Annotated in this window: 52 protein-coding genes and 1 pseudogene (1 of these 53 only partly in view); 31 read left to right on the forward strand and 22 right to left on the reverse strand. The window is 68.0% G+C overall.

Annotated elements, in window-relative coordinates; genetic code table 11:
• Positions 1-167: 167 nt before the first annotated feature.
• The 4 genes from ACK8CO_RS17495 to ACK8CO_RS17510 all read left to right on the forward strand — a co-directional run bounded on the left by ACK8CO_RS17495 (position 168) and on the right by ACK8CO_RS17510 (position 5,263).
• Positions 168-1,040, forward strand: a complete 873-nt coding sequence (locus ACK8CO_RS17495) for a MurR/RpiR family transcriptional regulator (RefSeq protein WP_080616672.1) — start codon at positions 168-170, stop codon at positions 1,038-1,040.
• A 76-nt stretch (positions 1,041-1,116) separates the two neighbouring features.
• Positions 1,117-2,088, forward strand: coding sequence for a TAXI family TRAP transporter solute-binding subunit (locus tag ACK8CO_RS17500; protein ID WP_080616671.1), 972 nt, complete (start codon positions 1,117-1,119; stop codon positions 2,086-2,088).
• Positions 2,089-2,216: 128 nt separating this feature from the next.
• Positions 2,217-4,826, forward strand: coding sequence for a TRAP transporter permease (locus ACK8CO_RS17505; protein WP_414897464.1), 2,610 nt, complete (start codon positions 2,217-2,219; stop codon positions 4,824-4,826).
• The gene (locus ACK8CO_RS17510; RefSeq protein WP_080616669.1) at positions 4,823-5,263 is read left to right on the forward strand and encodes a universal stress protein; all 441 of its coding nucleotides are present in this window, start codon (positions 4,823-4,825) and stop codon (positions 5,261-5,263) included. The genes ACK8CO_RS17505 and ACK8CO_RS17510 overlap by 4 nt, the downstream gene beginning before the upstream one ends.
• 120 nt (positions 5,264-5,383) lie before the next feature.
• Here ACK8CO_RS17510 and metG read toward each other — a convergent pair whose 3' ends face one another.
• Both metG and ACK8CO_RS17520 read right to left on the reverse strand, forming a co-directional pair.
• A complete protein-coding gene (gene metG, locus ACK8CO_RS17515; RefSeq protein ID WP_080616668.1) occupies positions 5,384-7,102 on the reverse strand; it encodes a methionine--tRNA ligase in 1,719 nt (572 codons plus the stop codon).
• A 96-nt stretch (positions 7,103-7,198) separates the two neighbouring features.
• Positions 7,199-7,954, reverse strand: coding sequence for an SDR family NAD(P)-dependent oxidoreductase (locus ACK8CO_RS17520; RefSeq protein ID WP_414897465.1), 756 nt, complete (start codon positions 7,952-7,954; stop codon positions 7,199-7,201).
• Between the two features lie 553 nt (positions 7,955-8,507).
• Between ACK8CO_RS17520 and ACK8CO_RS17525 the strand changes: the two genes are divergently transcribed.
• Both ACK8CO_RS17525 and ACK8CO_RS17530 read left to right on the forward strand, forming a co-directional pair.
• Positions 8,508-9,551, forward strand: a complete 1,044-nt coding sequence (locus tag ACK8CO_RS17525; RefSeq protein WP_080616666.1) for an aldo/keto reductase — start codon at positions 8,508-8,510, stop codon at positions 9,549-9,551.
• A gap of 206 nt (positions 9,552-9,757) precedes the next feature.
• Positions 9,758-11,209 carry a 3-hydroxyacyl-CoA dehydrogenase NAD-binding domain-containing protein gene (locus tag ACK8CO_RS17530; RefSeq protein WP_414897466.1) on the forward strand — a complete coding sequence of 484 codons (1,452 nt, stop codon included), beginning with the start codon at positions 9,758-9,760 and terminating at the stop codon, positions 11,207-11,209.
• A 78-nt stretch (positions 11,210-11,287) separates the two neighbouring features.
• Here the strand turns inward: ACK8CO_RS17530 and ACK8CO_RS17535 are convergent, their stop codons facing one another.
• The gene (locus tag ACK8CO_RS17535; RefSeq protein ID WP_414897467.1) at positions 11,288-11,998 is read right to left on the reverse strand and encodes an NUDIX hydrolase; all 711 of its coding nucleotides are present in this window, start codon (positions 11,996-11,998) and stop codon (positions 11,288-11,290) included.
• The gene (locus ACK8CO_RS17540; protein ID WP_080616663.1) at positions 11,956-12,336 is read right to left on the reverse strand and encodes a DUF983 domain-containing protein; all 381 of its coding nucleotides are present in this window, start codon (positions 12,334-12,336) and stop codon (positions 11,956-11,958) included. Before ACK8CO_RS17540 ends, ACK8CO_RS17535 begins: the two co-directional genes overlap by 43 nt.
• Positions 12,337-12,699: 363 nt before the next feature.
• On the opposite strand from ACK8CO_RS17540, the gene ACK8CO_RS17545 reads away from it, so the two are divergent.
• The 4 genes from ACK8CO_RS17545 to ACK8CO_RS17560 all read left to right on the forward strand — a co-directional run bounded on the left by ACK8CO_RS17545 (position 12,700) and on the right by ACK8CO_RS17560 (position 15,051).
• Positions 12,700-13,503, forward strand: a complete 804-nt coding sequence (locus tag ACK8CO_RS17545) for an EF-hand domain-containing protein (RefSeq protein WP_414897468.1) — start codon at positions 12,700-12,702, stop codon at positions 13,501-13,503.
• 81 nt (positions 13,504-13,584) lie between these two features.
• On the forward strand, positions 13,585-14,169 hold the full coding sequence (locus ACK8CO_RS17550; protein ID WP_080616661.1) for an RNA polymerase sigma factor: 585 nt from the start codon (positions 13,585-13,587) through the stop codon (positions 14,167-14,169).
• A 7-nt stretch (positions 14,170-14,176) separates the two neighbouring features.
• Entirely contained in the window at positions 14,177-14,527 is a 351-nt protein-coding gene (locus tag ACK8CO_RS17555; RefSeq protein WP_080616660.1) for a hypothetical protein, read from the forward strand.
• Positions 14,528-14,529: 2 nt separating this feature from the next.
• A complete protein-coding gene (locus ACK8CO_RS17560) occupies positions 14,530-15,051 on the forward strand; it encodes a periplasmic heavy metal sensor (RefSeq protein WP_414897469.1) in 522 nt (173 codons plus the stop codon).
• 118 nt (positions 15,052-15,169) lie between these two features.
• Here ACK8CO_RS17560 and ACK8CO_RS17565 read toward each other — a convergent pair whose 3' ends face one another.
• The gene (locus ACK8CO_RS17565) at positions 15,170-16,606 is read right to left on the reverse strand and encodes a diguanylate cyclase (protein WP_414897470.1); all 1,437 of its coding nucleotides are present in this window, start codon (positions 16,604-16,606) and stop codon (positions 15,170-15,172) included.
• 76 nt (positions 16,607-16,682) lie between these two features.
• On the opposite strand from ACK8CO_RS17565, the gene ACK8CO_RS17570 reads away from it, so the two are divergent.
• From ACK8CO_RS17570 to ACK8CO_RS17590, 5 genes are all read left to right on the forward strand, one after another.
• Positions 16,683-16,958: a DUF3572 domain-containing protein gene (locus tag ACK8CO_RS17570; RefSeq protein WP_080616657.1), complete on the forward strand. Its 276-nt coding sequence runs from the start codon at positions 16,683-16,685 to the stop codon at positions 16,956-16,958.
• A 91-nt stretch (positions 16,959-17,049) separates the two neighbouring features.
• A complete protein-coding gene (locus tag ACK8CO_RS17575) occupies positions 17,050-17,760 on the forward strand; it encodes an HAD family hydrolase (protein WP_080616656.1) in 711 nt (236 codons plus the stop codon).
• A gap of 80 nt (positions 17,761-17,840) precedes the next feature.
• Positions 17,841-19,610: a hypothetical protein gene (locus ACK8CO_RS17580; RefSeq protein ID WP_414897471.1), complete on the forward strand. Its 1,770-nt coding sequence runs from the start codon at positions 17,841-17,843 to the stop codon at positions 19,608-19,610.
• Between the two features lie 144 nt (positions 19,611-19,754).
• Entirely contained in the window at positions 19,755-20,342 is a 588-nt protein-coding gene (locus ACK8CO_RS17585; RefSeq protein ID WP_080616654.1) for a heme NO-binding domain-containing protein, read from the forward strand.
• Positions 20,339-21,394, forward strand: coding sequence for a GGDEF domain-containing protein (locus tag ACK8CO_RS17590; protein ID WP_414897472.1), 1,056 nt, complete (start codon positions 20,339-20,341; stop codon positions 21,392-21,394). Before ACK8CO_RS17585 ends, ACK8CO_RS17590 begins: the two co-directional genes overlap by 4 nt.
• 133 nt (positions 21,395-21,527) lie before the next feature.
• Here the strand turns inward: ACK8CO_RS17590 and ACK8CO_RS17595 are convergent, their stop codons facing one another.
• Positions 21,528-24,632, reverse strand: a complete 3,105-nt coding sequence (locus ACK8CO_RS17595; RefSeq protein ID WP_414897473.1) for an efflux RND transporter permease subunit — start codon at positions 24,630-24,632, stop codon at positions 21,528-21,530.
• A 20-nt stretch (positions 24,633-24,652) separates the two neighbouring features.
• Complete coding sequence (locus ACK8CO_RS17600) at positions 24,653-25,846, reverse strand: efflux RND transporter periplasmic adaptor subunit (RefSeq protein WP_080616651.1); 1,194 nt, start codon at positions 25,844-25,846, stop codon at positions 24,653-24,655.
• A gap of 184 nt (positions 25,847-26,030) precedes the next feature.
• On the opposite strand from ACK8CO_RS17600, the gene ACK8CO_RS17605 reads away from it, so the two are divergent.
• The 3 genes from ACK8CO_RS17605 (at position 26,031) to ACK8CO_RS17615 (ending at position 29,327) form a co-directional block, all read left to right on the forward strand.
• Positions 26,031-26,624 carry a TetR/AcrR family transcriptional regulator gene (locus ACK8CO_RS17605; protein WP_080616650.1) on the forward strand — a complete coding sequence of 198 codons (594 nt, stop codon included), beginning with the start codon at positions 26,031-26,033 and terminating at the stop codon, positions 26,622-26,624.
• A gap of 88 nt (positions 26,625-26,712) precedes the next feature.
• Positions 26,713-28,197, forward strand: a complete 1,485-nt coding sequence (gene glpK, locus ACK8CO_RS17610) for a glycerol kinase GlpK (protein WP_080616649.1) — start codon at positions 26,713-26,715, stop codon at positions 28,195-28,197.
• Positions 28,198-28,199: 2 nt separating this feature from the next.
• On the forward strand, positions 28,200-29,327 hold the full coding sequence (locus ACK8CO_RS17615; protein WP_414897474.1) for an iron-containing alcohol dehydrogenase: 1,128 nt from the start codon (positions 28,200-28,202) through the stop codon (positions 29,325-29,327).
• 479 nt (positions 29,328-29,806) lie between these two features.
• Here the strand turns inward: ACK8CO_RS17615 and cynS are convergent, their stop codons facing one another.
• Complete coding sequence (cynS, locus tag ACK8CO_RS17620; RefSeq protein ID WP_196774235.1) at positions 29,807-30,274, reverse strand: cyanase; 468 nt, start codon at positions 30,272-30,274, stop codon at positions 29,807-29,809.
• 871 nt (positions 30,275-31,145) lie between these two features.
• Here cynS and ACK8CO_RS17625 point away from each other — a divergent pair.
• From ACK8CO_RS17625 to ACK8CO_RS17635, 3 genes are all read left to right on the forward strand, one after another.
• Positions 31,146-32,744, forward strand: a complete 1,599-nt coding sequence (locus ACK8CO_RS17625; protein ID WP_414897475.1) for a tyrosinase family protein — start codon at positions 31,146-31,148, stop codon at positions 32,742-32,744.
• Positions 32,745-32,779: 35 nt separating this feature from the next.
• The gene (locus ACK8CO_RS17630; RefSeq protein WP_414897476.1) at positions 32,780-33,142 is read left to right on the forward strand and encodes a hypothetical protein; all 363 of its coding nucleotides are present in this window, start codon (positions 32,780-32,782) and stop codon (positions 33,140-33,142) included.
• A gap of 144 nt (positions 33,143-33,286) precedes the next feature.
• Positions 33,287-34,440 (forward strand): IS3 family transposase gene (locus tag ACK8CO_RS17635; protein ID WP_414896501.1). Its coding sequence is split into 2 segments (ribosomal slippage): positions 33,287-33,539 and positions 33,539-34,440, totalling 1,155 coding nucleotides; the frame shifts between segments, so codons are not numbered across the junction.
• Between the two features lie 591 nt (positions 34,441-35,031).
• Here the strand turns inward: ACK8CO_RS17635 and ACK8CO_RS17640 are convergent.
• The 7 genes from ACK8CO_RS17640 to urtA form a co-directional block, all read right to left on the reverse strand.
• On the reverse strand, positions 35,032-35,214 hold the full coding sequence (locus ACK8CO_RS17640) for a hypothetical protein (RefSeq protein ID WP_414897477.1): 183 nt from the start codon (positions 35,212-35,214) through the stop codon (positions 35,032-35,034).
• 101 nt (positions 35,215-35,315) lie between these two features.
• Complete coding sequence (gene urtE, locus ACK8CO_RS17645; protein ID WP_414897478.1) at positions 35,316-36,011, reverse strand: urea ABC transporter ATP-binding subunit UrtE; 696 nt, start codon at positions 36,009-36,011, stop codon at positions 35,316-35,318.
• Between the two features lie 15 nt (positions 36,012-36,026).
• Complete coding sequence (urtD, locus tag ACK8CO_RS17650; RefSeq protein ID WP_414897479.1) at positions 36,027-36,767, reverse strand: urea ABC transporter ATP-binding protein UrtD; 741 nt, start codon at positions 36,765-36,767, stop codon at positions 36,027-36,029.
• Positions 36,764-37,996 carry an urea ABC transporter permease subunit UrtC gene (urtC, locus tag ACK8CO_RS17655; RefSeq protein WP_414897480.1) on the reverse strand — a complete coding sequence of 411 codons (1,233 nt, stop codon included), beginning with the start codon at positions 37,994-37,996 and terminating at the stop codon, positions 36,764-36,766. Before urtC ends, urtD begins: the two co-directional genes overlap by 4 nt.
• Positions 37,993-38,475, reverse strand: a complete 483-nt coding sequence (locus ACK8CO_RS17660) for a GNAT family N-acetyltransferase (RefSeq protein WP_414897481.1) — start codon at positions 38,473-38,475, stop codon at positions 37,993-37,995. Before ACK8CO_RS17660 ends, urtC begins: the two co-directional genes overlap by 4 nt.
• Positions 38,476-38,479: 4 nt before the next feature.
• Positions 38,480-40,489 (reverse strand): urea ABC transporter permease subunit UrtB, encoded by a 2,010-nt coding sequence (gene urtB / locus ACK8CO_RS17665; RefSeq protein ID WP_414897482.1) that lies wholly within the window; start codon positions 40,487-40,489, stop codon positions 38,480-38,482.
• Between the two features lie 54 nt (positions 40,490-40,543).
• Entirely contained in the window at positions 40,544-41,767 is a 1,224-nt protein-coding gene (urtA, locus tag ACK8CO_RS17670; protein ID WP_414899040.1) for an urea ABC transporter substrate-binding protein, read from the reverse strand.
• 470 nt (positions 41,768-42,237) lie between these two features.
• Between urtA and ACK8CO_RS17675 the strand changes: the two genes are divergently transcribed.
• The 10 genes and pseudogenes from ACK8CO_RS17675 to ureG all read left to right on the forward strand — a co-directional run bounded on the left by ACK8CO_RS17675 (position 42,238) and on the right by ureG (position 49,088).
• On the forward strand, positions 42,238-43,074 hold the full coding sequence (locus ACK8CO_RS17675; RefSeq protein ID WP_080616637.1) for an urease accessory protein UreD: 837 nt from the start codon (positions 42,238-42,240) through the stop codon (positions 43,072-43,074).
• 1 nt (position 43,075) lies between these two features.
• Positions 43,076-43,378, forward strand: coding sequence for an urease subunit gamma (locus tag ACK8CO_RS17680; RefSeq protein ID WP_080616636.1), 303 nt, complete (start codon positions 43,076-43,078; stop codon positions 43,376-43,378).
• 21 nt (positions 43,379-43,399) lie between these two features.
• Positions 43,400-43,705, forward strand: a complete 306-nt coding sequence (locus ACK8CO_RS17685) for an urease subunit beta (protein WP_080616635.1) — start codon at positions 43,400-43,402, stop codon at positions 43,703-43,705.
• A 40-nt stretch (positions 43,706-43,745) separates the two neighbouring features.
• A complete protein-coding gene (locus ACK8CO_RS17690) occupies positions 43,746-44,525 on the forward strand; it encodes a hypothetical protein (protein ID WP_414897483.1) in 780 nt (259 codons plus the stop codon).
• A complete protein-coding gene (locus ACK8CO_RS17695; RefSeq protein WP_414897484.1) occupies positions 44,522-44,881 on the forward strand; it encodes a lysozyme inhibitor LprI family protein in 360 nt (119 codons plus the stop codon). The genes ACK8CO_RS17690 and ACK8CO_RS17695 overlap by 4 nt, the downstream gene beginning before the upstream one ends.
• Before the next feature lie 130 nt (positions 44,882-45,011).
• On the forward strand, positions 45,012-46,754 hold the full coding sequence (gene ureC / locus ACK8CO_RS17700) for an urease subunit alpha (protein ID WP_414897485.1): 1,743 nt from the start codon (positions 45,012-45,014) through the stop codon (positions 46,752-46,754).
• Between the two features lie 149 nt (positions 46,755-46,903).
• Positions 46,904-47,128 (forward strand): DUF1127 domain-containing protein, encoded by a 225-nt coding sequence (locus ACK8CO_RS17705; protein WP_231119093.1) that lies wholly within the window; start codon positions 46,904-46,906, stop codon positions 47,126-47,128.
• A 25-nt stretch (positions 47,129-47,153) separates the two neighbouring features.
• Positions 47,154-47,657: pseudogene (gene ureE / locus ACK8CO_RS17710) on the forward strand (urease accessory protein UreE); the annotation flags it as partial.
• Positions 47,658-47,823: 166 nt separating this feature from the next.
• Positions 47,824-48,468, forward strand: a complete 645-nt coding sequence (locus ACK8CO_RS17715; protein WP_414897486.1) for an urease accessory protein UreF — start codon at positions 47,824-47,826, stop codon at positions 48,466-48,468.
• Positions 48,465-49,088: an urease accessory protein UreG gene (gene ureG, locus ACK8CO_RS17720; protein ID WP_414897487.1), complete on the forward strand. Its 624-nt coding sequence runs from the start codon at positions 48,465-48,467 to the stop codon at positions 49,086-49,088. Before ACK8CO_RS17715 ends, ureG begins: the two co-directional genes overlap by 4 nt.
• On the opposite strand, the gene ACK8CO_RS17725 is transcribed toward ureG, so the two are convergent.
• From ACK8CO_RS17725 to modB, 7 genes are all read right to left on the reverse strand, one after another.
• Positions 49,085-50,488: an NnrS family protein gene (locus ACK8CO_RS17725; RefSeq protein ID WP_414897488.1), complete on the reverse strand. Its 1,404-nt coding sequence runs from the start codon at positions 50,486-50,488 to the stop codon at positions 49,085-49,087. The two genes, ureG and ACK8CO_RS17725, sit on opposite strands and share 4 nt — an antisense overlap.
• Positions 50,489-50,570: 82 nt before the next feature.
• Positions 50,571-51,407, reverse strand: a complete 837-nt coding sequence (modD, locus tag ACK8CO_RS17730; protein WP_414897489.1) for a ModD protein — start codon at positions 51,405-51,407, stop codon at positions 50,571-50,573.
• Positions 51,368-52,045, reverse strand: coding sequence for an ABC transporter ATP-binding protein (locus tag ACK8CO_RS17735; protein WP_414897490.1), 678 nt, complete (start codon positions 52,043-52,045; stop codon positions 51,368-51,370). Before ACK8CO_RS17735 ends, modD begins: the two co-directional genes overlap by 40 nt.
• Entirely contained in the window at positions 52,026-52,844 is an 819-nt protein-coding gene (locus ACK8CO_RS17740) for an ABC transporter permease (protein WP_414897491.1), read from the reverse strand. The genes ACK8CO_RS17735 and ACK8CO_RS17740 overlap by 20 nt, the downstream gene beginning before the upstream one ends.
• A gap of 4 nt (positions 52,845-52,848) precedes the next feature.
• Positions 52,849-53,595 carry a molybdate ABC transporter substrate-binding protein gene (gene modA / locus ACK8CO_RS17745; RefSeq protein ID WP_414897492.1) on the reverse strand — a complete coding sequence of 249 codons (747 nt, stop codon included), beginning with the start codon at positions 53,593-53,595 and terminating at the stop codon, positions 52,849-52,851.
• Positions 53,596-53,608: 13 nt separating this feature from the next.
• A complete protein-coding gene (modC, locus tag ACK8CO_RS17750; RefSeq protein WP_414897493.1) occupies positions 53,609-54,730 on the reverse strand; it encodes a molybdenum ABC transporter ATP-binding protein in 1,122 nt (373 codons plus the stop codon).
• Positions 54,727-55,208 carry the 3' portion of a molybdate ABC transporter permease subunit gene (gene modB, locus ACK8CO_RS17755; RefSeq protein WP_414897494.1) on the reverse strand. It continues 202 nt past the right edge of the window, so 482 of the gene's 684 nt are visible here — the last part of the coding sequence; the start codon falls outside the window, past its right edge — the gene reads right to left on this strand; its stop codon occupies positions 54,727-54,729. The genes modC and modB overlap by 4 nt, the downstream gene beginning before the upstream one ends.

Here is a 55,208-nt window from a genome sequence, read left to right on the forward strand (position 1 = left end):
AAGCGGAACTGCAACAGACGTTTCAGGAATTGACAATCTGTAAAACGGCTGAGACCCTTATGTCTCATCGAATCCGGGAGGCGTCCGGTGCCGGGCCCGGATCAGGGTCTGATCAGGACCCGATCATGACCGGGGCAGGGGACGGGACGCCAGGATCAAGGGGGGCAATGTCGGACCAGCCATCGATCGAGGACAGGATCGCGTCGGGTTATGACGCGCTCAGCGCCAGGCTGCGCGATGCGGCCGACTATGTCGCGGCGCATCCGGTCGATGTGGCCAGCCGCTCGTTGCGCTCGGTCTCGGCCTCTTCGGGCCTCTCGCCCGCGACCTTCTCGCGGCTGGCCCGGGCGCTGGGATTTGCCAGTTACGAGGAGATGCGCGAGCTGTCGCGACGCGCGGTCGGCCAGCGCTATGTCAGCCTGTCGGAAAAGGTCCGCCGGTTGCAGGCAGAGGCCGGGCAGGGCGAACAACCGCCTTTCCTGCTGCGCCATTCCGGGGCCTGCATGGCCAATCTCGAGGCCGCGACCCGGCTGGTCGATCCGGACCGGCTGGAAGCGGCGGTCGAGCGGCTGCACCGGGCGCGGCATGTGACGCTGTTCGGGGCGCTGGGCTCGACCGGCATCGTCGAATACATGGCCTATCTCGGCAGTTACTTCGCCCCCAACTGGTCGATCGCGGCGGGGATGGGGACCTCGCTGGCCTCGTCGCTGGCCGATCTCGGCCCAAAGGATGCGCTGGTTGTCCTGACCAAGCCGCCGCATGCCCGCCGCGCCGTCCTTGCCGCCGAGATGGGGCAGGAGCGCGGCGCCTTCGTCATGGTGGTGACCGACACCCATGCCTGCCCGGCGCTGAAATCGGCCGATGCGGGCTTCATCCTACCCTCCGACAGTCCGCAATTCTTCTCGTCCTATGCCGCAAGCCTTGTCTTTCTGGAAACCGTCATCGGCATGCTCGCGGCGCGGGCAGGGCCTGCGGCCAAGGCCCGGATCGAGAAGATCGAAACCCGCAACCACCGGCTCGGGGAGTTCTGGGTCGGCTGAGCCCGGCCCCAGCCCGTGCCGACAATCATCGTGCCGGCAATCATAACAAGACCGAACAACAACCGAGGAGTGTTCAATGACCTTTCCATTCAAACCCCTAGCCGCCGCGGCGGTGCTGACGGCCATGGCCGCCCCTGCGGCCCATGCCGAGGACTTCATCACCATCGGCACCGGCGGCGTGACCGGCGTCTATTACCCGACCGGGGGCGCGATCTGCCGTCTGGTCAACAAGGGCCGGAAGGATCATGGCATCCGCTGCTCGGTCGAATCCACCGGCGGCTCGGTCTATAACCTCAAGACCATCCGCGCGGGCGAGCTGGAATTCGGCGTCGTCCAGTCGGACTTTCAGTATCACTCCTATCATGGCAGCTCGCCCAGCTTCGAGGGCGACGGCCCGTTCGAGGGGCTGCGCGCGGTCTTCTCGCTGCATCCCGAGCCCTTCACCGTCGTCGCCCGCGCCGATTCCGGCATCCGCGAGCTTGACGATCTCAAGGGCAAGCGGGTGAATATCGGCAATCCCGGTTCGGGCCAGCGCGGCAACATGGAAGTGGTGATGGCCGCCAAGGGCTGGACCATGGATGATTTCGCCCTCGCCTCCGAGCTCAAGCCCGCCGAGCAGTCGGCCGCGCTCTGCGACAACCAGATCGATGCGATGATCTATACCGTGGGCCATCCCTCGGGCGCGATCCAGGAGGCGACCACCGCCTGCGACTCGGTCCTCGTCAACATCCGGGGCCCCGAGATCGACAAGCTGGTCGAGGAAAACTCCTATTACCGCAAGGCGATCATTCCGGGCGGCATGTATCGCGGCAATGACGAGGATACCGAGACCTTCGGCGTCGGCGCCACGCTGGTCAGCTCTGACGCGGTCTCGGAAGAGGCGGTCTATCAGCTGGTGAAGGCGGTCTTCGACAATCTGGACGACTTCAAGGCGCTTCACCCGGCATTTGCCAATCTCAAGGCCGAAGAAATGATCAAGGACGGCCTGTCGGTGCCGCTGCATGACGGTGCGGCGCGCTATTATCGCGAAAAAGGCTGGATCGACTAAGCCCAGCGTACATTATGGCAAAAGAAGGACGGGCGCCGCTGTGGCGCCCGTCCGCTCCAGGGGCGCGGCGACAGCGTCCGGATAATGACGGCCGCGTCACGCGCGCGGTCCAGCCGGGAGACAGAGCGATGGCCGACAAGGCAGCCGGGGGGCGCGCCCTCAGCGAGGAAGAACTGCAGGATCTCGTGGCCGCCTCGGATGCGGGCGCGCGCAGCCCGGCGGGGGCGGTGGGGCTGTTCCTGGCCGGGGTCGCGCTGTTGTGGTCGGTGTTTCAGGTGGTGCTGGCCTCGCCGCTTTCCAATCTCATCCTGCCCGGCGACATCGTGAACAATTCGCGCCAGATCCATTTGGCCTTCGCGATCTTCCTGGCCTTCTGCGCCTATCCCGCCTTCCGCACGAGCCCGCGCCGCAAGGTCCCGTTGCAGGACTGGGCCTTCGCGGTGCTGGGCGCGCTGATCGCGCTTTACGGCTACATCGTCTATGACAAGATCGTGCAGTCGGGCGGGCTGGCCGACGATACCGACAAATGGGTGGCGCTGGTCGGGCTTCTGCTTCTGTTCGAGGCGGCGCGCCGGGCGCTGGGCCCGGCCATGGCGATCATCGCCTCTATCTTTCTGGTCTATGTCTTCTTCGGCGCGGCGCCCTGGGTGCCCGAGGTGATCCGCTGGAAGGGCGCGAGCCTGCAAAAGGCCATGAGCCATATGTGGACCACCTCCGAAGGCGTCTTCGGCATCGCGCTGGGCGTGTCGACCAAGTTCGTCTTCCTCTTCGTGCTGTTCGGCGCGCTGCTCGAGAAGGCGGGGGCAGGCAACTACTTCATCAAGATGGCCTTCGGCGCGCTTGGGCATCTTCGGGGCGGCCCGGCCAAGGCCGCGGTGGTGGGCTCGGCCGCGACCGGGCTGATCTCGGGCTCGTCGATCGCCAATGTGGTGACCACGGGCACCTTCACCATCCCGCTGATGAAACGGGTCGGCTTCACCTCGGAACAGGCGGGCTCGGTCGAGGTCGCAAGCTCGGTCAACGGCCAGATCATGCCGCCGGTGATGGGTGCCGCGGCCTTCCTGATGGTCGAATATGTGGGGATTTCCTATGTCGAGGTCATCACCCATGCCTTCCTGCCGGCGCTGATCTCCTACATCGCGCTGGTCTATATCGTCCATCTCGAGGCGGTGAAGCGCAACATGCCGACCCTCGGCCATGGCGTGACCTCGCTCGGGCGCACCGTCGGCGGCATGTTCGCCTTCTTCGCGGGCTTCGCGCTCCTGTGCTATGGCGTGCAATATCCGGTCGGCTGGATCGTCGCGGCCCTGCCCGAGGGCGCGGGCTGGGTGCTGGCGGTGCTGGTCTTCGCGGCCTATCTGGCGCTGCTGGCGCTGGCTGCGACCGTGCCCGATCTCGAACCCGACGATCCCAATGCTGCGCAGGTGAAACTGCCCGTCATTTCCGAGATCTACAAGTCGGGCCTCTACTTCCTGCTGCCCATCGTCGTGCTCGTCTATTTCCTGATGATCGAGCAGAAATCGCCGGGCCTCTCGGCCTTCTGGGCGACCGCGCTGCTGTTCGTCATCCTGATCACCCAGCGCCCGCTCAAGGCGCTGTTCCGGGGTGGCAGCGGGCTTCTGGCCTCGACCCGCGAGGGCGGGCTCGATCTCGTCTCGGGGCTGATCGCGGGCGCGCGCAACATGATCGGCATCGGGCTTGCCACCGCCACCGCAGGCGTCATCGTCGGCACCGTCACCCTGACCGGCATCGGGCAGGTGATGGCCGATCTCGTCGAATTCGTCTCGGGCGGCAACCTCGTCCTGATGCTGATCTTCGTCGGCCTCCTGTCGCTGATCCTGGGCATGGGCCTGCCCACCACCGCCAATTACATCGTCGTCAGCTCTCTGATGGCGGGGGTCGTGGTCCATCTCGGCGCCCAGTCGGGCCTGATCGTGCCGCTGATCGCGGTGCATCTCTTCGTCTTCTATTTCGGCATCATGGCCGATGTGACGCCCCCCGTGGGGCTGGCCTCCTTCGCGGCCGCCGCAGTGTCGGGAGGCGACGCGATCCGGACCGGCTTCATCGCCTTCTTCTATTCGCTGCGCACCGTGGCGCTGCCTTTCGTCTTCATCTTCAACACCGACCTGCTGCTGATCGACGTGACCTGGGCCCAGGGCATCCTCGTCTTCATCGTCTCGACCGTGGCGATCCTCGTCTTCACCGCGGGCACCATGGGCTGGTTCGTCACCCGCAGCCGGATCTATGAAAGCGTCGCGCTGATCGCGATCTCCTTCCTGCTGTTCCGGCCCGATTTCGTGATGGACCGGCTGCAGCCGCCCTTCGCCAATCTGCCGCCCGCCCGCTTCGAACAGGCACTCGCCGCGGCCGAGCCGGGCGATACGCTCCGGCTGCGGGTCGCGGGCCCCGACTTCGTCACGCTCGAGCCCAAGGAGACCACGCTCGTCGTCACCGTCGGCGACGAGCAGGGCGGCCCGGCCCGGATGGCCGCGACCGGGCTTCTGCCCGACGAGATCGACGGGCAGGTCGTGCTGGAGGAGCCGATGTTCGGCACCCCCTTCGCCGAGACATTGCAGGGCTTCGATTTCTACGGTGACATCCCGGTGACGCTGACCGCGCTGCGGGTGCCGCAGCATCAATGGCCGCAGGAGCTTGTCTTCCTGCCCGCGCTCGCGCTACTGGGCGGCGTGTTCTGGTTGCAACGGTCCCGCGCCCGACGGGAAGGAGTGCCCGCATGATCCGTGCCATTCTCTGCGCCATCGATGTCAGCCAGCCCGAACATGACCGCGAGGTCCTGACCGTCGCCGCCCGGCTGGCGGCGATGGATGGCGCCCGGCTCGACGTCATCACCGTGCTGCCCGATTTCGGCATGAGCGTCGTCGGACAGTTCTTCGACAGCAGCTACCATGACAAGGCGCTGTCCCGCGCCCGGCGCCTGCTGAACGATTTCGTCAGCGAGGTGATCGGGGCCGAGGCCAATGCCGCCGTCCGCCATATCGTCCTGACCGGCAAGGCCTATGAAGAGATCCTGCATGCCGCCCGCGAGGCGGGCAGCGATCTGATCGTGGTCGGCGCCCACAAGCCCGAGCTGAGCGACTATCTGCTCGGCCCCAACGCCGCTCGCGTGGTCCGCCATTCGGACTGCTCGGTCTACGTGGTCCGGCCCTCGTCCTGACACCTGCCCTCGTCCTGACTCCTTCCGGCGACCGGACATGAAAAGGGGCCCGCGCGGCCCCTTCTTCTTCTTGGCTCAAATACCCGTCTTGCGACGGCTGCCACAGGCGGCCGGCCGGGCTCAGCTCCGCTGGCCGGCAAAGCGCGCCTGCCAGTCCTCGCGCTCCTCGTCCAGGATCTTGCGAAACAGCATCTCGGGCGTGGTGAAGGCCTGGCCCGGCGCCAGCCGCTCCATCGCATGGGTCATCTGCGTGGGCCAGGTATCGTCCTCGGTGCCCATCGCCTCCATCATCGCCTTCGCGGCATCGGGAATGAAGGGCGCCGACAGCACCGCGTAAAGCCGGATCAGGTTCAGCGAGAAGCGGATGATCGCGGCGGCCTTGTCCGGGTCTTCCTTGTAGACCGACCAGGGCGCCGCCTCCTGCAGATATTCATTGCCCGCGACCCAGATCGCGCGCAGCTCGGCCGCGGCCTTGCGGATCTCCATCGCCTCCATATGCGCGTCATAGGCGCGGATGCGGATATAGAGATCGTCGTTCAGCTCCTGCTCGCGGTCGCCATAAGCGCCGCCCTCGGGCACCGCCTCGCCGAATTTCGAGCGGCAGAACTTGGTCACGCGGCTGACGAAATTGCCCAGCACATCGGCCAGGTCCTTGTTCACAGAGGCCTGGAAATTCTCCCAAGTGAACTCGCTGTCCGAATTCTCGGGGGCGTGCGACAAGAGCCACCAGCGCCAGTAATCGGCGGGAAGGATCGACAGCGCCTGATCCATGAACACGCCCCGGCCCTGGCTGGTCGAGAACTGGCCGCCATCGTAATTCAGGTAGTTGAAGGATTTGATGTAATCCACCAGCTTCCAGGGATCGCCCGAGCCCATGATCGTCGCCGGGAAGCTCAGCGTATGGAAGGGCACGTTGTCCTTGCCCATGAACTGGACATAGCGCACGTCTTCCGCGCCCTCGTCGAGCCGCCACCAGCGCCGCCAGTCGGCCTCGGGGCGGCCGTTCTTCTCGGCCCATTCGGCCGAGGCCGCGATATATTCGATCGGCGCGTCGAACCAGACATAGAAGACCTTGCCCTCCATGCCGGGCCAGTCCGCCTCGCCCTTCTTCACCGGAATGCCCCAGTTCAGATCGCGGGTGATGCCCCGGTCCTGCAGCCCGTCGCCATCGTTCAGCCATTTCTTGGCGATCGAGGTGGTCAGCACCGGCCAGTCGGTCTTGTCGTCGATCCAGGCTTCGAGCTTGTCGCGCATCTGCGACTGGCGCAGATACAGGTGCTTGGTCTCGCGCACTTCCAGATCGGTCGAGCCCGAGATCGCCGAGCGCGGCGCGATCAGGTCGGTCGGGTCGAGCTGCTTGGTGCAGTTCTCGCACTGATCGCCGCGGGCCTTCTCGTAGCCGCAATTGGGGCAGGTGCCCTCGATATAGCGGTCGGGCAGGAAGCGGCCATCGGCATTGGAATAGACCTGACGCTCGCTGACTTCCTCGATCAGGCCGTTCTCGGCCAGCCGGCCCGCGAAATACTGCGTCAGCCTGTGGTTCTGCGGGCTCGACGAGCGGCCGAAATGGTCGAAGGACAGCCGGAAGCCTCGGGCCAGCTCGGCCTGCACCTCATGCATCTCGGCGCAATACTCCGCCACCGGCTTGCCGGCCTTGGCCGCGGCCAGCTCGGCGGGGGTGCCATGCTCGTCGGTGGCGCAGAGGAACATGACCTCATGGCCGCGGGCGCGGCAGTAGCGGGCATAGAGGTCGGCCGGAAGCTGGCTTCCGACGAGGTTGCCCAGATGCTTGATCCCGTTGATATAGGGGATCGCCGAGGTGATCAGGATGCGTGCCATCTGCCGTTGCCTTCTTGCCGGATCTTGAGGCCCGTTTATCCTGCCATGCGCCCGAGGGCCAGAGCCTCGTGGGGCTCTGGCGCGGCCTTTGGGGCGCTATTGCGCGGTATATCCGCCATCGGCGAGATGATAGCTGCCGGTGATGAAGCTTGCGCGGTCCGACAGAAGGAAGGCCACCAGCCCCGAGATCTCGTCCGACCGGCCCATCCGCCCGACCGGATGGAGCGCCGTCACCCGCGCCTGGGTTTCGGCGTCGAGCCCGGTCTCGATCATCGGCGTCCTGACGAAGGCGGGGCCGACGGCGTTGATGCGGATGCCGCGCTCGGCATAGGCCAGGGCCGCCGATTTCGTCAGCCCCAGCAGCGCGTGCTTGGCCGCCACATAGGCGGGTGCCGTGGCCATGCCGACGCTGCCGAGGATCGAACTCATGTTCACCACCGCCCCGCCGCCCGAGGCCTCGATCGCCGGCAGGCCGAAGCGCAGGCCGTAGAAGACGCCGTTGAGGTTGATGTCGATGACCTCGCGCCAGCCGTCCAGCGGATAGGCACCGGCATCGGCCGAAGGCCCCGAGATCCCGGCATTGTTGACCAGCAGGTTCAGCCCGCCGGTGGTTTCGACCGTGCGCGCGACCAGCGCCTCGACGGCGCCCGGATCGGACACGTCGCAGGGCATGGCATAGGCCTTGCCGCCCGCCGCGGCGATATCCTCGACCACGGGGGTCAGCTTCGAGGCCGTGCGCGCGGCCAGGCAGACCGTGGCCCCCGAGGCGGCGAGTTCATGCGCGATGGCAGCTCCGATCCCGGTGCTTGCACCGGTGATCAGCGCGGTTTGGCCGTCGAAGCGGATATCCATTTGTTTTTCTCCGGTTGTGGCTCGGTCCTCACCTCAGATCGGGGGCGGTGAGGGGCCTTGCAAGCGGGGGTGCCTTTGGGTCGCAGCCGCGGCTTTGCCCGGGCCGGACAGGGCCGCCGGGCCGTGCCGGGACTGCCCTGATCGGGTGCCTCGACATTACGTCTTGTTGTTTAGATGTTCTCTATATGTTTTTCCCGCCTCCCCGGGTGGACGATCTGCTAGACTTCGCCCGTGTAAGGAGGCCGGTATCCGGAAGGGGACCGGCCTCGCGTTTCCGGGCCCCGCGTTTTCTGGCCCCGTGTTTTCTGGCTTCGCGTTTCCGGTCAGGGCGGTTGGTTGTCGAGGTCGCCGTCGCGTTTTGTCGTCCCGCGCCGTCGCCTCGTTTCGGCGCACCGACTGGTGCTCCGACTGGCGCCCCGACTGGGGATCCGCCTGGCGGGGCCGACATGCGGGGCGAGCAGATGGGCGAACCGGAATGGGCGAGAACAAATCCGCCTTGCACCGGCCCATCCTCGGGATACCTTTTCGTGCGGACTGCAATGAGGGATAGAACATGAGGAAAGTTTCGCTGGGTCGTACCGGGCTGGAAGTGTCCTGCCTGTGTCTGGGGACGATGACCTGGGGCAGCCAGAACGACCAGGATGAGGCACATGCCCAGATCGACCTTGCCTGTGAACGGGGCGTGCAGTTCATGGACACGGCCGAGATGTATCCGGTGGCGCCGGTCCTCGCGGAAACCGTCGGCCGCACTGAACGGATCATCGGCAACTGGTTCCGGGATACCGGCCGCCGCAAGGACTGGATCGTCGCCACCAAGATGACCGGCGAGGGCATGAAGACGGTGCGCGAGGGCGAGCCGGTCTGCCGCGACTCCCTGCTCAGGGCGGTCGAGGGCTCGCTCCGGCGGTTGCGTACCGATTATATCGACCTCTACCAGCTGCACTGGCCGAACCGCGGATCCTACCATTTCCGCAAGAACTGGCGCTACGACCCCTCGCATCAGGACCGCGCCGCGACGCTGGCCAATATGGAAGAGGTGCTCGAAACGCTCGACGAACTGGTCAAGGCGGGCAAGATCCGCCATTTCGGGCTGTCGAACGAAACCGCCTGGGGCATGGCGCAATGGCTGCGCCTGGCCGACGAAAAGGGTCTGCCGCGGGCCCGGACGCTTCAGAACGAATATTCGCTGCTCTGCCGGCTTTATGACACCGACCTGGCCGAGCTCGGCGTGAACGAGAACCTGCCGCTGTTGGCCTACAGCCCGCTTGCCACCGGCCTTCTCAGCGGAAAATATGCGGGCGATGTCACGCCCGACGGCTCGCGCCGGTCGCGCAGCCCCGATCTTGGCGGACGGATCACGCCCCGGGTCTGGGAGGCGGTGTCGGGCTATCTGGCGATCGCCAAGGCGCATGGGCTCGACCCGGTGCAGATGGCGATTGCCTTCGTCGCCAGCCGTCCCTTCCCGGTGATCCCGATCATCGGCGCGACCTCGACCGCGCAGCTCGAGACCGCCCTGGGCGCGGCCGATCTGACCCTGTCGCCCGAAATCCAGGCCGAGATCGCAGCGATGCACAAGGCCTATCCGATGCCGTTCTGAGGGCTGCCGCGGCCGGATCGGCCGGGACAGCGGGGCCAATTCGTTGCATCTCTGGCACGCCCGGCATCCATCGCGCGAACGATCCGGCCCGGCCCTTGCCCCGATGGGGACGGAGGACATTATGGGCGCTGTGACTTGGGGGAAAGCATGTGCCTTCGGACGAATAGCGGGACAGGTCGCGGCCGGGCATCGGCCGCCGGGGCGGCGTGACCGGCACGGTTGCCATTCTCGGCGCCGGGGTTGCCGGTGCGGGCTGGGCTGCGCGCTTTGCCCTGATGGGCTGGTCTGTGCGCGTGTTCGACCCCGATCCGGCGGCCGTCGCGCGCGTGGCGACGGTGCTCGGCAATGCCCGCCGCGCGCTGCCCGGCCTGTCGGAGCGGCCCCTGCCCGCCGAGGGCGAGGTGGTCCATGTCGCCACCATCTCGCAGGCGGTATCGGGCGCGGGCTGGATCCAGGAAAGCGTGCCCGAACGGCTGGATCTCAAGCGCACGCTTTACCAGAAGGTGCAGGAACATGCCGCCGATGAGGCGATCATCGCCTCCTCGACGGCGGGCTTTACCCCGACCGCGCTTTACGGGCAGGGTGCGCGGCGCTGCCAGATCGTCGTGGCGCATCCGTTCAACCCGGTCTATCTGCTGCCGCTGGTCGAGCTGGTCCTGGCCGAGGACGCGCCCGGCTGGGCGCGCGAGCGGGCCGATCTGGTGCTGCGCGGCATCGGCATGATGCCGCTGCCGGTCCGGCGCGAGATCGACGGCCATATCGCCGACCGGCTGATGGAGGCGGTCTGGCGCGAGGCGCTCTGGCTCGTGCATGACGGGGTCGCCACCACCGCCGAGATCGACGAGGCGGTGCGGATGGGGGTCGGGCTCAACTGGGCGCAGATGGGGCCGTTCGAATCCGCGCTGCTGGCCGGAGGTGTCGCCGGGGTCGACAAGGTGGTGTCGCGGATCGGGCCGGGTCTCGATCTGCCGCGCACCCATCTGACCGAGATGCCCGAGGCGACCGAGGCGCTGGCGCGGACCGTGGCCGAACAGGCCGGGGCGCAGGCCGGCGGGCGGCCGCTCGAAGAGCTGGAACAGGTCCGCGACAGGAACCTCGTCGCGGTGCTCCGGGCGCTGAAATGGGCGGGCTGGGGGGCGGGCGCGCATCTGCGCGGCTTTGACGCCGGGCTCGGGGAGGGCGAGGCGGACATCGCCGGGCCGATCCGCAGCGTGGCCCGAACCGTGCCGCTGGACTGGATCGACCATAACGGCCACATGACCGAGGCGCGCTATATGCAGGTCTTCTCGGATGCGACCGACCGGGTGGTCGAGCTGATGGGCTGCGACGCGGCCTATGTGGCGGGCGGGGCGGGGTTTTTTACCGTCGAGTCGCATATCCGCCATCTCGCCGAGGCAAAGCCCGGCGCGGCGCTCAGGGTCGAGAGCCTGTGCCTGGGCGCGGAAGGCCGCAAGCTCCATCTGTTCCACCGGCTGTTCGCCGAGGGGCGCGAGATCGCGACCGCAGAGGCATTGCTGGTGCATGTGAGCCTCGAGACCCGTCAGGCCTCCGAGCCCGGGCCGGAGGTTGCCCGCCGGATGGCCGAGATTGCGCGCGCCCATGCCGCGCTGCCCCGTCCCGCCGGGATCGGCCGCTCGGTCGGTCAGGCGCCGCTCTGATCCCCGGCCCGGCCCGCCCGATCCGCCCGATCCGCGCGCGGTCCGGGCCTCGGGGCGACAGGCTTGCAGGGCGTTTGGTCAGGCGAGACGCTGGAATTTCGAGATCTGGTCGCGATTGTCGAAAAACGGCACGCTTGCGGGGGGCAGCCCGCCCCGGATCAGCTGCGTGACCTCGGCCAGGACCACTTCGGTGATGAAGGGCAGATCGAACCGGCGCACCTCGGCCAGCGGGATCCACTGAAGCTGGCTCAGCTCGTCCTCGGCGCCCGAGAAATCGTCGGGGTCACTGGCCAGTGCCTCGGCCTCGACCAGGAAGAAGCGTGCATCGAAGCGGCGCGGCCGCCCCGGCGGGGTGATGGCGCGAAAGATGAAGTGAAAGCCCTCGGGCGAGGGCAGATGCCCGGTGGCGGCAAAGCCGCGCCAGCCCTTCGGGGCGGGGCCGGGCCATGTGCCGGGACGCCCGAGGATCAGCCCGGTTTCCTCCCAGAGCTCGCGGACCGCCGCGGCGGCCAGCGCGCCGGCCATGGCCGGCGCGGCCTCGGCCTGAAGCCGCGCGGCGCAGGCGGCGGCCAGCGGACAGGCCAGGGGCACCGTGGCATCGACCGGATCGACGGCGCCGCCCGGAAAGACCATCTTGTTGGGCATGAAGGCCGCGCTTGCCCCGCGCTGCCCCATCAGCACGCGCGGGCTCGTCGCGGCATCGCGCAGCACGATCACCGTTGCCGCATCGCGGATCGGTGGGGTCTCTATTCCGCCGGTTGGCCGAAGCCGTGCATCCGTTTGGCCCATTGCAATGCCACCATCACCCCTTTCAGTCTCGGCAGAAGGTAGAGCGCCAGGGCGACGCAGCCAATCGAAAAGACCGAGGTCAGCACCAGAGGGTCGGGGCGGAAGGCGGCGATGCTGCCCGCGACCAGCGGCGCGCTCAGCAAGCCGACGATCAGCACCGTCAGATAGGCCGGGCCGTCATCGGAATGGTGGTGGTGGAGCTCTTCCATGCAGACGGGGCAGTGTTCGCGTACCGCGAGATAGCCCGACAGCATCGGGCCGGCTCCGCAATTCGGGCAACGTTTGCACCAGCCGCGCAACACGGCCGCGCCAACGGGTCTGGCGTGAGATCCGATCATGTCACCTGTCCGTGTGTCCCATCGCATGCCGCGTCCTCGGCCTGCCCGATCAAGCTAGTCACGCTCTGAACGGTTAAGAATGGGACCGTCTGTCCTTGCGGCGGGATGTCGCGGCCCCGGGCCGGCTTGGCACTGGCGCGCAGAGCCGTGCCGCCTGGGGCAAGGTCGCCCCGAAGAAAGCCCGGGGAAAGCCCGGGAAAATACCGTCGCGCGACAGCCCCGGGGGCCAAGCTGAAGCGGGCCGCGCGAGAGAAAATCGCGCGGAATGGGCCGGGGGCGACGGAAACCCGCAGGGGTTCCGTAACAGCTTCTGAAGGCGGACGACGCGGGGTCGTCCGGCAGAGAGAACCGAAGGAGACCGAGATGGCACGGAATGCAACGAAGATGTCGCGCGCGGCACTTGCGATCGGGGCGGCGGCGATTCTGTCGCTGACGGCGCCGGCAATGGCCCAGCAGGGGCCCGGGGCGGCCGCAGGGCCGGGTGCGGGGCCGGTTGCCGGGCCGGGCGGTGCCCGTCAGGGCATGCTTTTCGACCGGATGGACGCAGATGGCGACGGCGCGATCTCGCCCGAGGAATTCACCGCCCGGGCCCGGGCCCGTTTCGCCGATCTCGATACCGATGGTGACGGCCTGCTCTCGCCCGAGGAGGCAGAGAAACTCGGCCCGGCCGGCCGGGGCCGCGGCAAGGGGGACTGGAGGCAAAGAGGGCAGGGCTGCGGCATGCAGCCGGGCATGCAGCGCGGTGGCGGCATGCCGGGCGGCTGCGGCATGGGCCAGGGCATGATGGGCCACGGCATGATGGGACAGGGCAGGGGCGGCGCCTGCGGTCATCCCGGCGGCATGGGGCCGCGGGGCGCGATGGGCGGCGGATACGGGATGTTCGGCGGGCTCGATGGGGCCGGACCGATGGGCTATGGCGGCTTCGGCGATCCCTCGCTCAGCCCCGAGGACCGCGCCGAGCGCGCCCGGAGGCTGGTCGAGATGATGGATGCCGATGGCGACGGCAAGCTCAGCGCCGAGGAGCTGGCCCAGCGGCCGGGGCCCGCGATGATGTTCAACCGCATCGATGCCGATGGCGATGGCAGCCTGTCGAAGGAGGAATTCGAGGCCGGAATCCGGGCCTTCCGCGGCATGATGCGACAGCAGGATCCGACCGCGCAGCCTTGAGGCGCGGGATGGCGGGCATCGTCCTGACGGGGCGCTGCCCGCTTGCCGGGCCCGGGGCGACGGGGTAGGCCGAAAAGCAGGATGGACATGCCTTTCGATGCCGGAGACGGAGAGACCGACGAGGCGCTGCTTCTGGCCTGTGGCCAGGGCGATGCGCGTGCCGTGCGGTTGCTCACGCTCAGGATGACGCCCCGGATCCTGTCCTATGCCCGCCGCCTCCTGCGCGACGGGGCCGAGGCCGAGGACGTGGCCCAGGAGGCGATGCTGCGGCTCTGGCGGATCGCGCCCGACTGGCGCCCGGGCGAGGCACGGGTGACGACCTGGCTCTACCGCGTCGTCACCAACCTTTGTACCGACCGGCTGCGTCGTCGGCGGGCCAGGGCGCTCGACGAGGTGCCCGAGCCGCCCGATGACAGCCCGGGCGCCGAGGCGCGGCTGCAGCAGGCGGCGCGGGTCGCGGCGCTTGAGGCGGCACTGGCGCTTCTGCCCGAGCGGCAGCGGCAGGCGGTGATCCTGCGGCATATCGAGGGGCTCTCGAACCCCGAGATCGCCGCGATTCTCGAGATCGGCGTCGAGGCGGTCGAAAGTCTGACCGCCCGGGGCAAGCGGGCGCTGGGCCGGATACTGGCAGGGCAGCGCGAGGCATTGGGGTTCGACGATGACTGAACCGAGGATGAAAGACGAGACGCTTGAGGCTCTGTTCGAGGCGGCGCGGCAGGACCGGGCCGAGCCCTCGGCGGCGCTGATGGCGCGGATCATGGAAGACGCGATGGTGACGGCCGCCGCCGCGAGGACGGCACCGCGGCGACAGCCCACGCGGCGACGGAGCATTCTGGCGCTTCTGGTGACGGCCATCGGCGGCTGGCCGGCCCTTGCCGGGGTTGCGACAGCGGGCGTCTTCGGGCTCTGGATCGGGTATGCCGGGCCTGGCGATGTCGGCAGGCTCAGCACCGAGATTCTCGGATCGGCCTATGGGCCGGGCGATCTGATGCCCAGCCTCGACACCTTTCTGACGGAGGGATAAGCATGTCCGACCCCGAAGCGACCGCCCCGCCCCGGCGAGGCCGCAACCGGCTCTCTCTGGCCCTGGGGCTCAGCCTTGCGGTCAATGTGCTGCTGCTGGGCCTGATCGGCGGCGCGTTTCTAAGCCACAGGCCCGGTGGCGGTCTGTCCGACGCCGTAACGATGAGGGCGCTCGGCCCCTATGGGCGTGCGCTTTCCGATAGCGACCGGGCGGAGATCCGCAAGGCGCTGCGGGCCGAGGCGCCGCGGGTCCGCGAAGAGCGGCGCGAGGTGCGGCAGGGCTTTCGCGACATGCTGACCGCGCTGCGGGGCGACACTTTCGATGCCGAGCGGATCGCGACGGTTCTCGACCGTCAGGGGGCCCGGGTGCAGACCCATGCGGGGATGGTACGGCAACTCATGCTCGACCGCCTGTCGGCGATGTCGCCCGAGGAGCGTTCGGCCTTTGCCGACCGGCTCGAACGGGTGCTGCGCCACGGCCCGCCCGGCCGCGACCGTTGCCCGGTTCCGCCCCAAGGCCGCTGATCTCATCCCGCGATCCGCGCGCGCGGCCTGAACAGCCTGAACAGGTGCGGGCGGGTTTTCCCGGTCCCGGCCGTCCGCGATGTCTTTCACGGTCTTTCGCGCAGGTGCGCAGGTGCTCTCAAGCCGCGCTGCGCGACATCTCGACGGTGTTTCGGCCCGAGGCCTTGGCGCCGTAAAGCGCGCGGTCGGCATGCTCCATAATCTCGCGCACCTCTGTCTCGAGATCGCCCTGGCCGGTGACGAAGGCGCAGCCATCGCCGATCGTCACGCCCACGCTGATCGTCACCGGGATCTCGCCGGCGCCGCCGGGCAGGGCCATCGGCAGGCGCTCGATCGCCTGGCGCAGACGCTCGGCGGTGCTGCGGGCGCGCTCGGCATCGGTTTCGGGCAGCGCCACCATGAATTCCTCGCCGCCGATCCGTGCGATCAGATCGACCGCGCGCAGATTTTCCTTGAGCCGCCGCGCCACCTCGACCAGAACGGCATCGCCCGAGGCATGGCCGTAATGGTCGTTGACCAGCTTGAAGCGGTCTATGTCGAGGATCATCAGCGCGAAGCTTCGCCCGGTCTCGGCCGCGCGTTCGGCGATCCTGGCGACATGGGGCAGGGCGTAGCGGCGGTTGAAGAGCCCCGTCAGCGGATCGGTCACCGCGAGGCGCAGGCCGTCCTCCAGCGTTGCCCGCAGCCGGTCCGACTGCGCCTTGCGTCGGATCTGCATCTTGATCCGGAGCGCCAGTTCCTGCGCATCCATGGGGTCGGCGATCAGATCATTGGCGCCCAGATCGAGCGCCATCGCCGCCGTTTCGCCCGCCGCCTCGGGCACCACGATCAGGATCGCGGCATCGCGCGAGCCGGGATGGGCGCGCAGCTCGCTGACCATCCGCAGGCCTGCCCCGTCGGGCGTCAGGTCGGCGTCGATCACATAGGCATCGGGCGGCACCGTGCCCGGTTGCGGATTCAGGGCCTCGGCCCGGCTCAGCACCGTCAGGCTGTCCGAGAGCAGCGGCACCAGCGCGGCGCGCCAGGCGCGCGCCCGGCGCGGATCGCTGGCGATCAGCGCGATCAGACCGGGCGGGGCGAAGTCCGGGGCCGCCTCGGCGAAGCCCAGCACCTGATGGGTGCCGTTGCGAAGCGCGAGTTCCTCGGCGGTTTCCCGCGCCCGCAGCAGGCTGCGCACCCGCGCCAGCAGGATCGTCTCATCGAGCGGTTTCGACAGGAACTCGTCGGCCCCGGCCTCCAGCGCGCGCATCTTGGTTTCGGGCGCCCGGCCCGCCGTGACCACGATCAGCGGGATCGAGGAGGTCTCGCGATCGGCCTTGAGCCGCCGGCAGAGGTCGGTTCCCTCGATGTCGGGCAGGCACATGTCCAGCAGGATCAGGTCCGGGTGTTCGGCGCGCGCGACTTCGAGAGCCGTCCGGCCGTCGCTGGCCTGGAGGACCTGGTAATGGGCGTTGCGAAGACGAACCTTCATCACGATCCGGTTTGTCGCAACGTCATCCACGATCAATATTCGGCGAGACATCGGCTCTCCACAGGAAATGCGTTTGGGAACCATTTACCCTGTTTTTCGGGTTCATTTTTGAGACGTATTCGTTAACAAACCCTTTAACGTTTTGTCGGGGTGTCAATGGATGCAGGATTTCGCCGAAACTGTGGCGCTTGAGGCGCTGGCCTGGCTGGTCGGCGATGACGAGCTGTTGCCGGTTTTCCTGGGCGCGACGGGGGCCAGTGCGACAGATTTGCGCGAGCGGGCGTCGGAACCGGACTTTCTTGCGTCGGTTCTGGACTTCCTTCTGCTTGACGATGCCTGGGTGCTGCGCTTCTGCGCGGCCGTCGGTCGGCCCGGCGAGGCGGTGCTGGCGGCGCGGGCGGGATTGCCCGGAGGCGCCGATCCGCACTGGACCTGATTGCCGGGTATTTTCGTTGCTTTTCGATCCGCGGGGGCTTGCAGCCGAGTGCCGCGCACCCCAGAACGGGCCGGGACAGACAGGAACCGGCATGACCAGGATCTCGGCAATCCTTTTCGACAAGGATGGAACGCTTTTCGACTTTCAGCGCAGCTGGGCCGGCTGGGCGCTCGAGTTGCTGAACGAGCTCGCACAGGGCAGCCCGGCCCGCCGCGCGGCGCTGGCGCGCGCGCTGGGCTTCGATCTTTGCGCCGGTCGCTTCCGTCCGGACAGCCCGGTGGTCGCGGGCACCACCGATGATGTCGTGCGGCGGCTGCTGCCGCATCTGCCGGGATGGCAGCCCGAAGAACTGGCGCGGCATCTGACCGAGGCCTCCCTCGCCGCGCGCATGGTCCCCGCCGTCGCGCTCGGGCCGCTTCTCGAGCGGCTTGCCGCGCGGGGGCTCGCGCTCGGGGTCGCGACCAATGACGCCGAGGCGCCCGCGCTTGCCCAGCTCGAGGCGGCAGGCGTGCGCGGCGCCTTCGATTTCGTCGCGGGATTCGACAGCGGCCATGGTGCCAAGCCGGAACCGGGGCAGGTATTGGCCTTCGCCGCCGCGACCGGCCGCAGCCCGGACGAGGTGCTGATGGTGGGCGACAGCCGGTTCGATCTGGCCGCGGGCCGGGCCGCGGGGGCGGCGACCGCGGCCGTTCTGACCGGCACCGCCCGGGCCGAGGATCTGTCCGACCTCGCGGGAGTCGTGCTGCCCGATGTCGGCGCGCTGCCGGAGTATCTCGACGGGATCGGGGCCGAACGCGGCTGACCGCCGAGAGGCGCCCCGGCGCTCTGGTCCGCGTGTCCGCCCGGCGCTATGGTCGCGCGGCGAGGATCTAGGAGACAACGATGGCAGAGGCAGCGGACGGCCAGCCGGGGCGGTGGAGCTTCGGAATTCTGGGCGGCGTCGCCGGGCTTGCGGCCTGGCTTATGTTCGGGCTCTTGCCCGGGCCGATGGCCGGGCTGGCGCGGCTTCACCTGTTCCTCTCGGTTTTCGGAACCGCCTTCTTCGTCGCCGCGCTTGCCATGGCGGGCGCGCTCCGGCTTGGCCGGGCGCTGGCGGCGGCGGCCCTGATGGCCCTGCCGATGGCCGGGCTCGTGACCTGGGCCAGCCTGCGTTTCGACACGGTTTCGGGCGCGCTCGACGATATCGTCGCGCCTGCCGCCTTTGCCGCATTGCTGGTCCTGGCGCCGCCCTTCCTGATCTCGGGTTTCTCTCCCGGCGGGCGCTGGCTCGATTATCGCGCGCTGTTCACCCGGTCCTGGGAGATCATGGTGCGGCTTGCCGCGGCCTGGCTTTTCGTCGGGCTGGTCTGGGGGATCCTGTTTCTGTCGAACGCGCTGTTCGGTCTGGTCGGGTTGCAGGCGATCGACTGGCTGCTGGATCTCAGGCCGGTGCCCTATCTGCTGAGCGGGGTCACGCTGGGGCTTGCGCTGGCGGTCGTCGGCGAGCGGTCCGAATATCTCTCGCCCGAACTGGTGCTGGGGCTGTTCCGGTTGCTGCTGCCGGTCGTGCTGGCCGTGGTCGCGGTGTTTCTGCTGGCCTTGCCGCTGCGCGGGATCGGGCATCTCTTCGGCGGTCTGTCGGCGGCCTCGATCCTGCTGGCAACGGCCTTCGGTTCGGTCACGCTGATTTCCACGGTCGCCGATGCCGGGGAGGAGTGCCGGCCCCGGGGCGGGTTGGCCGAGGGAAGCGCGCGGCTTCTGGCGCTTCTGCTGCCGGTTCTGGCGGCGCTGGCCGGAACCGCCGTGGCGATGCGGTTGGGGCAGTATGGCGCGACGCCCGAGCGGGTCCTGGCCGCGATTCTGGCCTTGCTGGCACTGGGCTACGGGCTTGGCTATGCCGCCTCGGCGCTTCGGCCGCGGCATTGGGCGGTCGGGGTGCGGCGGGTCAATGTGGCGATGGCGCTGACGGCGATGGTGCTGGCGGCGGGGCTGTTGACGCCGCTGCTCGATCCGCAGCGGATCTCGGCCTCCGATCAGGTGGCGCGCTACGCCGCCGGGCGCGTTCCGGCCGAGCAGCTCGATCTCTGGACCCTCGGCCATGACTGGGGCCGGGCGGGGCAGGCCGCGCTCGCGCGGCTGGCCGCGATGCCGGACGGATCCGGCGCCGAGGGCATGGACAGGCAGCTTGCCACGCTGAAGCTGGCAGCGAGCCGCTCCGATTTCGAGATGGCGCGGCGTGGCCGCACGCTTGTCGAGGATCGAAACCGGCTGGTCCGGACGCTTCCGGTCCGGCCCGAGGGCGCGGTGCTGCCCGAGGGGTTCATCGCCGGTCTGCGGCCCTGGGAAGTCCGGCAGTTCTCCGAAGCCTGCGCCCTGCGCACGGCCGGGGGCAACCCCTCCTGCGTCGCGGTCCTGGCCGATCTCTCCGGCGACCGGCCCGGCGACGAGATCCTGATTCTGGCCCAGCGCCCGGGGGAGGGCCCGCTTCTGCGCGCCTATTTCGCCGAAGCGAGCGGCTATTCGATGCGCAGTCCCGACTATCTCGGTGGGGCCAATCCCTATCGGGACGCGGGCGCCGCCATCGATGCCTTGATCGCGGGCCGTTACGAGCTGCGGCCGATGCGGCTCAATGCGGTCGAGGTCGAGGGCCGGACGCTGTTCTTCGGGCGCTGAGCCGCAAGGCTGATCCGGCGCGCCGGGCGCCGACGCCGATCGGGGCCGCGGATGCCGGCCGGGGCGGGCGCATCTTTGCCATTTCTTAAGCCGACGCGGAGAGGATCGCCTCTGCCAGATCGTTCAGGGAGTGGGCCGGTTCGTATGCACGGGCTGATCAATCGCGCCATCCATTTCTTTCTTGCCGACACCTATGGTCAACAGGTGTGGGCCGAGATCGTGCGCGATGCCGGGCTGGAACGTCACGCCTTCGAGGCCATGCTGAACTACGATGACGATACCACCGAGGCGCTGCTTGGCGCCGCCGGCGCCCGGCTCGGTCTGCCGCAGACCATGCTGCTGGAGGATCTGGGAACCTATCTGGTGTCGCATAGCGCGCTCGAACCGGTCCGGCGCCTGTTGCGCTTCGGCGGGGAGACATTCCTCGATTTCCTGTTCTCGCTCGAGGATCTGCCCGACCGCACGCGGCTTGCCGTGCCCGATCTGGTCCTGCCCGAGCTGCGCCTCGCCGAAGATGCGGCCGACGGGTACCGGCTCGACTGTCGCGGCGACTGGCCCGAGGCCTTCCATATCCTGCAGGGGCTGCTTCGGGCGATGGCCGACGATTACGGGGCGCTGGTTCTGCTCGAACCGCTTGAAGAGCGGCCCGATGGCGGCCTTCTCGGGGTCCGCCTGCTCGACAGCTCCTTCTCGACCGGCCGCAGTTTCTCGCTGAAGGGGCCGCTGCCATGACGCAACTGTCCGACAGGCCGGGCGGCGACGAGGGCGTGGGCTGCGACGCGGGGCCGGGACTGTCCGGTGCCGCGCTCGACCGGCTGATGCCGATGCATGTCTGGATCGGCGCCGGCGGCGAGGTGCTCCGGGCCGGGCCGACCCTGCAGCGTCTGGCCGGGGCACCGCTGCTGCCATGCGCCTGGACCCAGATCGTCACCTTGCGCCGGCCCCGCGCGGCGCGTCGGCTGGAAGATCTGTTGCAGATGCAGGGCGTTGCGCTCAAGTTCACGCTGAATGCCCGGCCCGAGATCGCGCTCAAGGGGCTGGTGGTTCCCTTGTCCGGGGGGACGGCGCTGCTGAACCTGTCGCTCGGGATCTCGCTGGTCGACGCCGTCGGTCGTTTCGACCTCACCTCGTCGGATTTCGCGCCGACCGACCTCGCGATCGAGCTTCTCTATCTCAACGAGGCCAAGACCGCGGTCGTGGGAGAACTCAGGCGGCTGGCGCTTCGGCTGAACGGGGCCCGCGTCTCTGCCGAGGTCGAGGCCGCGACCGACACGCTGACCGGGCTTGCCAATCGCCGGGCCTTCGACGATGCGCTGAGCCGGCTGGTTGCAAGCGACCTGCCTTTCGCGCTGATGCAGGTTGATCTCGACCTGTTCAAGGCGGTCAATGACAGCCATGGTCATGGGGTGGGCGATGGCGTCCTGCGCATCGTCGCGGCGGTCCTGCGCAGCCATTTCCGGAGCCGCGATGTCGTCGCCCGGATCGGCGGCGATGAATTCGTGGTGCTGATGGTCGATTTCGGCGACCGCGATCATCTGCTTGCCCATGCCTCGCGGCTGATCGAACGGATCGAGCAGCCGATGAGCCTGCAAGGGGTGGAATGCCGGATTTCGGCCAGCATCGGCATCGCGCTTGCGACCATCTCGCGGCGGCCCTCTTCCGACGTGCTGCTGCAGGAGGCCGATATCGCGCTCTACGACTCCAAGCGGCGGGGGCGCGGCCGGGTCACGTTCTACGACCAGTGGCAGCAACGCCGCCGCGCTCCGGGCGACGACGCGTTCTGAGCCTGTCCCGCCTTGCTAGGGCGGGCCGCGCATGTCGGCCGGAATATCCCCCGCGAGATGCTTCCCCAAGCGGAAACGCCCGGCCGTTTCCGGCCGGGCGTTCTGGGGCGATGCGCAGCTTTCCGGCGCGGTGTCACTTGGCCATGCGGCCGCCCGCGACCTTGCGGATCGTGGTATAGAACAGCGGCACGAACAGCACGCCGAGGATGGTGGCGCTGAGCGTGCCGCCCAGAACGCCAGAGCCGATGGCGTTTCGCCCGCCCGAGCCCGCGCCCGAGCTCAGCACCAGCGGCAGCACGCCGAGACTGAAGGCCATCGAGGTCATGATGATCGGCCGGAACCGCTGCTGGGCAGCATGGATGACGGCCTCGAACAGGCCCTCGCCCGCCTCTTGCCGGTCGCGGGCGAACTCGACGATCAGGATCGCGTTCTTGCCGGTCAGGCCGATCACCGTCAGCAGCGCCACCTGGAAGAACACGCCGTTCTCGAAATTGCCGAGCCAGGCCGCCAGAAGCGCGCCAAGAACCCCGATCGGCATGGCCAGCATCACCGCGAAGGGGATCGCCCAGCTTTCGTAAAGCGCGGCGAGGCAGAGGAACACCGCCGCCAGCGACAACGCATACAGAAGCGGCGCCTGGCTGCCGGATTCGCGCTCTTCCAGCGACAGGCCGGTCCAGGCGATGGCAAAGCCGGGCGGCAGCTGGCCGGCCAGCCGCTCCATCTCGGCCATGGCCTCGCCGGTGGTCACGCCATCGGCCGGCGAGCCCTGAAGCTGCATCGAGGGCATGCCGTTATAGCGGGTCAGGCCCTGGGCGCCGAATTCCCAGCTTGCGGTCGAGATGTTCGAGAAGGGCACGAGCCCGCCCGAGTCGTTCCGGATCCGCCACAGCTCGATATCCTGGGGGGTCGCCCGTGCCTCGGCATCGCCCTGGACATAGACCCGCTTGATCCGTCCGCGATCGACGAAGTCGTTCACGTATTTGCCCGCCCAGGCAACCGAGAGCAGATTGCCCACATCGGTCGCCGACAGCCCCATCGCACCGGCTGCGCGCCAATCTATGTCCAGATTGAACTGGGCCGCATCCTCCAGCCCGTTGGGCCGGATCGATCCGATCTTCGGGCTTTGCGCGGCCATTCCCAGAAGCTGGTTGCGCGCGGCCAGAAGTTCCTGGTGGCTCTGGCCGCCGCGGGCCTGCAGGTAGAAGTCGAAGCCCGAGACGTTGCCAAGCTCGATGACCGAAGGCGGCACGATCGGGAACACCAGCGCGTCCTGGATCTGGCTGAACGAGCCGAAGGCGCGTCCGGCGATGGCCTGCACGCTTTGCGACGGGTCCTCGCGCTCGTCCCAGTCCTTCAGCTGGACGAAGCCGATTCCCATGTTCTGCCCCTGTCCGGCGAAGGAGAAGCCGGTGACGGTGAAGACAGAATTGACGTTCTCGGCCTCGTTGGCCAGGTAGTAGTTCTGGATCTCGTCGGCCACCGCCTGGGTGCGTTCTGCGGTCGCGCCGGTCGGGCCCTGGATCAGCGTGAACAGGATGCCCTGATCCTCCTCGGGCAGGAAGCCCGTGGGGGTCCGGATGAAGAGCAGCGCCATCACCCCGGCCAGCGCGATATAGATCACGCCGACCCGAAGCGGCCGCCGCACGATCCAGCCCACGGTCGAACCGTAGCCTCCGGCGATCTTCTCGAACAGGATGTTGAACCAGCCGAACGGGCCGCGATGGGTATGGACCGCATCCTTCGAGCGCAGGAGCGAGGCGCAGAGCGCGGGCGTCAGGGTCAGCGCGACCAGCACCGACAGCGCCATCGCCGAGACGATGGTGACCGAGAACTGCTGGTAGATGACGCCGGTCGAGCCGCCGAAGAAGGCCATCGGGATGAACACCGCCGACAGCACCAGCGCGATGCCGATCAGTGCGCCCGTGATCTGGCCCATCGACTTGCGCGTGGCCTCGCGCGGCGACAGACCCTCTTCCTCGATGATCCGCTCGACATTCTCGACGACGACGATGGCGTCGTCGACCAGAAGGCCGATCGCCAGCACCATGGCCAGCATGGTCAGCGTGTTGATCGAATAGCCGAAGATCGCGAGCACCCCGAAGGTGCCCAGCAGCACCACGGGCACTGCCAGCGTCGGGATCAGCGTGGCGCGGATGTTCTGCAGGAACAGCAACATCACCAGGAAGACCAGGATGATCGCCTCGAACAGGGTCTTGACCACCTCCTCGATCGAGATCTTGACGAAGGGGGTGGTGTCGTAGGGGATCACGTAGTCGACGTTATCGGGAAAGAACTGCGAGAATTCGTCAATCTTCGCCTTGACGCGGTTTGCGGTTTCGAGAGCGTTGGCGCCGGGCGCGAGCCGGAGTGCCATGCCGGCGGCGGGCTGGCCGTTCCGGCGGGCGATGGTGGAGTAGCTCTCGGCACCGATCTCGACCCTGGCGACATCCTTCAGTAAAACAAGTCCCCCGTCGGTTTCGGCGCGCAGCACGATCTGCTCGAAATCCTCGGGCGTCGACAAGAGCGATTGCGCGGTGATCGTCGCGTTCAGCTGCTGACCGTCCGGGGCGGGCAGGGAGCCGAAGGAACCGGCCGAAATCTGTGCGTTCTCGGCCGAGACCGCCGCGACCACGTCCGAGGGGGTCATCTCATAGGCGGCAAGCTTGGAGGGATCGAGCCAGATCCGCATCGCATATTGCGAGCCGAAGACCTGCACCTCGCCGATGCCCTCGATCCGAGCGAATTCGTCAACGAGGTTCGCTTCCAGATAGTCCGACAGGTCGACCTGATCGAGCGTGCCGTCCTTCGAGATCAGCGCGATCACCATCAGGAAGCTGGCCGAGGACTTGCGCACGGTCACGCCCTGGCGCTGCACCGTCTCGGGCAACAGCGCGGTCGCCTGCGACAGCTTGTTCTGCACCTGCACCTGGGCAATGTCGGGATCGGTGCCGGTCTCGAAGGTCAGCTCGATCGAGGCGCCGCCTTCCGAGGTCGAGGAGGACGAGATGTAGCGCAGCCCGTCGAGGCCGGTCATCTGCTGTTCGATGACCTGGGTCACGGTATTGGCGACCGTGTCGGCCGATGCGCCGGGATAGGTTGCACTCACCGTCACGTTGGGTGGGGCGATCTGCGGGTATTGCGCGACCGGCAGCGACGAGATCGACAGCAGCCCGATCCCCATGATGAGGATCGAGATGACCCAGGCGAAGACCGGGCGGTCGATGAAGAAACGGGCCATTTACAGGGGCTCCTTGCCGTTCAGTTGCCTTGGGCAGGCTGGCCTTCGCCGCCGCCGTCCGAACCGTCTGCCGCCGCGGCGCCGCGTTCCTGCGGAGCGACCTTGGCGCCGGGCTGGACCTTCTGCAGACCGGCCACGATCACGCGGTCGCCGTCGCTGACGCCGTCCGTCACGATCCACTCGTTGCCGCTGTCGCGCAGCACCGTCAGCACGCGGGACTCGACCACGTCCTCGGCATTGACGACCAACGCCGTCGGCCGGCCGCGGCTGTCGCGGCCCACCGCTTCCTGCGGCACGAGGATCGCGCCCTCGATCACGCCCTGGGGCATGTCGGCCTGCACATACATGCCCGGCAGAAGCAGCCGTTCGGTGTTGGGGAAGTTCATCCGCAGAACGATCACGCCGGTCTGCTCGTCGACATGGGGCTCGGCCGCCGTCAGAGTGCCCTTGTGTTCGTAGCCGCTGCCGTCGGGCAGGTTCAGCTCGACCGAGACATCGGCATTGGCCAGCCTGCGCTCGGTATGGCCGCGGCGCCAGTGCACCAGTTCGGCCGCCGACATGGTGACGTCGACATAGACCGGATCGAGCGTCCGGATCGTTGCCAGCGGCTCGGCCTGTCCGGCCGTCACCAGCGCGCCGCGCGTGGTCAGCGAACGCCCGACCGTGCCCGAAAGCTGCGCCTTTATCGTGGTCCTCTCGAGGTCGATCTCGGCGCTCAGAAGCTGTGCCTCGGCAACCTGCAGCGCGGCGCTCGCGGCATCGCGCGCGGCAATGGCGTCATCGACCTTCTGCTCGCTCGCCACATTGCGGTCAAGCAGCGTCTGCACCCGGGTCGCCTCTTTCTCGGCGGCCTTCAGGTTGGCCTCTGCCTGCGCGACCGAAGCCCTGGCCGCGGCCACCTGGGCCTCGTAGCTGGCCGGGTCGATCTTGTAGAGCGCGTCGCCGATCTCGACATCGGCGCCTTCCTCGAACAGACGGTCGGTGATGATGCCCGCCACCTGCGGCCGCACCTCGGCCATGCCCGAGGCGATCACGCGCCCGGGCAGTCTGGTCTTCAGCGTCACATCCTCGGCCTTGAGGGTGACGACGGTCACTGCCGTCGGCGGTTGTCCGCCGCCCTGGGCCTGCGCGAAGGCGGCGGCTGCGGTCAGCGTAAGTGCCGCAACTAGAACAGGAAGAACGGCCCGGGAAGGGCGCGGACGGGATCGCGTCATGTAAAAGCTCCTCTCGGGGCGGTCATTCGGTCGCACGGATTTACAAAACCTTCGGGTTTCGGTATTTGCTTCCGCGCCTCTGTGCAACATCAAACTGCACGGCGGATATGACAGTCACCTTAACTGCGGAAGAGTTGCCTTGAACCGATGCGCAACCGCACCAAGGCGCGGCAGGCCGCTGCAGATGACCGCTTCCGAGCGCGAGGCTGTGATTCTGGACGCGACCGAGAAGGTGCTGCTGGCAAGCGGCCTTTCGGGCACCACCATGGCAGCGGTCGCCTGCGAGGCGGGCATGTCCAAGCGCACCCTCTATGCCGTCTTCGACGGGCGCACGGAGCTGTTCGCCGGCGTGCTGAGGCGGCTCGGGGCGCGGGTGGTGCGGCCGCTGACACCGGCCGAGCGCGACCTGCCGTTGCCGGCCCGGCTGAAGCGGCTGCTGGGGCCCGATCTCGCCCCTGGCATCTGTGCCGCGCCGCTCGAGCTGTTGCGTGCGGTCATGGCCGAGGCCCCGCGCTATCCCAACCTGGTCGAATTGCTGATCGAGGAGGGGCCGCGCAGCTTCAGCCGGGCGATCCGCGACGAGCTCGACCGCGCCGTCGCCCGCCGCGAGATCCGGCTGTCCGATACGGCGCGTGCCGCCGATCTCCTGCTCGACATGGCCTTGCCCTGCACGATCGAGGACCTGCTGCGCGGCGTCGAGGACGATGTCGCGCGCATCCGCGAGCGGATCGAGCTGGCGGTCGATGTCTTCCTGTCGGGGGCCGACGGCCGGGTCTGAGCCCGCCGCCCGCGCCGTCTCTTCCGGCCCCGGTCATTTCCCTGTAGAAAATTGTCAACGAAACCGGGGAAAACGGGAGGCACTTGCCATGCAGCATATTCTCGCCATCGACCAGGGGACCACGTCGAGCCGGGCGATCCTGTTCGACAAGGACCTTGGCGTGGCTGCGACCGCGCAGGAGGAATTCGAACAGCACTACCCGGCCAGCGGCTGGGTCGAGCATGATGCCGACGATCTCTGGACCTCGACCGCCGGGACCAGCCGCGAGGTGATCGAGCGCGCCGGACTGGCCTCGGAGGATATCGCTGCCATCGGCATCACCAATCAGCGCGAGACGACGCTGGTCTGGGATCGTGCCACCGGCCGTCCGCTGCATAATGCCATCGTCTGGCAGGATCGCCGCACCGCCGATCTGTGCCGGGACCTGCGCGAGCAGGGCTGCGAGGCGCAGGTGACCGAGATCACCGGGCTGCTGCTCGACCCTTACTTTTCGGCCACCAAGCTCAAGTGGATCCTCGACAATGTCGACGGCGCGCGGGCGCGGGCCGAGGCGGGCGAACTGGCCTTCGGCACCGTCGACAGCTGGCTGGTCTGGCGGCTGACCGGGGGCAAGGTGCATGTCACCGACGCCACCAATGCCGCGCGGACGATGCTGTTCGACATCCGCAAGGGCGTCTGGTCCGAGGACATGTGCCGGATGCTCGACATCCCGATGTCGATGCTGCCCGAGGTGCGCGACTGCGCCAGCGATTTCGGCATGACCCGGCCCGACCTCTTCGGCCGCGAGATCCCGATCATGGGCATCGCGGGCGACCAGCAGGCGGCGACCATCGGTCAGGCCTGCTTCCGGCCCGGCATGCTGAAATCGACCTATGGCACGGGCTGTTTCGCGCTCCTGAACACGGGCGACGCCCCGGTCGCCTCGAAGAACCGGCTGCTGACCACGATCGCCTATCAGATGGACGGCAAGCGGACCTATGCGCTGGAGGGCTCGATCTTCATCGCGGGCGCGGTGGTGCAATGGCTGCGCGACGGGCTCGAGATCATCCGCTCGGCGGCCGAGACCCAGGGGCTCGCGGAACGCGCCGATCCCGGTCAGGATCTGGTGCTGGTGCCGGCCTTCACGGGGCTTGGCGCGCCCTACTGGAACGCCGACTGCCGGGGCGGGGTCTTCGGGCTGACCCGCAATTCTGGGCCTGCCGAATTCGCCCGTGCCGCGCTGGAATCGGTGGGCTATCAGACCCGCGATCTGCTCGAGGCGATGCGGGCCGACTGGTCGGCCGAGGGCGATACCGCGCTGCGCGTCGATGGCGGCATGAGCGCGTCGGACTGGGCGATGCAGTTCCTGGCCGACATCCTGGGGGCCCAGGTCGACCGGCCGAAGGTGCTGGAGACGACGGCGATGGGTGCGGCCTGGCTCGCGGGCCAGCGCGCGGGGCTTTACCCGGCGATGGCGGAATTCGGCGAGACCTGGGCGCTGGAACGGAGTTTCACCCCCGCGATGGAAGCCGACGAGCGCGAGGCGCGCTATGGGCGCTGGAAACGCGCGGTCGCGGCGGTTCAGGCAGTCTGAGCGTGACAGCCTTCGACTTTGCCGGGCCGGGTCGCATCGTCTTCGGCCGGGGCCGGGCGGCCGAGGCGGTGCCCGCGCTTCTGGGTTGGGGCCGGCGCATCCTTCTGGTGCGGGGCGGGTCGGTGGCCTTTGCCGACCGGCTCGCGGCCGATCTTGCCGGGGCGGGCGCCGAGGTCTGCCAGATCCGCGGCCGGGGCGAGCCCGATCTGCCGGGGCTCGAGGCGGCGCTTGCCGAGGCGCGAGCCTTCGCGCCCGAGGCGGTGGTGGCCGTCGGGGGCGGTGCGGTGATCGATCTGGGCAAGGCGCTGGCCGCGCTTGTGCCTTCGGACCGGCCGGTGATCGATCATCTCGAGGTGGTGGGCGCCGGTCTGCCGCTGCCGCGCGCGCCCTTGCCGTTCGCCGCTTTGCCCAGCACCGCCGGAACCGGGGCCGAGGCCACGCGCAACGCGGTCATCGGGGTGCCTGCGGCGGGCCGCAAGGTCAGCCTGCGCGATATCCGCATGCTTCCCCGTCTGGCGCTGGTCGATCCGGCCCTCACAGACGGCTGCCCGCGCGCGGTGACGCTGGCCTCGGGGCTCGATGCCATCGTGCAGGTGATCGAGCCTTATCTGTCCTGCCGCGCGACGCCCCTGACCGATGCGCTGTGCGCCGCGGCGATCCCCGAGGGGCTGGCGGCGCTGCCGCGGCTGATGGCGGCCGAGGACCCGGCGGCGCGGGACGCGATGGCGCGGGTCAGCCTCACCGGCGGGCTCGCCCTGGCCAATGCCGGGCTCGGCGCGGTGCATGGGCTCGCGGGCGTGATCGGCGGCCGGACCGGGGCGGCCCATGGCGCGATCTGCGGCCGCTTGCTGGTGCCGGTCCTGCGGGCCAATCGCGCGGCGCTGGCCGGGGCAGGGAAGGACCTGGCCCGGATCGAACGGGTTCTGGACTGGATCGGCGCGGCTTTCGGCGGACAGGGCGTGGAGGCTCTGGACCGGTTCGGAGACTGGATCGCGGCGGCGGGCCTGCCGCCGCTGCCCGCTATGGACCGCGCTGAGGTCGCGTCCGAGGCGATGGGCTCGTCCTCGATGAAGGGCAATCCGGTGCCGCTGTCGGCCGCGACGCTGACCGAGGTGCTGGCCGAGGCCTGAGCCCGCCTGCAGGTCAGCCCGTCAGGCGGTCTGCCCGGGCCGGTCGGCCGGTGTCGGCCTCGCGCAGCGGGCGGGCGGACAGATTGTCCTGCCTCAGGTCGGGCCGATGCCGCGTTTGGGAGCGTCGCGATGGATGCGGGGGCGTATCCGGGCGGACCCGAAGTCGAAAGCGCCGGGCTCGAAGCCCTGCCTCCGCTCATGAGGATCCGCGGCCCAAATCCCCTGTCGAATGTCACGCAAATCTGACTCACTGGCGCCATTTTTCTGAATCAAATAGGCATGCAGCGCCAGGCAAAAGCAACCCAAACGTCAGGCATTTCCGACCCAAGTCAGCCCCTCGCAACGCCTTCACAAAGGGCGGGAAGCCGACTGTGTCTGCATCCGCAAAATTGGCAAGTTCTCTGGAAGCCGACTCCAAAAGTTCGGTTGATACACCGCGTGAATGTTCAGCAGGCCGCCTTCGCGGCCCGCCGTCAATCTTACCAGGCGTTGTAGCCGAGGTACTTCCCGGACATCTCGATCTTCACACGATCGCCTTTCGGATTAGCGACACGCTCTACCGTCATATCGAAGTCGATCGCGGACATGATGCCGTCTCCGAACTTCTCATGGATCAGCGCCTTGATGGTGGGGCCGTAGACGCCGACGATCTCGTAGAGGCGGTAGATGCAGGGATCAGTCGGAACGGTTTGTTGCCAAACCTTTGTCGGGCTCTCGACCATGGCGTCGGTGGCCTCTTCGGGGAGGTCAAGCAGGGCGACGAGGGCCTTGGCCTTCTCCTCGGTAAAGGCGTTCGTGCCCATGGCGGCGGAATGCGTCCAAACGGCCGACATGCCGATCTTTTCCGCGATGGCTTCCCAGGTCAGGCCGGCCTTCTTCTTGGCGCGGATGATCAGGACGGTGACGTCTTCCTTGGTAATGTCTTCGCTCATTGTCAGATCTTTCATCGTGGTCCTCCGGGTTGGGTCAGGGTGTGGAACCCTACGCTAAGCCGACAGTGGTCGTCCGAACAGCATGCGGCGAACGGCTGGAAGGAGCCCATACTTCGTGCTGCTGCGGGATGAGCTAATGTCTGACAACTCACCACGATAGGTAAAAACTTAGCTACGTAATCTTTGGTGACGCGCGATGAACACAAGAGCCATAGGAGCGCTCGCACACAGCCAAACTAAAAATATCGCGAAATCAGACTCCATGAAGCTGCCAGCACCTATGCCAACAAAAAACGCAATCGACGAAACAACGAAACAAGCAAGCGTTCGCACGTCTATATGCGACTTGCTAAGATGTTTCTCACCGAAGACGAGCCGGTCAGTTGCACACACACACCAACTTAACGCGTTCCATATAGTGTACATCGTTCATTGCTCACGCAAACTGTTTCATGCCGTCGAAAATGGCACGAGTGTTTGCTTGAGCGCAACCGAGGCAAGCAAGGCCAAGATCTCAAAGCAGTCACTGGCGCAGCTACGGCGAAAACTCACTAAGTCGCTCTCTGGACGTTGGCGGCTACAGGGCGTGCTGCAACCGCGATGAACGGCCGCTTCCGCGATCCGCGGGCGGCGCAGGCTTGAGTTGTCGAACGGCGGCTATCGGCAGGTTCCTGTCATTTGCGCAGGCGCGAGGGAAGCCTGGAAATTCATTCAACACAGCGCGCCGACTGTGGTATTAATGCGGACGCATTTCAAGACCTGCCGTGTCAGACGGCAGGATGCCCCGGAACGTGACGGTTTTCGGCCAATCTTGACAAGTTTTTCCGGAGACATCCCGCAGGCGCGGCCGGACAGCGACCATTGATATCCATCGGGAGCATGTCAGATGACCGGAACGATTTCCACGAACCGTCGCACCGTCCTGAAAGGCGGAGCAGCTCTTCTTGCCGTGCCATTCCTTGCCCGAAGCGCCGCCGGACAGGCCAGCCACCTGCGCGTCAGCATGACCAGCGAAGAGGGCATCGCCCACCTCCGGACCTACCGCAAGGCCGTTGCCGCGATGTGGGCGCTGGAGCCCTCGGATCCCCATAATTGGTTCCGCTATGCGATGATCCACCTGATGGACTGCCCGCATGGCAACTGGTGGTTCTTCGTCTGGCACCGCCCCTATGTCGCCCACCTGGAACGGATCGTCCGGATCTACGGCGAGGATGAGAACTTTGCCATGCCCTACTGGGACTGGACCGCCGATCCCTTCGTCGCCGACACCTTCTTCGCCAGCAGCACCTATCCCGACAACGCCCTCGATCCCACCAGCAGCCATTACCCCGACTGGGACAGCTTCGAGAGCGCCTATCACGATCCGATCGAGGCTTTCTGGAACGGGCTCAGCGACGCCCAGAAGCAACAGGAGACCCTGCGGGACTTCCCCGATTTCGATAGCTTCTGGACCACGGGCGTGCAGCCCAATTTCACCGCCGACCCCGCCAACGGGCGCTCGAAGACGCTCGCCGCCCCGGATCTGACTCCGCCCGCCTCGGATGCGGTCACGCTGCCGATCATCGAGGCCGGGCTCGCGCCAGAGATCTTCACCACCGTCGTCGCCACAAGCGACGCCCGCACCGGTTTCAACAGTCCCGAAAGCCAGAACCACAACCAGGGTGTGGGGGCCGCCATCATCGAGGGTCAGCCGCATAACAAGGTGCATAACGACCTGGGAAGCGTCGCGGGCGGCTGGATGCCCTCGCTTCTGTCCTCGGTCGATCCGATCTTCTTCATGCATCACTGCAATGTCGACCGGCTCTGGGACGTCTGGACCACGAAGGAACGGAATGCGGGCCGGACCGCACTGCCCACCGCAGAGGAGGCGCCGCGCTTCGATCCCGAGGCTTTCCTCTTCTATATCGACGATGCCGGGCAGCCCGCCCCCAGCACCGCCGGCGCCTCCATGGCTATCGAGCCCTGGGGCTATGCCTATACGCCGGGATCGGGGTCCGCTTCCGCCGCGGGACTGCAGTCCAGGCGCGGCATCGCTCCCAATGCAATCGCCCTGGCAAACAAGGATTTCGGTCTGAACGAGGGGGCCACGACCAGTTTCTCCCTGCCCGAGGGCTTTGCGGCCGCCGGGAAGGAAGAGACAAGGCAGTTTGCCCAGGTCACCTTCAAGCCCCCGAGGGAGCTTAAGGGGGTGAGCTTCGATGTCTTCCTGTCTCCCGGCGGCGAGATGCCAGAGCTGTCAGAGGACAGCCCCGGTTTTGCCGGCTCGTTCGAGTTCTTCGGCATGTTGCAAGGCCATGACCACGACTTCACCGCGGTCATCGACGTGACCGATGCCATGACGCGCCTGCGTGAGGCTGGAACGCTGCGTGAAAGTGGCGCGATCGACGTGACGCTGGCGGCTTCGGGAACGGCGATCAAAGGCCAGATGCTCGAATCCGCGCCATTGGAGGGGGTTCTCAAATCGGTCGTCTTCGAAAGCTTCTGACCCGAAACCTCCGCATCCCGGCCGGACCGGCAGCTATGGTCCTTTTCTGGGCCGCCGCCACGACCGTTCAGGCGGCGGGCGGCGGAACCGGGATGGGCCCGTCGGCGATCGAGGTCGCCCCGGGCGCGGGCGCTCTGGTCCTGGCCGTGCGCACGGGTCCCCTGCCGGCCGGCGCCGAACTGGTGCTCGAAACGAGCGGGGGACGCCGCATCGGCTCGGTATCGCCCTTCGGAGCGACCTCTGCCACGTCTTCCGCCGTGCAGACCCATCTCGTTCCGGTCCCCGCGGGAACCCTTCCAGAAGGCCGGATCGAGATCCGCGCGAAGCTGGTCCTGCACGGCTCTGAACGGGCCGCGACCACCCGCGAGTTCCTCGGCGCGGCGATCATCGGACATTAGCCGTGCGGTCTTGGTATCCGGCAATCGGATTTCCGGCAGAGAGCGCCCGAGCGGGTTGCCCCGGTGAGCTACCCCCCGAAATTCGGACAGTGACGTAAGCTACGATTTGCAGTCTGCTGATCTTCGACGAGAAGGAGATCAGAGATGTCGAAACGCAAGCAGCACGCGCCTGAGTTCAAGGCGAAGGTCGCGCTGGAAGCCCTGAAGGGTGAAGAGACGGCGGCCGAGCTGGCGAGCCGGTTCGGAGTGCATCCGACGATGATCCATCAATGGAAGCGCGCCCTGCTCGAAGGCGCGTCCGGCGTGTTCGAGCGCGGTGGCCGCAAGAGACCCGAGATCGACGAGGAGCAGGTGAAGGAGCTCCACGCCAAGATCGGGGAGCTGGCGGTGGCCAACTCTTTTTTGGAACGAAAGCTGAAGCCCTGGGGCGGGAAGTGAGGCGCGGTATGATCGAGCCTGACCATCCTCAGCTGTCCATCGGTCAGCAGTGCAGGCTGCTGTCGATTGCGCGCTCGTCCTATTACTACGAGCCGAAGGGAGAGACCGCACAGAACCTCGGCCTGATGCGGCAGATCGACGAGCAGTTCCTGGAGACGCCGTTCTTCGGTGTCCGCCAGATGACCTGGCACCTGCGCAATGACGGGCATCTCGTGAACGAGAAGCGAATACGCCGGCTAATGCGCCTCATGGGGCTGATGCCGATTTACCAGAAGCCCAACACGAGCAGGCCGGCGAAAGGACACAAGACCTATCCTTACCTTCTGAAAGGGCTGCACGTGGATCGTCCGAACCAGGTCTGGTGCTCGGACATCACCTACCTGCCCATGCGCCGCGGGTTCCTATACCTCATAGCGATCATGGACTGGCACACGCGCAAGGTTCTATCCTGGCGGATCTCGAACACCCTGGAGGCCGACTTCTGCGTCGAAGCACTGAGCGAGGCCATCCACAAGTTCGGCCCGCCCGAGATCATGAACACGGATCAGGGCAGCCAGTTCACGTCCTTCGCCTGGACCGACCGGCTCCGCCGATCCGGTGTGCGCATCTCGATGGATGGGAAAGGCCGATTCCTCGACAACATCTTCATCGAGCGGCTGTGGCGAACCCTGAAATACGAATGCGTCTACCTGCATGCCTGGGAGACCGGATCAGAGACGAAAGGGGCTATCCGGAAATGGATGACCTTCTACAACCACCAGCGTCCTCACTCAGCCCTCGGCGGCAAGCCACCGGCGCTGGTTTATTGGCAGAGAAATGATATCAACAAACCCGATCAGCAGGTGCAAAGAGTAGCTTAAATTACGCCAGATACTGTCCAACCGATGGGGAGTAGCTCACCCGGCCAGCTGCGCCAATTGCCCTATCGCGACCTTCTCCCCGCGGAACAAGGGATCGATTGGAAAGGCAATGTCGCCGCAGAATCTTTGCATGGAGCTTGCGCCGCCCCTCGCCGCGAGTCGGGACAACAAGGACGATGCCGGCTCGAACGCCGCATGCGGCACAGTCAGCGGCAACTGAGGAAAGGTATTTCCGGGGATGGCAGGGAGGCTCTTGGCCAAACGAGATTTCCGAGATCAGACAAAGGCAGGATTGTCCTGACCCTACGATCGCGAGCTCAACCGGGCAACGCCACTCCGCATTCCGGAAGCTCCGCCTGCGGGGTCAGGCATCTGACATGAAAGTCAGTTTTGCCTGACACCCCTCATCCCCCGTCCTTCGAGATCGAAGGGAAATGCCTGCCCCCGGCGGTTTCGGCGGCGACATGGAAGTAGGCGGGCCTGTTTCTCGACGCGCCAGCCCCGAGCCGGTCGCGGGACCGCGGCGTGATATGCCGCCGCGCGAGGGTTTCGCGACGAGGCCCGTCGCGAGTTGCCGTGGCCCGGGGGATGTCAGCCTGCGGGCCAGGCGGGGTCATCCGGGATGACGGCCAGCCTCAGGCCAAGGCCAAGCATGGCGAGCATACCGCTCAGCGACAGCGTGGCCAGCGCCGCGATCCAGGACTGCGTGATGAACAGCGCGATCGCGGCACAGGGATAACCGACCGCCATTCCGACCAGAACCAGTCCCAGCATTTATCGCAATCCTCGTGTCACAGCTTTGTGAGCCAGAAGCGCTGCAATCGAGGAGGAAATAAGGCAGGACCGGGGCGTTTCCGGCGCAGAGCGTCCTCGTTTCAGACCGAGACGGCGCGGATCAGGCGGTCTTTCGGCAGCTCGGCCTTGGTCCCCGACAGGGTGATGCGGCCGCGCTCCATCACGTAGAAGCGGTCGGCGAGGTCATGGGCGAAGTCGAAATACTGCTCGACCAGCAGGATCGCCATCCGGCCCTGATCGCGCAGATGGGCGATCACCCGGCCGATCTGCCGGATGATGCTGGGCTGGATGCCTTCGGTCGGCTCGTCGAGCAGCAGGAGCTTGGGCCGGGCGATCATCGCCCGGGCGATGGCAAGTTGCTGCTGCTGGCCGCCCGACAGATCGCCGCCGCGCCGCTGCGCCATCTCCTTCAGCACCGGGAACAGCTCGTAGATCTCGTCGGGCACGCACCGTTCGGAGCGGGGCAGGCAGGCGAAACCGGTTTCCAGATTCTCGCGCACGCTCAGCAGCGGAAAGATCATCCGCCCCTGCGGCACGTAGCCCACGCCGCGACGGGCCATGGCCTGGGCCGAAAGCCGCCCCAGCGCGGCACCGTCCAGCTCGATCCCTCCGCCCGAGCGCGGATGGCTGCCCGAGATCGCCTTCAGCAGGCTGGTCTTGCCGACGCCGTTGGTGCCCATGAGGCAGGTCACCTCGCCCGTGCGGGCCTCGATATCGACGCCATGCAGGATCTGCGAGCCGCCGTAATGCAGCGTCAGGCCATTGGTTTTCAGCATGGTTTCCCGCATCTCTCAGCGCCCCAGATAGACATCGATCACCTGCCGGTTCCTCGTGACATGGTCGAGACTGCCCTCGGCCAGAACCGATCCCTCATGGAGCACCGTCACCCGGCAGCCGAGCCGCCGCACGAAGTCCATGTCATGTTCGACGACCACCACGGCGCGGGTCTTCGCGGCCTCTTTCAGAAGCCCGGCCGTGTGCGCGCGCTCGGCAAGCGTCATGCCCGCGGCGGGCTCGTCGACCAGTAAAAGGCGCGGCTCCTGTGCCAGCAGCATGCCGATTTCCAGCCATTGCTTCTGGCCGTGGCTGAGGTTGCCCGCCTTCCGCCCAAGCCGGTTTCCCAGCCCGATTTCCCCGGCCAGTTCGGCCACCCGGTCGCGGTCGCGCGCGCTCTGGCGATAGAACAGCACGGCGAGGGGGCTGCGGTCCTTCTTCAGCGCCATCAGCAGGTTGTCGAAAACCGACTGGTCCTCGAACACGGTCGGGCGCTGGAACTTGCGGCCGACGCCCTCGCGCGCGATGCGCGCTTCGCTCATCTTCAGAAGCGAAACCGAGCGCTCGCCCCAGAGCACCCGGCCCGTATCGGGGCGGGTCTTGCCGGTGACGATGTCCATGAAGGTGGTCTTGCCCGCGCCATTGGGGCCGATGATGGCGCGCAGCTCGCGCGGGCCAATCTCGAAGGAGAGGTTGTCGATGGCGCGGAAGCCGTCGAAACTGACGGAAACGCCCGAGACCTCGAGCAGGGCGGTCATTCGCTGGCCTCCTCTTCGCGGAACGGGCCGGTATCCGGACCGGGATCGGCGCCGTGGTGGGCGGGGCCTCTCCGGCGCGGGATCAGATCGACGAGCCCGCCGATGCCCTTCTGTGCGAACAGGGTGACGAGGACGAAACCGAGGCCCAGAAGCACCTGCCACCAGTCGACCCATTTGACGGTGTAGAGGCCAAGCGGCAGGTCGGGCGCCTGACCGCCGGTGAACCAGCTCGACAGAAGCGAGACGAGGCCCGCGCCGATCACCGCGCCGTAAAGCCGGCCCCGGCCGCCGATGGCGACCCAGACCGCGAGATAGATCGAGGCGATGGGCGCCATCTCGGCCGGGTTGATGATGCCCGCCTGCGGATAGTAAAGCGCACCCGCAATGCCCGCGATCACCGCCGTCAGGGTGAAGACGAAGAGCTTGTAGGCCTCGACCGGATAGCCGAGGAACCGCACCCGCGCCTCGTCATCCCGGATGCCCCGGATCACCGAGCCGAACTTGCCCGAGACGACGAAGGCCGCCAGCAGGTAGCCCAGCCCCAGTGCCAGGGCCGAGGCCCAGAAGAAGCGGATCGAGATCAGCGATTGCGGCACATCCGCCGCGCCGGGGATGTTCTGCAGCCCCGAGAGCCCGTTATTGCCCCGTAGCCCGCTGTCGTTCTGGAAAAGATACAGCGACAGCGCCATCGTCATCGCCTGGGTCAGGATCGACAGATAGACGCCGGTCACGCGCGAGCGGAAGGCGAGCCAGCCGAAGATCAGCGCCAGCAGCCCCGGCACCAGCACCACAAGGGCCAGTTGCAAGGGCAGCGAATGGGCGAAGGCCCAGATCGCGGGAAAGTCCGAGCCGCCGACCACGCCGAAGATCTGGCTGCCGATGGCGTCGCGGATCTCCTGCGGTGTGGGCGGGATCGGCGATTGCGCCAGCGAGGCCGCGACGATGGTCTCGGTCCGGGCATACATCAGCCACATGCCGATCATGTAGCCGCCGAGCCCGAAAAAGGCGAAATGGCCTAAGGACAGGATGCCGGTATAGCCCCACACGAGATCCATCGCGATGGCGATCAGGCACAGGCAGAGCGTCTTGCCCAGCGTCTTGACGAAGCTCGTCGAGACGAGGCCCATGCCGATGCCCTCGCCAAGGACCGTGACCGCGGCCACGAACACCGCAAGCAGACCGAGGAAGATCAGCACCGACGGGTTTCGGGCAAAGAGGCTTTGTTTCAAAGGCCTGCCTCCTGCCGCGCGAGGCGCTTGGTGTAATAGGCGCTGTGCGGGTCGATCCGGTAGGTGCCGAACGGGCCGCAGGGCTCGAACCCCTGGCCTTCGTAAAGCGCGCGGGCCGCCGCGAAGGCGGCTGCGGTTCCGGTTTCGAGCCAGAGCGCGCGATAGTCGCGTTTCAGGGCCTCGGTCTGGATCGCGGCCAGCAGGGCTGCGCCGACCCCTTGCCCCCGGCAGGCGGCGGCGGTGTGCATCGACTTGATTTCGCCGGCCTCGGGCGAGAGCGCCTTCAGCGCGCCGATGCCCGCGATCTCGGCGCCGTCCCAGGCGGCCCAGACCGTGACCTCGGGCACGTCGAGCCCTTCGAGGGGCAGGAAATGACAGCTTTCGGGCGGGCTCGTGGATTCGCAGAAGGCGGCATGGGTGGCGAGAAGGCTGCGGATCGCCGGATCGGACAGGTCTGCCAGAGCGATGCGAAGGGCCATGGTGTCAGTCTCCTGCCGCGCGGCCCCGCAGCGCGATGATGCCCCGCGGCCGGACCTGGATGAAGAGGATGATGAAGAGGATCATGTAGGTTTGGGCGGCCAGCGTGTTGCTGGGGTTCAGCCACTCGATGCCCTTTTGCAGGAAACCGATCAGCGTGGCGCCCAGCAGCGTGCCCCAGATATTGCCCACGCCGCCCACCACGACGGTCATGAAGCTTTGCACGATGTAGTCCTGCCCCAGTTCCGAGGTGACCTTGGCATAAAGCCCGATGGCCACGCCCGCGACCCCCGCGATGCCCGAGCCGAGCCCGAAGGTCAGCATGTTGATGCGGTCGGGGTCGATCCCCATCGAGGCGGCCATGCGTGGGTTCTGGGTCACCGCACGGATCTCGAGCCCGAGCCGCGTCCGGCGCATGATGAAGAGGAAAAGCGCAAGGAACAGAAGCGCCAGCACGAATATCGCGATCCGGATATAGCTGATCGAGACCACGTCGTTGAGATGCAGCGCGCCGTCGAGCCAGGCGGGCGAGGTCAGCGGCCGGGCCTGGGTGCCGAAGATGTTCCTGGCCAGCTGCTGCAGCGCGACCGAGATGCCGAAGGTCGCCAGCAGCGTCTCCAGCGGCCGGTTGTAAAGCCAGCGGATCACCAGCCGCTCCATCGCGACGCCGGCCGCGAAGGTCACGGCGAAGGCCAGCGGCAGCGCGATCAGGATCGAGAGGGTGTAATCCGGCACGATCTGCTGGACCACATAGCCGGTATAGGCGCCCATCATGATGAACTCGCCATGGGCCATGTTGATGACCCCCATCACGCCGAAGGTGATGGCCAGCCCGATGGCGGCGAGAAAGTAGATCGACGCAAGCGACAGCGCGTCGAGCGAGAGATTGACGGCCTGGTTCAGCCCCACCTTGAAGGCGATGGCGTCGAGCGCGGCCTCGGCGGCGGCGGTGACCGAGGGGTCGGGTTCGGCGTAGCGGTCATAGAAGACATGGGCATCGAGCGCCGCCTGCACCTCCGCTTCGGTCGCTGTGGGCGGCACGAGGCCCTGATCCGCCAGCGCCGCATAGGCACGGTCGCGGGCCTCGTCGCTGTCGAGGCCGGCCACGGGCAGGCCCGCGACGGTGCCGTTCTCGATATGGGCCGCCAGCGCGTTCCGTTTGTCGGCGGCGCTGATGCGGGGCCGGGCCAGACCGGCCTTGACCAGAAGGCGGTAGGCCTCGGCTGCGGGCAGGGCGTCGCTGCCCGGGCTCAGGCGGCGCGCGATGTTCTCGTCCCCGGGCGGCGCGCCGGGGGTGACCGCGCGGGTGGTTGCGACCAGAGGGTTCAGCGCCGCGCGCACATCGACGCCCAGATCGCCCGCGAAACTCTCGATGGCGGCGATCCGGTCGGCCGGATCGGGGGCGTAGGCGATGGTCAGCAGCCGTTCCAGCCGCTCTTTGCGGGCCCTGAGCCCCGGATCGGTCTCGGTCGCGATGGCGCCGCGCAGCGCCTCCAGATGACCGGGCGCGGCATCCCGCGCGATGGCATCGAGCGCGCCCGAGCGGACCGCCGGATCGGGATCCGTCAACTGGAAGGGCACCAGCGCCGCGCCGATCAGCGCGCGCACGCCGCTATTTGGCCGGAGCTGCTCCAGCTCCTGCTGGGTCGCGGGGCCGGCATCGGCGCCGGTGGCGATGTCGATCAGGCGCTCGCCGCCGGCCCCGCTTACCTCGGCGAAGAAGAAGCGGCCGTCGGATTTGCGCAGGTAGAGCGCCCGGTCTTGCCATCTCTCCAGCACGCTCCGGGCCTGGGGCAGGCCGCTGGTCGCGACCGCGGCGATGGCCGGGCCGATGGTCCTGCGTGAGCTTATCTCGATAAGCCTTCGGTTTTCCTGAAGAATGATCTGGATCGGACTGGTCTGGTCCGAAGATGACCCGGCCGTGGCCGACTGCGCCAGCGCGGGCCCCGCGACCGGACCTGCGAAAACCACCGCGACCAGCACAAGGCAGGCGAAGAGAACGGAGTAAAGGCGCATCTGGGACCCTGCTCGGAAAAGGCGGGGGCAAGGCGCGCCGCCCCCGGTCCGGGATCAGTAGTTCGACTTGATCTGCACGCAGGTTTCGGTCTCGGTATTGTACATGCCGCAGCCGAGATCCTTCCAGTCCGAGGTCAGGACGGCCGAGCCGGGCAGGTAGTCGGTCCAGGCATCGCCCGGCACCGGATCGGTCTCGCTGATGATGTCGAACTGGCCGTCGGCGCGGATCTCGCCGATCAGCACGGGCTTGGTCAGATGGTGGTTCGGCAGCATCTCGGCGGTCGAGCCGGTGAGGTTGGGATAGGTCTGCCCGATCATCGCCTTCGTGACCGCGTCGACATCGGTGGTGCCGGCCTCTTCGACCGCGTTCACCCACATGTTGAAGCCGATATAGGTCGCCTCCATCGGGTCGTTGGTGACCCGGTCCTGGCCCATCCGTTCCTTCCATTTGGCCACGAAGGCCTCGTTCTCGGGCGAGGTGGCGGATTCGAAGTAGTTCCAGGCCGCGAGATGGCCGACGAGGTTCGAGGTGTCGAGGCCCGAGAGTTCCTCCTCGCCGACCGAGAAGGCCACCACGGGGATGTCCTCGGCGGAGATGCCCTGCGCCGCCAGCTCCTTGTAGAAGCCGATATTGGCATCGCCATTGATGGTCGAGATCACGCCGACCTTCTTGCCATCGGCGCCCAGCGCCCTGACATCCGACACGATCTTCGACCAGTCGGACTGGCCGAAGGGGGTGTAGTTGACGAAGATGTCGGCGTCGGGGATGCCCTTCGATTTCAGATAGGCCTGAAGGATGTTGTTGGTGGTGCGCGGATAGACATAGTCGGTGCCCAGAAGCGCGAATTTCTCGACGCCCAGCTCGTCCAGAAGATAGTCGGTCGCGGGGATCGCCTGCTGGTTCGGGGCGGCGCCGGTATAGAAGACGTTCTTCGAGCTTTCCTCGCCCTCATACTGCACCGGATAGAACAGCAGCCCGTTCAGCTCCTCGACCACCGGCAGCACCGATTTGCGGCTGACCGAGGTCCAGCAGCCGAAGATGACGTCGACATCCTGCACCGTCAGCAATTCGCGCGCCTTCTCGGCGAAAAGCGGCCAGTCCGAGGCCGGATCGACCACCACGGCCTCGATCTGCTCGCCGATGAGGCCGCCCTTGGCGTTCTGCTCGTCGATCAGCATCAGCACGGTATCCTTCAGCGTCATCTCCGAAATCGCCATCGTGCCCGAAAGCGAATGCAGCACGCCCACCTTGATCGTGTGATCGGCCCAGGCGGGCATCGAGATCGCCCCGCAGGCCACCGCGCCAAGCAGGATCTTCTTCATGGATGTCATGGTCTACCTCCGGTCGTATGGACCCCGCACCGGCCCTTGCGCATCCCGCGCGGGCGGCGGCGGCCCGGCTGCCAGATCTTGTTGCGTCCCGCGCGGCCCCCTCGGTCCGTCCCCGGGGCTGCCGCACACCCGACAGGACCGACCCCGGTCGCCGCTGCGGGTGAGCGAAGGGTTTCCCCGCGCCGGAAGACTCGCAATCGCAACTCCATGAAACAGGGGGCGTAATTCCGGCGCGCCCCGAGAAACCGCCTTGGAACCGGTCAATTCCGGGCATTCTGCCCAATAAATGGGCGGCGTGCGCGTGGAGGGGGTGGGGCTGCGCCGAAAATCCGTGCAGCCCGGTTCGCGATGCGGAAGAACGGGGGCGCAAGATATCGAAAGGGGGCGGGCACATCGCCTTTGAGGGAAAATCCGCCATGGACCTCGCGCCGGTCTCGCCGCCGCGCGCCATCGGCGAGGTGCGGCTCTCGGTCAGGAACGGCCCGCGCGGAACGGCGATCGCCGGGCTGCGCCAGAGCGGTGCCTTCAAGGCGGTGTTCCCGCGCGTGACCGGGGCCGGAGCGACGCCGCCGCTCGAGGCGGTGCTGGTCAATACCGCAGGCGGCATCACCGGCGGCGACCGCTTTTCCTGCACGCTTCAGGCCGGGGCGGGCAGCCATCTGCGGCTGACGACGCAGGCGGCCGAGCGCGCCTATCGCGCCCGGCCGGGCGAGACCGGGCGGGTCGCGAACCGGCTGAGTGTGGCGGCGGGCGCGCGGCTCGACTGGCTGCCGCAGGAAACGATCCTGTTCGAGGGCTGCTGCCTCGAACGCAGCCTCATCGCCGATCTCGCCCCCGGCGCCCGGCTGCTTCTGGTCGAGCCGCTGGTCTTCGGGCGCGCGCTGATGGGCGAGCGCCTGCATGCCGCGCGGTTCCGCGACCGGATCGAGATCCGCCGCGACGGGGCGCCGCTTTATCTCGACGCGCTGCGCTTCGAGGGCGATGTGGCCGCGCAACTGGCCCGGCCGGCCGTGGCGGGCGGGGCCGGGGCGCTGGCGAGCCTCGTGCTGGTCGCGCCCGATGCGGCGGCGCATCTGGCGCCGATCCGCGCGCTGCTGCCCGCGGCCCTGCCTGCGATCGGCGGCGCCAGCCTGCTGGCCGGGGACGTGCTGGCATTGCGTCTGCTGGCCGCCGACAGTTACCACCTGCGCAAGGTGCTGATCCCTGTGTTGACGCGCCTGACCGAAGCATTGCCAAGATCATGGATGAGCTGACATGCAACTGACCCCCCGCGAAAAAGACAAGCTTCTGATCGCCATGGCCGCCGAGGTCGCCCGTAGGCGGCTGGCCCGTGGCGTCAGGCTCAACCACCCCGAAGCGATCGCTCTGATCACCGATGCGGTGGTCGAGGGCGCGCGCGACGGCCGCTCGGTCGCAGACATGATGGAGGCGGGGGCGCAGGTCGTGGCGCGCGAGCAATGCATGGAGGGCGTGGCCGAGATGATCCACGAGGTTCAGGTCGAGGCGACCTTCCCCGACGGCACCAAGCTCGTCACCGTTCACAACCCGATCCGCTGAGGTGCGCCGATGATTCCCCCGATGATCCCCGGAGAGCTTTTTCCCGCAGATGGCAACCTGACCTTGAATGCAGGGCGCGAGTCACTCACCTTTATGGTGGCGAATACCGGAGACCGGCCGGTTCAGGTCGGCAGTCATTTCCATTTCGCCGAAGCCAACCCCGCGCTCGATTTCGACCGGGATGCCGCGCGGGGCCTGCGGCTCGATATCGCCGCGGGCACTGCGGTCCGCTTTGAGCCGGGCCAGCGCCGGGAGGTGCGGCTGATCCCGATTTCCGGGCAGCGGCGCATCTTCGGCTTCAACCAGAAGGTGATGGGCGCGCTTTGAAGTGCCCGCATCGAGCGTTATACCGCAAGGAGGACCTGCGATGACTTTCACGTCCCCGGCCTTTTTCGCTGCCAATCCGTATCTGGCGGCGACTGTGATGTTCGATCAGCAAATGCGCCTGTTTCAGGCGGGTACCGATTTCATGCTGCGGGCCAATCCCTGGGCCCTGATGATGCGGGCGGGCGGGTTCGACCCGCTGACCGCCGATTCCGGGCTCAGCCGCGCCGATTGTGACGACGACATCCCGCTCGATGCCGGCATCGCCATGGGCGGGGGGGCTGAGGCCGAAAGCCGGAAACGGTCGGCGCGTTCGCCGGCCCCGCCCGATTCCGTCGCCGGGCCCGCTGCCAGTGCTTCCACCAGTGCTGCCGCCGGTCCTGCTGTCAAAGCTGTTGGCAATGCTGCCGCCAGTCCCGCCGCCAGTTCCGCCGACCCGACCGCCAGGGAGCCCGTTGCCGGGCGGCGCGCCGACGCGCCCGCTTCGACGCCCGCCCAGGCCTCTGTCCGGGCGCCTGCCGCCGCCGCGGAGCCGGGCCGCCATGTCCCGCACGGTTCCCTGCCTGTTGTTCCATCCGGGCCGACAGCCGAGGTGACGTCCGGACCCGGGGCCAAACCCGAACCCGAGCCTGCCATGGCCGAGGCCGCGCCCGCCGCAGCGACGGCATCGGGCAGCAAGTCAGGGACGCGGGGGACGGCGGCGGCGCGCAAGGGATCCGCGTCGCGCCCGGCCCGTTCCGGGACGTCGGGCCGGGCGCGGCGCAAGCCCGCCTCGCCGCCGACCCTGCCGCGCGGCGGGAACGGGCCCGAGGGCGATAGGTGAGGCCTCTCACGGTGGCACTCGCGGCGATTTCGGTCTTCGGACTGCCGGGACAGGCGCTGGCCGCCTGTCCCGGCGAGACGCAGGCCGAGATGAACCGTTGCGCCGATCAGGCCTATCGCGAGGCCGATGCCCGGCTCAACGCGGCCTGGCCCGCAGCGCGGGCCTCTGCCGCCGCTGCGGGGGCGGGTGAGCTGCTTCTCGATGCGCAGCGCAAGTGGCTTCTGTTCCGCGATGCCGCCTGTGCGGCGGAAGCTGCCCCCTATGAAGGGGGCAGCCTGCAACCGGTGGTGCGGCTGGACTGCCTGCGTCGGCTGACAGACCGGCGCAGCGCCGATCTGCGCGCCCTGTCGCAATGAGACCGAGGCCGCATCGGACCGCTGCGCGTCCCGTCGCGTGTCCCGGCCGTCGCCGCCTTGCAGCCTTTCCCCGACCGGCGCCTGCCGCGACCGGTGCCGTCGTTCTTTCTTCCCCCGCATGAGGTTCCAGATGCCCGTCACGATTTCCCGCGCGGATTATGCCGCGATGTTCGGCCCCACCACCGGCGACCGGCTGCGGCTGGCCGATACCGACCTGATCATCGAGGTCGAGCGCGACCTGACTGCCGAACGCGCCGGGGGCGGCGGCAATGCGCCGGTCTATGGCGAGGAGGTCAAGTTCGGCGGCGGCAAGGTCATTCGCGACGGCATGGGCCAGAGTCAGGCGACCCGCGCCGAGGGCGCGGTCGATACCGTCATCACCAATGCGCTGATCCTCGACTGGACCGGGATCTACAAGGCCGATGTCGGTCTCAGGGACGGCCGGATCGCCAGAATCGGCAAGGCCGGCAACCCCGACACCCAGCCCGGCGTCGACATCATCGTCGGCCCCGGCACCGAAGTCATCGCGGGCGAGGGCAGGATCCTGACCGCGGGCGGCTTCGACAGCCATATCCATTACATCTGCCCGCAGCAGATCGAGGATGCGCTGCATTCCGGTCTCACCACGATGCTGGGCGGCGGCACCGGGCCTGCGCATGGCACGCTCGCCACCACCTGCACGCCGGGGCCCTGGCATCTGGGCCGGATGCTGCAGGCGGCCGATGCCTTCCCGATGAACCTCGCCTTCGCGGGCAAGGGCAATGCCTCGCTGCCCGGCGCGCTGGAGGAACAGGTCAAGGCCGGGGCCTGCGCGCTGAAGCTGCACGAGGACTGGGGCACCACGCCCGCCGCCATCGATTGCTGCCTGTCGGTGGCCGATGCGATGGACGTGCAGGTGATGATCCATACCGACACGCTGAACGAGTCGGGCTTCGTCGAACATACCGTGGCGGCGATGAAGGGCCGCACCATCCATGCCTTCCATACCGAGGGCGCGGGCGGTGGCCATGCGCCCGACATCATCAAGATCTGCGGCGAGGAATTCGTGCTGCCGTCCTCGACCAACCCGACGCGGCCCTTCACTGTGAACACGCTCGAGGAACATCTCGACATGCTGATGGTCTGCCACCATCTCGACAAGTCGATCCCCGAGGATGTGGCCTTCGCCGAAAGCCGGATCCGGCGCGAGACCATCGCCGCCGAGGACATCCTGCATGACATGGGCGCCTTCTCGATCATCGCCTCGGACAGCCAGGCCATGGGCCGGGTCGGCGAGGTCATCATCCGCACCTGGCAGACCGCCCACAAGATGAAGCTCCAGCGCGGCCGTCTGTCCGGGGAGACGGGAGCGAACGACAACCTGCGGGTCCGCCGCTATGTCGCGAAATACACCATCAACCCCGCCATCGCCCATGGGATCAGCCACGAGATCGGCTCGGTCGAGGAAGGCAAGCGCGCCGATCTGGTGCTTTGGACCCCTGCCTTCTTCGGGGTGAAGCCCGAGATGGTGCTGATCGGCGGCACCATCGTCAGTGCCCAGATGGGCGACCCGAATGCCTCGATCCCGACGCCGCAACCGGTCTATACGCGGCCGATGTGGGGCGCCTATGGCCGCTCTGTCGAGAATTCGGCCGTCACCTTCGTCTCGGCTGCGGCCGAGGCCGAGGGCATCCGCGCCCGGCTGGGGCTGGCCAAGCAGACCGTCGCGGTCCGCCATACCCGCGGCATCGGCAAGCGCGATCTCAGGCTGAATGACGCGATGCCGAAGGTCGAGGTGAATCCCGAGACCTACGAGGTCCGCGCCGATGGCGAGCTGCTGACCTGCGCGCCGGCCGAGGTTCTGCCGATGGCGCAACGCTATTTCATGTTCTGAGGTCATGATGATCACGGTGACGATCTGCGCCGCAATGCAGCACAAAAATGTCCCCCTTGCAGCGAATGCGCTGGGCCGGGCGGTATGTAAGCCCTATTTTAAGGGGAAAGGGGGGAAACCATGCCTGTGGATACAGACGGAGGTTTCCGATGGCGACTCCATTCATGACGGTCAAGTCCGTGCCCGGGGGCATGGCGGAACGGCTCGACCTGTTCTTCGCGGGGCTCGGTCTCGGAGTGAATCCCTATGGTTTGCGACGTGCGCGGATGCGGGAGATCCAGAACCTGAACGCCTGTTCCGACGCGCAGCTGGCCAAGCTGGGCATCACCCGGGACGATATCCCGGGCTATGTCTTCCGCGACCTCTTCAACTAGGCGCGCAGGCGCCGGGGCGGGCGGCATGAGCGGGCTTCCGGTGGCGCTCGATGTCCGGCCCGGCGCGGGGGCGGACGAAGACAGCGTGACGCTTGACTATGACGCGCGGTTTCTGCGCCGCAAGCGGCTTGTCAGCGATGGCGGGCAGGCCTTTCTGCTGGATCTGGCGCATACGACCTCGCTGGCCGAGGGCGATCTGATCGTGCTGGAGGACGGGCGCGGCATCGTCGTCAGGGCCGCGGCCGAGCCGCTTCTGGAAGTGACGGGCACCGATCTTGCCCGGCTCGCCTGGCATATCGGCAACCGCCACACGCCCTGCCAGGTCGAGGAGACGCGGCTGTTGATCCAGCGCGATCACGTGCTTCTGGACATGCTGGGCCGGATCGGCGCGACCGTGCGCGAGGTGGTCGAGCCCTTCACCCCCGAAGGTGGCGCCTATGGCCATGGCCGCACCCATGGCCATTCCCATGGCGACGCCCATGGTCATTCGCACGATCATGGCCATGACCACGACCATGGCCACAGCCACAGCCATAGCCACGGCGCGGCGGACCATCTGCACGAGCACGAGGCCGAAGGCTGCTGCGGCGGATCGGGGCAGGGCGGCTGCGGCTGCGGCGGTCACGACCATGGCGCCCATGGTCCCGCGTCCGGACGCAAGACCGGCGGCTGCGGAGGCGGGGGCTGCTGCGGGCATGGTCACTGACGGCCAGATCCTGAGGCTGGCGCAATGGCTCTCGCCCGCCTATCCGGTGGGGGCCTTCGCCTATAGCCACGGGCTGGAATCGGCGGTCGCGACCGGCGCAGTCGCGGACGGACCTGCCTTGCAGGACTGGCTGGCCGATATCCTGCGCTTCGGCGCCGGACGTTCCGACACGATCTTCCTCAGGGCCGCCTATGAGGCTCCGCCCGGGGATCTGCCCGAAATCGACGCGTTGGCCTGCGCCTTTCAGCCCTCGGCCGAGCGGCGGACCGAGACCACGGCCCAGGGCGCGGCCTTCGCCCAGGTCACCGCCGCGGTCTGGCCGGACGATCTGCCCGCCTTCGCCTATCCGGTGGCGCTTGGCCGTGCCGCGCGGCTCCATGACCTGCCGCTCGGGCTGACCGCGCGGATGTATCTGCAGGCCTTCCTGTCGAACCTCGTCTCGGCGGGGATCCGGCTCATTCCCATCGGCCAGACCGAAGGCCAGCAGGTGCTGACCGCGCTGCAACCGCTCTGCGAGGAGGTGGCAGAGGCCGCTCTGGGCGAGACGCCCGACGATCTTGCCGGGACGACCTTCCTCGCCGATATCGCGTCGATGACGCATGAAACCCAGTATTCGAGGCTTTTCCGCACATGACTTCCCCGCATGGCCCCCTCCGCATCGGCATCGGCGGTCCCGTCGGCGCCGGCAAGACCACGCTGACCGCCGCACTGGCCCGCGCCTTCTCGAGCACCCATTCGATCGCGGTCGTCACCAATGACATCTACACCCAGGAGGATGCCGAGGCGCTGATGCGGATGCAGGTGCTGCCCTCCGAGCGCATCAGGGGCGTCGAGACCGGCGGTTGTCCGCATACCGCGATCCGCGAGGATGCCTCGATCAACCTCGCGGCCATTGCCGAGCTGAGCGCGCGCTTTCCCGATCTCGAGATCGTGCTTATCGAGTCGGGCGGCGACAATCTCTCGGCCACCTTCAGCCCCGAGCTGGCGGATGTGACGGTCTATGTGATCGACGTGGCGGCGGGCGAGGAGATCCCGCGCAAGGGCGGCCCCGCGATCACCCGCTCGGACCTGCTGGTCATCAACAAGACCGACCTTGCGCCCTATGTCGGTGCCGATCTGGGCGTGATGGAGCGGGACGCCAAGCGCATGCGCGGGGCGCAGCCCACGGTCTTTGCATCGTTGAAACAGGGCGAGGGCGTCGGGCCCATCGTCCGGCTTCTGTGCGAGATCGGCGGGCTGACCGAACCGGTTTAACCCGGCTCGAGCATCCGGAACGCCCCGGTGCCTCGGCCGGGGCCCGGGCCGTCCGCACTGCCACGCTGTCCGTGGCCGCCGCAACCGCCACCATGCCCGCCGCATCCGCAGTCCTGGCCGTGACCATGACGATGACCGTGGCCGTGGCCTCCGACATTGAAGACCGGGTTGATGACCGGGCCGCGCAGGCTGGGCAGATAGCCGCTCAGGAACAGGGCCCAGCCGGTGCAGAAGGCGGCCGCGGTGGCATCGAGAAGCGGCTCGTAAAGCGACGGAACCACGGGCGCCGCGAGCCGCAGCCAGACCGCGCCCCAGAGCAGCGCGAAGCCGGCCTTGTGCACCGGGCCGATGCGCAAGAAACCGTCCGCGCGCCGGGCCGCTGCCCGCGCCGCAATCGAGAAGGCGAGCCCCGACATCGCGCCCATCATCAGCACATGGATCGCGTCGGCCTCGCGCCAGGGCAGGGGGACCAGCGCTGCAAGCCCGGTCAGGGCAAGCCCCATGGGCGCCCAGGCGAAGGCCAGCACCAGCATCAGCGCGGGGGCATAGCCAAAGCCCGAAAGGCTGCGCCAGTGCCGCATCCGCCAGAGCTGGGCCGCGCCTGCCGGGATCAACAGCGCCGATCCGGCGGTGACCGCGCCGCCCAGCGTCAGCGCCATCGCGGCCAGCATCAGGCCAAGCCCCGCGCGGCTGGCCAGCGGGTCGATCTCGGGCAGGCGGCCGCCCCTGCGCCCGACCCAGCCCGCGATCAGGGCGGGCGCCATGGTTCCCGCGATGATCGAGACCTTGATCGCGAAGAACAGCACCAGCACGCGGGTCATCGCGGCATCGCCCGGAGCGCTCAGATAGCCCAGCGCGGTGGCGAGGAAGGCCGCATCGGCAAGCCCCAGAAAGGCGATGGCCGCCGGAATGACCCAGCGGTCCCAGCGCCGTCCCGAGACCACGGCGCGCAGATAGGCGGCCGTGAACAGCGCGTAGAAGGCCAGCCCCGGCGCCAGCACCACGGCCAGCGGCAGCATCTGCCCCAGGGCAGCCGCCAGCCGCGCCAGCGCCCAGAGCCCCGCCAGCAGCATCAGCCCGCGCCCCGTCACCCGCCGCGCCCCGGTCCAGTTCGGCATCGCTGTCAGGAAATAGGCCGCCATCGCCGCGCCGCCGACGCCCACGGTCATCTCATGCGCATGCCAGAGCGTCGTCGTGCCGAGCGCGGGGACCGGCAGCCCGATCCGGTCGCCGAAGCGCCACCATGCGACCGCCAGAACCGCCCAGAGCGCCGACAGCGCGAAGAACGGCCGGTGCGGCGACAGCCAGATATCGCGAAGGAGCCGCCCGGTGGCGATGGCGGTAAACGGAGCGTTCCTGCCGCGGCCGCGGGGCCGGATCTCGGGAGCGGCGTCGGTCATGACAGGAGTCCTCGGTTGAAATAAAGATGAGTCTCGCACTCGAGTTTACGCCTTGCCGGGGGCGTGGGGCAAGTGCCGCGGCTCAGGCCGGGCCGAGCGTCACTGAAACATCGGCAGGTCTGGCGTAATAGGGCGAGGATGTGACCAGCACCTGCATGCCGGTTGCGGCATAGTCGGCGGCATTCTCCGGCGTGATGCCCCCGGCCGCGGCCAGGCAGCCGGTCCAGCCCGCCAGCGCGCGGGCGGCGGCGGCGGCCGCGTCGGGAGAGAATTTCTCGAGCTGCAGCACGTCGGCCCCGGCCTCGGCGGCAGCCTCGGCCTCGGTCAGGGTCTTGACCTCGACCACCACGCGGCGCTCGGGGCAGGCAAGGCGAAGCGCGCCGATCTGGGCTGCAAGCGCCGCCGCACCGCCGAAGGCGCGATGCTCGGGAAACAGCAGAACCGTGTCGGAAAGCCCGGTGCGGTGGATCTCGGCGCCGCCCGCGACGACGGCTTTCAGCGACAGCGCGCGGGTGCCGGGCACGGCCTTGCGGGTGCAGGCGATGCCGATGCCGGGGGCGACGGCGCGGGCCGCGCCGACAAGGGCGGCGGTGGCCGTTGCCACGCCCGAGGCCCATTCGGTCAGGGTCTGCGCCACCTTCCAGCCCAGAAACAGCGCCTCGGCCGGCCCCGTGGCCTCGGCCAGAACCGTGCCCGCCGGAACCGTCCCGCCGCTTGGCACCGCGAGCGCGGCCCGCGCGCCCAGCAGGGTGAAGATCCGCGCGGCCTCCTCGGTGCCGCAGACGGTCATCGGCCCGCGCGCCCGCATCGTCAGCCGGCCCGCTGCCGCGCCGAAGCCGAGGCTCCGGGTGGTCAGGTCACCATAGGGGGCATCCTCCTTCAGGAGGCCAAGGAGGGTGGCGTCGTCGAGGGGCAGCATGGCAATGGGGTCCTTTCGCTGAGACGGCCCGCCTCGATCGTGACCGAGCGGTCGGCAAGGGCGCGGGCCTCGGACGGGTCATGGGTGACGATGAGCGCGGTCATGCCCAGCCGGCGGCGCAGCGCGTCGAGCTCGGCCCAGAGCCCGGCCCGGGTATCGCGGTCGAGATTGGCGAAGGGCTCGTCGAGCAGCAGCAGCCGGGGTCGCAGCGACAGCGCACGGGCCAGGGCGGCGCGTTGCCGTTCGCCACCCGAAAGCCGGGCAGGGCGGCGATGCGCGCGGTGGGCGATGGCGCAAAGCGCCAGCGTTTCGGCCACCCGCCGGGCGCGGGCCCGGCGGCCGAGACCGGCGAAGACCAGCGGCAGCGCCAGGTTCCCGGCGACGCTGAGATGGGGGAAGAGGTGCAGATCCTGGCTCATGTAGCCGAAGCCGCGCCGGTGCGGCGGCAGGCCGGTCATGTCCCGGCCCTCGAAGATCACCCGGCCGCGATGGGGCAGAAGCCCGGCCACGATCTTCAGAAGCGTGCTCTTGCCTGCGCCCGAGGGGCCGAGCAGGGCCACCGCCTCGCCCGTGCCGATCTCGAGATCGAGCGGCCCCAGCACCGCGTTTCCGATCCGTTCAAGCCTGAGGGCGGGCATGCCGGGCCTCCGTCATCGGGTCGGGGCGGTCGGCGGTCAGCAGCCGGATCGCCAGGAGAAGCGCGAAGGCCAGCGCCAGAAGGATCAGGGCGCAGGCGATGGCGATGTCGGTGCGACCGCTGGCGATGTTGAGATAGACCGCCATCGGCAGGGTTTCGGTCCGCATCCGGGTCGCGCCTGCCAGCATCAGCGTGGCGCCGAATTCGCCCAGCGCCCGGGCCCAGCCCAGCACCGCCGCCGCCATCAGTCCGCGCCCGGCCATCGGCAGCTCGACCAGAAGCGTGGCCCAGAAGGGCGGCAGGCCCAGCGTCGCGGCATTGGCGGCATAGTCCGGATCGACGGCGCCGATGGCCGCGCGGGCGCTGCGGATCACGACCGAGCTGGCGATATAGGTCTGGGCGAGGATCACGCCCGCGGGCGAGAACAGGATCTCGATCCCGAGCCCGGCCAGCGCCCCGCCCACCGGCGCCTCGCGTCCCAGCAGGAACAGCAGCCCGATGCCCGCCACCAGCGGCGGCGTCACCATCGGCAGATCGAGCACGGTCTCGACCACCGCCTTGCCGAAAAAGCGCCGCCGCGCCAGGAGCCAGGCGGTGGGCAGGCCCAGAAGCAAGGCCAGCGCCAGCGCGATCAGCGAAGAGCGCAGCGACAGGGCGATGGCAAAGCGGGTCTCTTCCGCGGCCAGCGCCTCGGCGAGGCCGCTCAGCGGCAACTGGCTGGCAAGGGAGACGAGCGCGCCGAGGATCGTCGCCACGATCAGCATGAGCGGCGCCCAGAGCAGGATCGCCAGCCCGCGCATCGGCCTATTCCGCGCCGAAGCCCGCCGCCTCGAAGGCGGCGCGGCCTTCGGGCGAGGCGAGGAGCGCGATGAAGGCGGCGGCCAGGTCGGGCGCGTCGGCGCTCTTCAGCAGGCCCGCGGTGATCTCCTCGGCGCTGTAGCATTCGGCCGGGACCGGCACGAGCGCGATGCGCGCGCCATGGGGCAGCGCGGCCGAGCGCGCGAGGATCGCGGCATCGACATCGCCGCTCGCCACATACATCGCCAGCTGTTGCAGCGTGGTGGCGCGAACGACGGTATTGGCGCGGATCGCTTCGGGATCGCCGCAGCGTGCCATGATCTCGTCGGCGGTGCGGCCAAGCGCCATCGCCTGCGGATCGCCCAGGGCGAGCCGAAGCCCGGGGCGGCCCAGATCGGCGATCCCGGTGACCCTGTCCGCCGCCGCCTGCGAGACCCCGATCGCCGCGCCATGGATGCCGAGCGCGACCACGCCCGAGAGCCGGCCCTCGGCCTCGAGCTGGTCCGAGAAGAAGCGCGTGCCGGCGATGAAGACATCGCCCCTGCCGGTGGTCCGGGCCCGGGCGAGGATCTGGCCGGTCCCGGCATATTCGATGGCAAGCTTTGCCCCGGTCCGGGCCTCGAAGGCGTCTGCCAGCGGCTCGATTGCGGGGCGAAGCCCGGCGCCGGAATAGACATGAAGGGTTTCGGCAGGCGCAGCGGCGGCCAGACCGAGGCTCAGGACGGGTCCGAAAACGAGGGAGAGGCGCATCATGGCGGGGCTCCTTTCAGCGGCTGCGGGCGATGGCGGGCGGGGCCTGTGCGGGCGATTGTGCGGGTTCGGCCAGCGCCACGGCCTTGAGCCGCGCCACCACCAGCTCGCCCGGTTTCAGCATCAGCCGGTCCCAGGATTTCAGCGAGACCCGTGCCAGAAGCGCTGCGCCGTGCCCGTCCGGGCCAAGGCGCAGCCGCACGGTGATCTGATGCGCGCCCGCGGGCTCGGCGCCCTCGATCCGGGCGGGCAGGGCATTGAGGATCGTGGTGTCGAGCGGCGCATGCCGCCCGAGGCTGACATCGCTGGCGGGAATGCGCAGCCGCCTGCGTTGCCCGTTCGGGCCCAGATCACCGGGCACGACGACCACGCCGCCCGGCACCCGCACCTCGGACAGCCCGTAGCGCGGGTCGCGGCCCACGACCTCGCCATCGATCACGGCCGCGGGCTCGGGCATGTGGATCAGGGGCAGCGCCGGATCGGCCAGCATCCCGGCCAGGGGCCTGGCGGCGCGGACCCGGCCCGCCTCCATCAGGACCAGCGTATCGGCCAGCCGCTCGACCTCGGCGATGTCATGGCTGACATAGAGCACCGGGATCGACAGCGCGGCATGCAGCCGTTCGAGATAGGGCAGGATCTCGTCCTTGGAAAACCGGTCGAGCGCCGAGAGCGGCTCGTCCATCAACAGCAATTCGGGCTGCGAGAGCAGCGCCCGGCCGATGGCGACGCGCTGGCGTTCACCGCCCGAGAGCATCCGGGTCGGCCGGTCGAAGAGGGGTGCGATGCCCAGAAGTTCGGCCACCTCGTCTTCGCCGATCCGGATCGGTCCCTTCACCCGGCGCAGTCCGAAGGTCAGGTTGGCGCGGACCGAGAGATGCGGAAAAAGGCTCGCCTCCTGAAAGACATAGCCGATGGCGCGGCGATGGGGCGGACGGAAGCGGCGGCCCTCCTGCCAGACCTCGCCATTGACCGAAAGCCGGCTGTTCCGCAGCCGCAACAGCCCCGCGATGGCCCGCAGCACCGTGGTCTTGCCGCAGCCCGAGGGCCCGAACAGCGCGGTGATGCCCTCGCCGGGGGCGGTGAAGCCCGCATCCAGCTCGAAGCCGCCGAGGCGGCCCATGAAATCCGCCTCGATCATTTCCGGCCTCCGTTCAGCCGTCGCTCGATCAGCATCATCGCCAGGATCACGATGAAGGACATTGCCAGCATGCCCCCTGCCAGCACATGCGCCTTGGGCCATTGCAGCGTCTCGACATAGTCGAAGATCGTCACCGACAGCACCTTGGTCCGGCCCGGGATGCCGCCGCCGATCATCAGCACCACGCCGAATTCGCCGACGGTATGGGCGAAACCCAGGATCGCGCCGGTCATGATGCCGGGGCTGGCCAAGGGCAGGGCGACGCTGACGAAGGCATCCAGCGGCGCCGCGCGCAGCGTCGCCGCCGCCTCGAGCGGGCGCGGGCCCATCGCCTCGAAGGCGTTGCGGATCGGGTTCACGACGAAGGGCAGGGAATAGACGACCGAGCCCAGCACGAGCCCGGTGAAGGTGAAGGAAAGCTGCCGCCCCAGAAGGCCGGTCAGCGGGCTGTGCGGCCCCATCGCGATCAGCAGGTAAA

Origin of the sequence: Rhodovulum sp. HP10 (assembly GCF_047553435.1) — a bacterium.
Taxonomy (GTDB): Bacteria; Pseudomonadota; Alphaproteobacteria; order Rhodobacterales; family Rhodobacteraceae; genus Rhodovulum.

Excerpts from the sequence above, each read along its gene's own strand:
- ACK8CO_RS17495 (WP_080616672.1), top strand. The coding sequence starts at position 168 with ATGTCGGACCAGCCATCGATCGAGGACAGGATCGCGTCGGGTTATGAC.
- ACK8CO_RS17500 (WP_080616671.1), top strand. The coding sequence starts at position 1,117 with ATGACCTTTCCATTCAAACCCCTAGCCGCCGCGGCGGTGCTGACGGCC.
- ACK8CO_RS17505 (WP_414897464.1), top strand. The coding sequence starts at position 2,217 with ATGGCCGACAAGGCAGCCGGGGGGCGCGCCCTCAGCGAGGAAGAACTG.
- ACK8CO_RS17510 (WP_080616669.1), top strand. The coding sequence starts at position 4,823 with ATGATCCGTGCCATTCTCTGCGCCATCGATGTCAGCCAGCCCGAACAT.
- metG (WP_080616668.1), bottom strand. The coding sequence starts at position 7,102 with ATGGCACGCATCCTGATCACCTCGGCGATCCCCTATATCAACGGGATC.
- ACK8CO_RS17520 (WP_414897465.1), bottom strand. The coding sequence starts at position 7,954 with ATGGATATCCGCTTCGACGGCCAAACCGCGCTGATCACCGGTGCAAGC.
- ACK8CO_RS17525 (WP_080616666.1), top strand. The coding sequence starts at position 8,508 with ATGAGGAAAGTTTCGCTGGGTCGTACCGGGCTGGAAGTGTCCTGCCTG.
- ACK8CO_RS17535 (WP_414897467.1), bottom strand. The coding sequence starts at position 11,998 with ATGGGCCAAACGGATGCACGGCTTCGGCCAACCGGCGGAATAGAGACC.
- ACK8CO_RS17540 (WP_080616663.1), bottom strand. The coding sequence starts at position 12,336 with ATGATCGGATCTCACGCCAGACCCGTTGGCGCGGCCGTGTTGCGCGGC.
- ACK8CO_RS17545 (WP_414897468.1), top strand. The coding sequence starts at position 12,700 with ATGGCACGGAATGCAACGAAGATGTCGCGCGCGGCACTTGCGATCGGG.
- ACK8CO_RS17550 (WP_080616661.1), top strand. The coding sequence starts at position 13,585 with ATGGACATGCCTTTCGATGCCGGAGACGGAGAGACCGACGAGGCGCTG.
- ACK8CO_RS17555 (WP_080616660.1), top strand. The coding sequence starts at position 14,177 with ATGAAAGACGAGACGCTTGAGGCTCTGTTCGAGGCGGCGCGGCAGGAC.
- ACK8CO_RS17560 (WP_414897469.1), top strand. The coding sequence starts at position 14,530 with ATGTCCGACCCCGAAGCGACCGCCCCGCCCCGGCGAGGCCGCAACCGG.
- ACK8CO_RS17565 (WP_414897470.1), bottom strand. The coding sequence starts at position 16,606 with ATGGTTCCCAAACGCATTTCCTGTGGAGAGCCGATGTCTCGCCGAATA.
- ACK8CO_RS17570 (WP_080616657.1), top strand. The coding sequence starts at position 16,683 with ATGCAGGATTTCGCCGAAACTGTGGCGCTTGAGGCGCTGGCCTGGCTG.
- ACK8CO_RS17575 (WP_080616656.1), top strand. The coding sequence starts at position 17,050 with ATGACCAGGATCTCGGCAATCCTTTTCGACAAGGATGGAACGCTTTTC.
- ACK8CO_RS17580 (WP_414897471.1), top strand. The coding sequence starts at position 17,841 with ATGGCAGAGGCAGCGGACGGCCAGCCGGGGCGGTGGAGCTTCGGAATT.
- ACK8CO_RS17585 (WP_080616654.1), top strand. The coding sequence starts at position 19,755 with ATGCACGGGCTGATCAATCGCGCCATCCATTTCTTTCTTGCCGACACC.
- ACK8CO_RS17590 (WP_414897472.1), top strand. The coding sequence starts at position 20,339 with ATGACGCAACTGTCCGACAGGCCGGGCGGCGACGAGGGCGTGGGCTGC.
- ACK8CO_RS17595 (WP_414897473.1), bottom strand. The coding sequence starts at position 24,632 with ATGGCCCGTTTCTTCATCGACCGCCCGGTCTTCGCCTGGGTCATCTCG.
- ACK8CO_RS17600 (WP_080616651.1), bottom strand. The coding sequence starts at position 25,846 with ATGACGCGATCCCGTCCGCGCCCTTCCCGGGCCGTTCTTCCTGTTCTA.
- ACK8CO_RS17605 (WP_080616650.1), top strand. The coding sequence starts at position 26,031 with ATGACCGCTTCCGAGCGCGAGGCTGTGATTCTGGACGCGACCGAGAAG.
- glpK (WP_080616649.1), top strand. The coding sequence starts at position 26,713 with ATGCAGCATATTCTCGCCATCGACCAGGGGACCACGTCGAGCCGGGCG.
- cynS (WP_196774235.1), bottom strand. The coding sequence starts at position 30,274 with ATGAAAGATCTGACAATGAGCGAAGACATTACCAAGGAAGACGTCACC.
- ACK8CO_RS17625 (WP_414897475.1), top strand. The coding sequence starts at position 31,146 with ATGACCGGAACGATTTCCACGAACCGTCGCACCGTCCTGAAAGGCGGA.
- ACK8CO_RS17630 (WP_414897476.1), top strand. The coding sequence starts at position 32,780 with ATGGTCCTTTTCTGGGCCGCCGCCACGACCGTTCAGGCGGCGGGCGGC.
- ACK8CO_RS17640 (WP_414897477.1), bottom strand. The coding sequence starts at position 35,214 with ATGCTGGGACTGGTTCTGGTCGGAATGGCGGTCGGTTATCCCTGTGCC.
- urtE (WP_414897478.1), bottom strand. The coding sequence starts at position 36,011 with ATGCTGAAAACCAATGGCCTGACGCTGCATTACGGCGGCTCGCAGATC.
- urtD (WP_414897479.1), bottom strand. The coding sequence starts at position 36,767 with ATGACCGCCCTGCTCGAGGTCTCGGGCGTTTCCGTCAGTTTCGACGGC.
- ACK8CO_RS17660 (WP_414897481.1), bottom strand. The coding sequence starts at position 38,475 with ATGGCCCTTCGCATCGCTCTGGCAGACCTGTCCGATCCGGCGATCCGC.
- urtB (WP_414897482.1), bottom strand. The coding sequence starts at position 40,489 with ATGCGCCTTTACTCCGTTCTCTTCGCCTGCCTTGTGCTGGTCGCGGTG.
- urtA (WP_414899040.1), bottom strand. The coding sequence starts at position 41,767 with ATGCCCGCCTGGGCCGATCACACGATCAAGGTGGGCGTGCTGCATTCG.
- ACK8CO_RS17675 (WP_080616637.1), top strand. The coding sequence starts at position 42,238 with ATGGACCTCGCGCCGGTCTCGCCGCCGCGCGCCATCGGCGAGGTGCGG.
- ACK8CO_RS17680 (WP_080616636.1), top strand. The coding sequence starts at position 43,076 with ATGCAACTGACCCCCCGCGAAAAAGACAAGCTTCTGATCGCCATGGCC.
- ACK8CO_RS17685 (WP_080616635.1), top strand. The coding sequence starts at position 43,400 with ATGATCCCCGGAGAGCTTTTTCCCGCAGATGGCAACCTGACCTTGAAT.
- ACK8CO_RS17690 (WP_414897483.1), top strand. The coding sequence starts at position 43,746 with ATGACTTTCACGTCCCCGGCCTTTTTCGCTGCCAATCCGTATCTGGCG.
- ureC (WP_414897485.1), top strand. The coding sequence starts at position 45,012 with ATGCCCGTCACGATTTCCCGCGCGGATTATGCCGCGATGTTCGGCCCC.
- ACK8CO_RS17705 (WP_231119093.1), top strand. The coding sequence starts at position 46,904 with ATGGCGACTCCATTCATGACGGTCAAGTCCGTGCCCGGGGGCATGGCG.
- ACK8CO_RS17715 (WP_414897486.1), top strand. The coding sequence starts at position 47,824 with ATGGTCACTGACGGCCAGATCCTGAGGCTGGCGCAATGGCTCTCGCCC.
- ureG (WP_414897487.1), top strand. The coding sequence starts at position 48,465 with ATGACTTCCCCGCATGGCCCCCTCCGCATCGGCATCGGCGGTCCCGTC.
- ACK8CO_RS17725 (WP_414897488.1), bottom strand. The coding sequence starts at position 50,488 with ATGACCGACGCCGCTCCCGAGATCCGGCCCCGCGGCCGCGGCAGGAAC.
- modD (WP_414897489.1), bottom strand. The coding sequence starts at position 51,407 with ATGCTGCCCCTCGACGACGCCACCCTCCTTGGCCTCCTGAAGGAGGAT.
- ACK8CO_RS17735 (WP_414897490.1), bottom strand. The coding sequence starts at position 52,045 with ATGCCCGCCCTCAGGCTTGAACGGATCGGAAACGCGGTGCTGGGGCCG.
- ACK8CO_RS17740 (WP_414897491.1), bottom strand. The coding sequence starts at position 52,844 with ATGCGCGGGCTGGCGATCCTGCTCTGGGCGCCGCTCATGCTGATCGTG.
- modA (WP_414897492.1), bottom strand. The coding sequence starts at position 53,595 with ATGATGCGCCTCTCCCTCGTTTTCGGACCCGTCCTGAGCCTCGGTCTG.
- modC (WP_414897493.1), bottom strand. The coding sequence starts at position 54,730 with ATGATCGAGGCGGATTTCATGGGCCGCCTCGGCGGCTTCGAGCTGGAT.